Below are 57,200 nucleotides of genomic sequence, written 5' to 3'. Positions count from 1 at the left end.
GGCCGCTGGGTATGGCGGGAAACGGCCATGCCTCCCTTATGGAAAGGAGACAATAAGCAGCAGAGCCTTTGTGGCCTGTGAGTAATTATTACGTCTTCCTCGAGAAGACGTTTTTATTACTATACTTATTTTAGCCCTTTCCGTTTTATGGAAGGGTCTTTTTATATCGATTATCAGGGAGGAGGTGTGTAATGCCTACTAAAACCATCAAGCAAACCTTGGAGTACCGTTTTCCTGAATGGTTCATCACCACTGAAAAACTGTTTAATGAAGTCACAGCGTTTTATTTTGGTATAATCAAGGAGCGTGCTCAAATACTTGAACTAACCAATAAAAAAGCGTTAACCGAACTTGAAAGATTAACTCACAGTACAAAGGACAACCCTGCACCGCCGTTTCCCTTAAAGTGGGATATCCCGGCTATGTTCCGGCGGGCTTGTATAAACACGGCCATTGGAGCAGCCCGTTCATTCTTCTCCAAGCTGAAAAAATGGAAAGATGCAAAAGCCAAGGCCGAAGCCAAAGAGAAAAAGCTTAAATATAGACCGCCGGTGCCGCCCAGAGAGTGGCAGCGCAACACTTTGTTTTATGCCGGCCAGTATAAAGGTTACACTGGCAAGTCTATTATGCTGAAGTTGTTCGACGGCAACACCTGGCGCTGGGTGAAGTATCATTTGACCGGCCGGCGGGTTCAGGACGGCTGGAAGATAGGCTGTCCTCACGCGGTAATTAAGAAAAACCGGCTTGAGCTGCATTTCCCGGTTGAAAAGGAAAAACCGGTAGTGAAGGCGGTTGCCGAGCAGGTTAAAGAGCCAAGCCTGAAGATTTGCGCTGTAGGCTTAAATATTAGCAACAGGCTGGCGGTATGCGGCATATTCAAAAGCGACGGCACGCAGGTGGCCACCCGGTTTATCCGTGGCGGTGACAGCCTCAGCGGCCGCAGGAAACGACTTTTGGGTATTATCGCAACCAAGCTCAGCCTTACGGGTTCCTTGAATAAGGATGAGCAGGACAATAAGGCGCTAAGGAACAGGATCCATAACATCGACGATAATGAAGCCCACCGGGTGTCTCGTAGAATACTGGACTTTGCCCTGGAACATGGCGCGACTATCATCGTGTTTGAATACCTGAATAATTTTAAACCTGAGCAAGGCAAGTTCAGCAGGCGGGCCAGTTCCAAGCGTTCCTACTGGCTCCTGGGCAGGATATTCCACTATACGAAATACAAAGCCTGGGAGTATGGAATAATCATCAGCCGGGTAAACCCCAGAAACACAAGCCGGTTATGTGCCGATTGCGGGGCGGAGATAGCCCGGCACAGTGATAACAAGGAATATTACCGGTCCGGGGCGCCGTTATTTACTTGCAAATGCGGCAAGAAAGGCAGTGTTGCGCTAAACGCCGTCAGAAATATCGGCAAGAGGCTCTTTTTAAGATACGCGGTTTAAGCGGAGACATACACGAACAAAGCCCTAAAGTCCGAAAGGCAAGGGTGTTCCTGCCCCCCATGAGCTGTAAATCCAAAATAGGAGCAGGAACGGGCTTGGCACCGCCTGGCGTTATCCGTCGCCCACTACGCTCTCAACGCGGTAGAGGCCACGCTTCAATTACTGCGAGCAGCGACTACGCACGGGTGCCCGAAGAAACCGCCGGGATTTAATCCCCGGCGCATAGAGTGTCACAAAGTACCTGAAATTAGGGTAAAGAAGAATTATATTTTAGAAAAAAGCAATTGCCGGGCAGCGACTGACTGCCCTTATATTTTTCTTGTGCCGACGACCGGCATGGCAGGAGTTTCCGACCAATGACCGAAAGTTGAGCTGAACGGAAATTTGCTAAATCCCACTTAGTTTAGTAAAATGCATTTATTGGAACAAAACTGAGGAGGATGCGATAAGTGAAAAAAGGCAGCATTGAATTGGAAAATGGCAGGAAAATAGTCATTGATTTCTTTGAAAAAAACGCGCCCGGAACGGTGGAGAACTTCGAAAAGCTGGCCAATACAGGATTTTATAATGGTTTAAATTTCCATCGAGTCATTCCAGGTTTTGTAGCGCAGGGAGGATGCCCCCATGGTAATGGCACGGGTGGACCTGGTTACACGATCAAATGTGAAACTGCGGGAAACCCCAATAAACACCTTAGAGGGGCGCTGTCGATGGCTCACGCCGGAAAAGATACAGGTGGAAGCCAGTTTTTCATCTGTTATGACGCTTTCCCGCACCTTGACGGAGTGCATACGGTATTCGGCAAGGTTATAGAAGGAATGGAATATGTGGATGAGATAAAGCAAGGAGATAAAATGAAGGAAGTAAAGGCTTGGGAAGAATAAGCCGCTTGAGCAAAAGGTAAGGCCGGTTTAAGCTTGAGGCGTTTGACATAAACCGTATTAACCTCCGGCTTACCGTTTACATATTCTCGCGCTTAACATTAATAATCAAAGCAAAGGCAATTGTTCCATAGGCCACGAAGCTTCGAAAATATTCCCCCAAAGCGGCATTGTGGAATAAATTCTGACCGGCCTGAGGTGAAACAATAAACAGGGTATGAAAAAGAAAAATCCCTATTAGCGCATGTCGAATTTTGGCGCTTTTGATACTTGCGCCGCCGGCCAAAAGAGCGGCGCAAGAAAAAACATCCGCGTTCATATGCGCCGTGTAAACATCAAACATGCCGATATTCTGCAAATATACCAACTGTCCAAGCGCGGCCAGCACCATGGACAGGATGATTACCTTGATTCTAAGTAAATTAACATTTATGCCGGCAACTTCCGCTTTTTCACTGCCGGAACCCGCCGCTTTCACCTCCCGGCCAAAACGGGTATGCAGCAGGTAATAGATCATCCCCCCAAACAGGAGGACCACCAGGATCATAAATAAGGGGATCTCTAATCCTTCTATCTTTAAAAGCCAGAATTTATCAATGGTGTTGCGATACATGCTCAGATCCACGGCATTTCTCACCCCTATGCCTCTGGAAAGAATAATCTCTTTATTTGCCACCGGAATAATAGTGCCGAAGCCTGCTAAAAAAACCAGCTGATAAACGCTGTTCGCCAAAAAGCCGATTATTATGGTGACAATCATCTCTTTCCCTTTCACCCGGTTTAAGACGTGGCCGATGGCAAAACCTAAGACCACGGAGAGCGCTATGCTAAGGAAGATTACTGATAATATCCCTCCCAAACCGGCAACCTGACAGCTGATCACAAACAATAAAGCCGCTTGCGCGGACATGGCGCCCACAATAATGGCAAAATTCAGCCCCATGCCGGCAACTACCGGAATAATTAACGATAAGACCAGGATCCCGTCTCTGATGAACCTGGTTAATACCTGATTAAATACAAAAGTGCCGGTAAGGCCGGAAACCTGCCAGGCAAAAAAAGACAAGAACAAAAACACTACCGGCACAATATGCTCAATATTAAATAATTGTTCCGCCCGCTGCCTGAGCCTCAATGAACGATCCCCCGTTTGTCTCTGTATAGCAAGGCATATAAAATAATGCTGTAGGTAATCAAAGTCCTTAAAATTTCCGTTACTTCAGGAATTAATATTTGATTGGCGATGGGTACGGTAAGGAGATAGATGGTCTGCAGCAAATAGGCGCCCAGCACCGCTTCAAATATGTAGGTCCTTCTGCCTGTGCTTCCGCCGATTAAGACTGCCGAAATGGCTGGAAAGTACATGGATAAGGGCTCATCGTAAAGCTGAATAAAGCCGTAGCTTTGAGAATACACACAAATACCAATGCCGGCAAGAATGGTGGAGAGAATTACGGCGATAAGACGAATTCCGGCTATGTCAATGCCGGACAATTTGGAAAACGCCTCATTTTCTCCCGTGGCAATGATTGCCCGGCCAACCTTTGACCGGAAAAACAAATATAAGAAAAGACAGATCAGGCCGTAAAAGGCCAGCAAGCCCAGGGGAATTTCTATGCCGCCTATTTTGATCAAGCAAAATTGATCAAGAACATTATAAAAATAAGGCTCCAGGCTGATTTTGGGCCTCAAACCCTGACCCCCGATAGGATAAAGCATTTGTCTGTTTTGAAAAGGAGCCAGTGTCCAAAAATAGTTCATCAAAGGAATAACAGAAAAACCGATAAAAGTACCGGCAATTTCCTCCCGCCCTTTGACCCTGTTCAGGATTAGCCCGTAGAGCCAGCCGAGCATGCCGCAAATCGGCACGCTCAATAATAATGACATGAAAAAACCGGAAAACCCTGTCAGCCTGAAATTTACGGCAATGCACAGACCGACCAGGCCGCCGGTTATGCCCACGGGAAGGCCGAAATTCATGCCCGCGCCCGCGTTAAGCATGGGTATCAGCGACAGCACCAGTACCCCGTTCATCACCAGCTTGATCAAAGATTCGTTGAATAATACTATTAAATCCATCTGTAAAACATAGGCCAGGCCAATTAAGACAATTAAAAAAATAAGTATAATAACCTGCGGAGGCTTTATGCTAAAATTCTTCATTTTTTGTTCCTTCTTCACCGGCCAACGCCAGTCCAAACTCTGTTTCGGATGCATCAGGCAATAATATTTTAAAAATTTTCCCGTCCACCATCACGGCGATCCGGTCGCATACTCTTTTTAATTCGTCCAATTCACTGGATGCAATCACGATGGTGGTATGATTTTTCCGGTTGATGTCCAGCAGCATCTGCAGTATTTTTTCTTTGGCCGATATGTCAATCCCTCTGGTGGGCTCCGCCACAATCAACAATTTGGGATTCAGGGTCAGGGCTCTGGCGATACAAACCTTTTGCTGATTCCCCCCGCTTAATTCTTTACTCTTTTGTTTGAGCGAAGCGCATTTGATTTCAAAGTTCCGCACCAGTTGATGGACGTGAGCGTCGGCCTTTTTCCGGTCAATAAAGCCTGAAAACGGCCGGCCAAAATTAATTGAAAACAAATTTTTTATCTGGTTTCCCGTAAAAATAATATTATCCGCCAGCGAATGTTCCGGAAGCATGCCCAGGGCCTGCCGGTCATCCGGCAATACGTATATGCCGTTGAGGATATTTGCCTTAGCGTCCATCCGGTCTATTTTCTTATTTTCATAAATAACCTCGCCGCCTGTGGGGTACATGCCCATGACGCCATATCCCAAAGCCAGTTTGCCGTGTCCGGAAAGACTGGTCAGCCCCAATATTTCACCTTCAAAAACAGTCAGATCCAGGCCGTTAATTTCTTCACCCGGCATTTTCACGGAGAACTGCTGAAAACTAATAGCCGGCCGGGCCTTTATCTCTCTTTTGGGTGCTGTCGCTTTATGCACCGTGTGGCCGATCATATCCCTGGCCAGATTTTTTATGGATATTTCCCCTTGCTCATAGCTGGAGACGATTGCCCCATCCCGGAAAACGGTTACCCGGTCACATATCTGCTGCATTTCCTCCAGCCGGTGCGAAATGAATAAGATCCCCAACCCGTTTTGGGCCATTTCCCTAAAGACCGCAATTAAATTTAAGCCGTCGTCTCTGCTGAGAACGGCAGTGGGCTCATCTAACAGCAGCAGTTTCAAGTCTGTGCGGTCTATTACTCTGGCGATCTCCACGAATTGCCTAGTGTTTGTTGAAAGATTGATGATTTTAACGTCTACATCAAGATGCAGACGGAGTTTTTGCAAGATCCGGGCCGCGCTTTCATCATTTCTCTTTCTGTCTATAAATGAATATTTCGGACCAAACAGCCGGTCGGTGAATTTATGGGTGTGTTCCCGGCTCAGCTTAATATTTTCAGCGATAGTCAAATCGGGGAGCAAGGCGAATTCTTGATGAACCATGCCGATGCCCATCCGGATTGCCTCGGCGCAGTTTTTAAGGTTGACCCTGTTTCCTGCGAAAGATATTTCCCCGTGGTAGCCCCCGGTCTCCCGGATGAGCGGGCTGCCGGACAAAATATTCAGCAAGGTGCTTTTACCTGAACCGTTGGCTCCAACAATACCGTGTATTTCACCTGCTTTTACCGACAGGCTGATATTTGTTAAAGCGGGGATCCCGTTATATCTTTTGCTCAAATTTTTAATTTCCAAAATATTATCCATAAATATATACCGTATGTTTTTTCCCAGATATCCATGCTAAGATTTCAGCTGAGATATAGCGATAAATAAAAGACAGGCTGTCCAATAAATATAGACAGCCGCTTTTGTTTTATTGAATTTGCCGTTTCGCTTCAGTACAGGATCGAATCCATAATCATGACATTATAATTAGCCAGTTCAGTGCCGGTTGCCGAAGGCTTAAACTTGCTGAAGGTTACTCCGTGTCCCGAAATATCCCGGCCGAACTGGTTCAGCTGCTGCAAGTCATTATAGTCGAAACTGGGATCTTCAATCTTCTTTTTGGCCAGTTCGACGGCGTATTCCGGTATGAACACAGTCGCGGGTATCGGCCACCCGCCTAATCTGTTGGTCATCCCCGCCGCCGCGGCTTTTTCCCGGATCATATCATTTATTTTCTCGAAGTTCCAGGCATCCTCACCGGAAATCTCCAGCCCCATCACCGTGGGATACGCCTGGGTGGGGGTGGGGCAGCATTGCTCCGCGACCAGGAATTTCTCTTTCAGCGCTTCATCAATAATCACATCATACATCGGGCAGTTTGTGCCGAATATATTTGTATCCGTGCCGTATTTGCTTATCTGACGGGGAATATCCTCCCTTAAGAATTGCAGCATGGGACCGGTGCCGTTGCCTGTTTGCGGATCGGGAGTGATCACTTCAACCCACTGCACGTCCAATTCAGCGCAGGTTTTCTGCATCATGTCTTTTCTCTGCGCGATAGCCTCTTTGGCCAGGTGGGTGGGGAAAGAATAGTGAATCAGCGTTTTCGCCCCCATGCTGTGCGCCTTGCGGGCGATAGTCTCTCCTCTTTTTACCCAGTCCGTGTCCAGATTAACATCTACATACTTTGACATCAACACCGGATCATCCCAAATCGGGGCGGTCATCGTAATAATATCCGGTCTTTTTTCTTCCACCTTTTGGAGGGCCGGCAGTAAACCCGCTTGCCCGGAAATCACGATAATCGCTTTCATTTTGGGATCATCCGCCAAGGAAGTGATCTGACTGATGCCGGTTTCAATCTCCGTGGAAAAGTTTTCCGGCAGGGTGATGTGCTTAACGATGCCGGGGTACTTCTGGGCCATCATGTCGGCGGCCCTGAACTCGTCTTCACTGGTGGACAATGTTGGAGTGACGACACCAATTTTGTAATCAGCGGAGTCTGCAGCTGGATTCGTTGTTTGATTCCCGCACCCTGCTAAGACACTTGCCGCCAGCAAAAGCAAGACCAAAGCTAAAATATTTTTTCTCATATCTTCCTCCTCTTCTTGTTCGCGCAGCTGATTCGCTGTCTCTGACGCTATGAATTTACCGCCCCCTGTTCCAGCATAATTTGTTGTTTTATCGGCTATTCGGATTCCCTAACTGATTATAAATTCTAATAATATATTAGTCTAATAAATAAAATTTATAAAAATATTATCCAGGATAAATTATGTCAATAATTGTCGCATTGAAGATAATAGAGAACAGGATTAAAATACTAGGGACATCATTTTTCAAGAAGTTGGGAGGTAGTGAAAATTGATTGAGTTGACCCTTCCGGGGAGAAACCTGGTTCTGGAGCTTCATCACCTGATGCTCGATTTAAACGGCACCCTGACCGTGGATGGCCAGTTAATCCCCGGAGTAAAAGAGCGGATTAAAAATCTAAAAGATAAACTTGATGTCCACCTGTTGACTGCCGATACCTTGGGCCGGGGAGCGGAGGCGGCAGCTGAGCTGGGAACCAAACTCAACCGGGTGGATGCCGACCGGGGAAACCAAGATAAGAAAGAGTATTTGCTCAAACTGGGGAAGGAAAATACGGTAGCCGTCGGCAATGGCTATAACGATGTCCACATGCTGGAGGAGGCCGTTCTGGGGATTGCCGTTATTGGAAAGGAAGGTTGCAGCGTGGAGGCTGTGAGAAGAGCGGATATAGTGGTAAATGATATAAATGACGCGCTGGATCTGCTGCTGCGCCCTAAACGTCTGATAGCCACCTTGCGGGCCTAAGCTTGTGGCATAGGTCAACTGTATCATATGATTCCGGTCAATAATGTGTCGGTATGAAAAACATCCATGGCGCGGTAATGATTCCCATTGCTATACCAACCTTCCTGGCTATTTTACCGTCCATAAATTTACGGCATTGGCGATAATTAAAAAACGCAATTAGCATCCCGGCAAGTATGACAGACGCGATGAATGAAAATGCTGCTTCAAGGCTTTCAAATGCATTGTAACCATTAAATTTAAATGTTGTTGATAAAAGGAATAAGAGGAACACGCCGATTAGATCAGCCCCAAAGCCGAAAGCCCATGCTCTTATTATTATAGTTTTCAACTCTTTTCTGCTTAACTTAATCCGATTAAAGTATGTTGTTAAAAAGATAACCAGCGCATCGATTATTAAATTACCTATCAATACCAAGAAGATATATGGTGGGAAAAAAATAAGTGTCCATAAGGGAAATATTATATTATAAAGTTTAGAATTATTCATTTCCATAATAACTCTTTCTATATGATAATTCTATTCAATAATTCTATAAATTGAATAATATTCCTTTAAGAATTATATTATTTTGGGGCAAAGAGGCTGTTAATCGAATTCGAGGTGTAAGCCTTGTTTTATTTGTCCAGGGAATTCGGGAATTACAGGGACAGGTATCTCGATTTACTTTATTGCTGAATCAAGGAACCTGTCCCCTTGTTCCCGTGCTGTTTTACCTGTTTTTCCTGAGGGATAAGATTTTTTTAACTGATTCCCACAGCTTTTTAACCGTATTCATTAATTTCACCTCCTTACATGTTGCAGGACTTTTTTTAACATTGCATCACTTTACCGGCAACCTTTCTTCGCTACGTACCTGTCCTGACGCTCTTCCTGAATGTCGTCGGCAATGACACCCAGCGTTCCGCCTTTTGAGCCAGGGAGCCGGCGGCAAGGCCGTTCAGGATAGCTTCGGCGAGAATGTGCCAATAATCTTTGAATATTACCCAAATAATAAAAAAAGCCCAAAAGACCAAATAACTGCTTAAAAAAAATTATGTTGTTCTTTCTAAAGCATCAATCAAAAATTTTACCAGCAACTTATTCTCTTGGGCGCTGAATTCCGAAATATATTTTTGGAACTGACCGACTTCTTCAGCCAGCCTGCCATTTATAACGTTATGCATATTTTTGAACGTTGCTCCCAGCGCCGTGCCCGCGAATAAACTCAGGAGCAAATCAGGTTTCGGAGCCAATTGGAGTAGATTTCTCATTATCTTTACTGACTTGGCGCCCAGATTCTGAATGTGGATAATTAACACGGCTATTGTATACGCGCTGATTATTATCGGCGCCTTAATGGCCGGCATCTCTTTCAAAAGGTCGTCAATAATTTTTTTCGAACTGCGCCCTTTGGCATTTTCAAATATTCCGAGCAGTTTTTCTCTAGCAGCTTGCCATTCTTCCATGTGGTCGATTTCTTCCTTTTCTTTTAGAAATAATTCCTCCGCTTTTAGTGTCGGAAGAAAAAGGATGGCTGAGCGTCCCGGGTTTCTTTCTTCACGGCTTACGGCATACTCGCTATGCAAATAACCTTCTTTCTCCAGTTCCTTTAAAATGTCGTATGCCGTCCACTTGCTGACTCCCAGCGCTTCGGACACGGTGATATAATGTACGGGGGTGCCGGTATCTTTGTATATATTTTTAATCTTGTATAAAAACTCTCTTCTTCTTCGAGTCAAGGTCATTTATCTCACTCCAGTTAAGCAATTTCCCAAAAGACCAAAAAACTATAATTATAATAGCCCGTTTTTTAAAGCCTGTCAAGAGAGATTGAGTGGGATTAATTTGATAAGGGATGACTTTTTTCACTTGCTCATTAAAACAGGGGTACTATGCCGCCCTGGTTTTCTCATCCAGCGCTTTTTTTACGGTTTCAGTCCTGAAAGAGTCATAGAGCAGTTTTGTCAATTGGTCGCCGGTTTTGTCCCTGCTGACCACAAGGAGCATCGCGTATTCTCCCGTTTCTTGGGTGCCGTCCGTGGCGATGGCCGTCTTGGGATCTACCTTGGCCTGCACGGCTACACTCGAAGATGTAGCGCCGCAGTCAACATCCGCCAGGGTATTGATGATGCTCCACCCGTTCATTTCAATGATTTCCAGCTTTTTCGGATTTTCGGCGATATCCAGTTTTGTGGGTAGGGCTACGTCCGGGTTAAGTTTTATGAGTCCAATTTTTTCCAGTATTTTCAGCGCTCTCACCCGGTTGGAAGCATCATTGGGAACACTAATTTTCGCGCCGTCCTTCAATTCGCTTAAGTTCTTTATTTTAGTGAAATAAAGGCCTTAGAAAGTAGTGACCAGGCCATTTTCGTACTTGACAAGGTCCGTTCCCCGTTCTTTGTTGTGAGTTGATTTGCCAACTCCACTTCTACCAACTAGCCCGTGAATTTCGTGATCACTAACGGTTAGGTTGATGTTTTTTAAAACATCATTATTACCGAAGGATTTATATAAATTATTAATTTCTATCAAAAGTTACCCCTGCCTTCATCCAAATGCTGTCTCAGGTCTTTATTGTGATAATGAAGTTATCAAATTGTGTCTGGTAAATACATTGGATTATAACATTGGTCGAAAAACATGTTAAATTAAAAAGATGCCCGTCAGCTTAATCTGAGCCAGCCGGCAGTGAGTTTTCAAATCAAGGCGCTTGAGGATGCTCTTGAGGTAACCTTATTCAAGCGCGGGGATAAGAAAATGGTTTTAACCGATGCCGGACAACTGCTTTATTCTGAAGCTAAACAAATTTTCATGCATTACCAAAAAATCAAGGCCGGATTAGACGACTTGAAGGGGCTGAAAAAGGGACACGTGGTTGTAGGCGTCGGTACAATTCCGGGGGAATACCTTCTTCCGCTTTTAATCGGGGCGTTTAGAAAGAGTTACCCGGGGATTAGAATTACCCTTAAGGTGTCGGGAAGTGGACAGGTGGAGCGCTGGGTCCGGGGGCGGGAGGTCGATCTGGGTATTACCGGCGTGCCGGTGGACGGTGAAGGAATTGACTGCTTCCCCTGGTTGCCGGATCAACTGGTGTTAATAGTTTCGCCTGCACATCCGTGGTCGAATTCAGGCACTATAAAGATCTCCGATTTGAAGGGTGAGGCGATGATTTTTTGCGAACAGGGTTCGGGGACCCGTCGGACAGTTGAACAGATATTGACTGCACATAATGCTGCAGACGGAGAGACGCCGGCGGGGTTGGAGCTGGGAAGTGCCAGCGCTGTGATTACGGCAGTTAAAGCGGGACTGGGAGTAAGCATTGTATCCAGGTATGCCGCGCGGGAATCATTAAAATTGGGGCTGGTGAAGGAAGTGCAGGTGGCCGGCTTTGATTTACGGCGCAGTCTTTATCAAATCCGGAACACTCAAAGCAAGGGGGGGTTTGCTGCTGATGCCTTCTCAAGCTTTATCAACAACGGGGATAGCTTAACACAGCTCGCGCGGTTGCAAACCCATATTGATATTGTTAAATAAATATCATTTATTTAATCTTGGATAATAATAAAATAATTATATTAAGCCAATAAAGGATTCTTGTTTTTTATATTGAATTATCATCATAGTTAATAAACACGCCGGGGTTACTGAGGCCGGGAGGTGAGATAAGCATGAGTGCAAAACTTATGTGCGATTCAGGGATCTTAGGTTTCACGCGTAATTGTTGAGCATCCGGCGCTGATGATTTGGCTGGATTATCCAGAAAACAATATGCGGCACAAACAAAGCTTTACGTGTCATGTGCGCCGGTAGAGTCAGTTTGGCATATGTACTCAGAGCTTTCTCAAATGGAATAGACGGAGTGGGAGTGTGATAAGAATGGGTAAATATACACCCAAAATGTTAGGAATAATATGCAATTGGTGCTGTTACGGAGGCGCTGACCTGGCGGGGGTTTCTCGTTTTCAATACCCTCCATATATAAAGCTTATCAGAGTGATGTGCTCCGGCAGAGTGGGCATGGAACACATATTTCAGGCTTTCTCAAAGGGAGCGGACGGAGTGTTTATCGGCGGTTGTCATCTTAACGACTGCCATTATATTACTAATGGAAATTACGATGCCTATGGCATGATTCAGCTATGTAAAAAATTAATAGAGCACATAGGAATAAATCCTAATAGGTTAAGGATTGAATGGGTATCTGCCGGCGAAGGAATACGTTTTGCCAATATTATGAATGAGTTTAGCGTGGAGATAGAGAAGTTGGGGCCTCTCGGTAAAAGCGAAGGGATAGACGAAAATGCGTTAAAGTTCAAAATTAAAGCAGTTAATAACCTAGTCCCTTACATTAGGCTGGTGGAGAGGGAAAGACTGAGAGTACCTTTCAGAGCAGAGGAAGAGTATCAAAAATTTTTCACCAGTAACGAGTTCAACAGGTTGTTTGAAGAAGCAATTGTGGAGAAACTGTCAATAAGCCAGATTGTCTCGCTTTTGCGGGAAGGCCCCCATACAACCGGAGAGATCGCTAAGGTCCTGGGTCTGACCCCGTCTGAAGTGTCAAGACACCTCAATAGTTCGTCAAGGCAAAGATTCGTAAGGTACGATGAAGGCCTGAAGAGTTATGCTCTCGCGTAAGGTAAAAAAAAAGCAGACAGTGGATTAAGGGTAAATCAATCACCCGCCCGGACGAAGACGTGGAGAGCTGGTATTAATAATTAACCCAAATTTCGCAGAACGAAAGTTGTAATTGATAGCTCCTCCAATTTCTGCCCGGACAAGACAGATACTTGATAAACACTAAATCCCAAAATGATTCAGAAAGAGATCCCATATTACTATCAAAGTGGTATGGGATTTCTTTTAAAATCAACCCATTCCCTCATTTCCGGCAGTTCGTTGGCCACCACCCAAAGTCCCGATGCTAGAGCTTCCAACGTGATTTTTATCGGCAGTCATCAGGCACCTGTACGAGAAACTTCCCAACATCAATTCCAAGGAACAGTCTGAATAAATACTTTTTATCTCATCTTAAGTGATAATAAAAATAATCTATATAATCAATAAAGGTATTTTGTTTTTATCATTGAATTACTATCATAGTCATGGGATTGAGCAGCAATGCAAAATATTGAAGACGTCTAATCGCGGTCGCGGTTTCCATATCGGAACCCTATGTGTTTAAATCACATGATACAGCAGGAGTTCGATAATGAATAAAACCGGGATTACCGAGTAAGGAGGTGAGATAAGCAATGAGTGCAGAACTTAAGTTCGAACCAAGAGTCTTAGGTTTTACGCGTAATTGGTGAGCATACGGCACTGCTGATTTGGCTGGAGTTTCCAGACTACAATATCTGACCTACCCAAAGTTTATACGCATCATGTGCGCCGGCAGAGTCGACCTGGTATATGCACTCAAAGCTTTCTCAAAAGGAATAGAAGGGCGAATGCCATTGTGTTCCTGCCGTGGCCTCCGACTCTGTTTGCGGGGTAAATGATAAATGGGCGTAAGTGAGAGCACGCTATACGATAATGAGCTCTTAAGCCAAATTGAGGCGGTTCCAAATTTATGGAGTTGTTACCAAAATAGTTATTACTGCCTCAGGAGTGTGATAAAGAATGAGTACAGAACGTGTGGAAAGAATAGAAGAACAAAATATTATAGAACAAGTTGCTAGAAGTCTCGGAACCAAAAATTTCGGAGATGTGATGGTGGTCGGAGGAGGGATCAGCGGTATTCAAGCCGCGCTTGATCTGGGTACCGCCGGTTTTAAAGTATACCTGGTGGACACGGCGCCGACCATTGGCGGCCACATGGCCCAGCTTGACAAGACCTTTCCCACCAATGACTGCTCCATGTGCATAGAATCACCCAAGTTTGTTGAATGCAACAGGCATCCCAATATAGAGATCGTATCCTACACGGAAGTTCACAGTGTGGAAGGAGAAGCAGGAGACTTCAAAGTAACCCTGTTTAGAAAGCCCAGGTATATTAACGAGAGCAAATGCACGGGCTGCACCGTCTGTGTAGAGTACTGCCCGGTCAAGTACCCCGATCAATTCAACCAGGATATATCCAATAATAAAGCCATCCATATATACTTCGCGCAGGCAATTCCCCTTAAGCCCTATATAGATGAAAGCTGCCTTTACCTTAAAGAAGGGAAATGCCAGATATGCAAAGGAGTCTGTAAGAACGACGCCATAGATCTCAATCAAAAGGGCGAGATGGTAGAAGTAAAAGTAGGAGCGATAATCCTGGCTCCCGGCTACGTGCCGTTTGATCCCAAGCTGAGGGAAGACTACGGCTACGGAAAGTTTGAGAACGTGGTAACCAGTATGGACTATGAGCGGTTGTTATGCGCCACCGGGCCGTACGAAGGTGAGATCCTGCGCGCCACCGACAAGAAGCATCCCCATAACATAGCCTGGATTCACTGCGTCGGCTCCAGACAAGTTATCCCGGGCGGCAATAGTTATTGTTCAGCCGTATGCTGCACCTATACCCAGAAACAAGTGATATTGACCAAGGACCATGACGCAGATGCCCGGTGCACCATATTCCACAACGATATACGGTCCTACGGCAAAGATTTCGAGCGGTTCTACCAGAGAGCGGAGAACCTGCCCGGGATTCGCTTTATCAGAAGCTACGTGTCAATAGGAAAAGAGATCCCCGAAAGCAAGAACGTAACTATAAGGTATTCCACACCCGACGACGGAGTAAAAGAAGAAGAATTCGACATGGTGGTGCTGTCCGTCGGCTTGAACCCACCCCATGATTTCAAGAACTTCGCGGACAGGTTCGGCATCAAGCTCAATGCGCACGGATTCTGTGAAACCAATCCGTTTAACCCGATGGAGACCACCCGCCCCGGAATCTTTGTCAGCGGCGCCTTCCAGGGACCCATGGATATCCCCGAGTCGGTGGTGACCGCCAGCGGGGCCGGCTCCCAATGCGGCGAGCTCCTCAACTACCGGCGGGGGAACCTGGCCAGAGAAAGAGTGTATCCGCCAGAAAGAGACGTCTCGCAAGAAGAACCCCGGATCGGTGTCTACGTATGTCACTGCGGGGCCAACATCGGAAGGATAGTAGACGTTCCCGGCACAGTTGAATATGCCAAGACCCTGCCCAATGTAGTTCACGCTGAAGAAAACCTCTTCATCTGCTCCACAGAAGCCGCCGCGATGCTGGCAAAAGATATCCAGGAAAGAGAACTCAACCGCGTGATCGTCGCCGCCTGCACCCCCAGGACACATGAGCCCCTGTTCCGGGACACCCTGCGGGAAGCCGGCATCAATCAATATTACTACGACATGGCGAATATTAGAGAACACTGCTCCTGGGTGCACTCCAAAGAAAAAGAAGCGGCCACCCAAAAGTCAAAAGATATAATCCGGATGTCCGTAGCTCGGGCCATCCATTTAGAGCCCTTGCAGGAATTCGACCTGCCTGTCGACAAAAGAGCGGTAGTGGTCGGAGGAGGCGTGGCCGGCATGACCAGCGCCCTTTCCATAGCCAACCAGGGACATGAAGTGCACCTGGTGGAAAAAGAAAAAGAATTAGGCGGAATCGCGCGCAGAATACATTACACCCTGGAAGGGATGGACGTTCAAGCATACCTGCGGGATCTTATCCGCAAAGTGTACCAGCATCCCCTGGTACACGTATATACCGGCGCCACCATCCCCGAGGCAACCGGTTACGTGGGGAATTTCACGACCAAGGTGAAGTTTGACAGAAGGGTCATTGAGATAAAACATGGAGCAACTATCATCGCCACCGGCGCTGAAGTATACAAACCCACCGAGTATCTTTATGGCGAAGATGACAGAGTAATGACCCACCTCGAGTTGGAAGAAAGAATCACCAAAGGAGACGAAAAAGTAATTAACGCCGGGAGCATAGCAATGATCCAATGCGTAGGCTGCAGACAAGAAGACAGAAATTACTGCAGCCGGATATGCTGCAGCGAGTCCATCAAGAACGCCCTGAAACTAAAAGAGATAAACCCCGAAATGGACATCTACATTTTCTTCCGGGATGTCCGAAGCTATGGATTCAAAGAAGATTATTACCGGGAAGCGGCAAGTAAAGACGTCAGGTTCATCCGCTACGAGCCCGATAATAAACCACAAGTAGAAGCTGTTCAAGAAGATGGCCGCAGTTTCTTGCGGATTACCGCGACCGATCCCGTTTTAGGCAAAAAGCTTGAAATAGACGCCGACGCGCTTGCTTTAGCCGCCGCCGTTATTCCCGCCGCGGACAGAAAAGAAATATCCGGATTATTTAAAGTATCCTTGGGTCCGGATGAATTCTTCCAAGAAGCCCACGTCAAATTAAGACCCGTTGACTTTGGCGCGGAAGGCGTTTACCTGTGCGGAATAGCCCACTATCCCAAGCTTATATCCGAAACAGTCAGCCAGGCATATGGAGCCGCCGGCCGGGCCCTGACCCTGCTTGCGAACGATACCGTGGTGGCCTCGGGCTCCGTTTGCGCGGTAAACGAGCGCATGTGCATGGGCTGCGGGGCGTGCGTCACGGCGTGCACCTACGGCGCCATAGAACTTCGTGACACAAAACAAGGCAAAAAAGCAGGAGTTATTCCCGTTCTCTGTAAAGGAGACGGCCTATGCAACACAAAGTGTCCGACAGGAGCGATTCAGCTGAAACACTATACCGATGAAGAGCTATTAAATCAGATTGACGCGCGTTTTAAAGAATCATTTGTGTAATGAACAAGGCCAAGGCCGGGATTAATAACAAAGGAGTTTAGATAAAAATGAGTGCTGAAGCTAAATTTACACCAAAGATGATCGGCATCATATGCAATTGGTGCTGCTACGGAGGCGCGGATCTTTGCGGGGTTTCCCGTTTTCAGTATCCCCCCTATATAAGGTTGATCAGAGTGATGTGCTCAGCCAGAGTCGATATGAAACACATATTCCGGGCTTTCCTAAATGGAGCGGACGCGATGTTTGTGGGCGGCTGCCATCTTGACGACTGCCATTACATTACCCATGGGAACTACGAAGCGATCAGCATGGTTCAGCTATGCAGAAAATTACTGGAGCACATCGGCATAAACCCCAAAAGGTTGAGGATAGAATGGGTGTCCGCCGGTGAAGGAATCCGTTTCGCCAACATTATGAACGAGTTCGGCGCGGAAATAGAGAAGATGGGCCCTTTGGGCAAAGCCGAAGGCATTAGTGAAGCTGAATTGAAGTCCGGACTAGAAGAAGTGACCAGGCTAATCCCCTATATTAAGCTGGCGAAGAGGGATAAGCTGGCGTTGCATATACGTGACAATCATGAAGCGTACAACGATCTTTACACCAGTGACGAGATAGACGAGCTGCTGCGCGAAGTACCCTCGTACTATATCGACCCGGAAAAATGCCAGGCCTGCATGACGTGCGCCAGGAGATGCCCCGTGGAGGCGATCATCAGCGCCAAGGGCCAGGTCCACGTGATCGAGCAGGAGAAATGCGTAAAATGCGGGACTTGCTTTGAAGCTTGCCCGCCTCGCTTCAGCGCGATCCGGAAAATCGTCGGCGAGCCCGTTCCGCCGCCTCTTCCCGAGGGAGAGAGAACTGTAGTCAGAAAGAGCAAAGAAAAAGAAGTTGGTTAATGTGGGGAGATGATGTATTATGGCAACTGATTACCGTCCGATGTGGGAATCCATCGGAATTGACTTGGAGGCTCACGACCAGATTTTGCAAGTCTTGCCGCCCACATACGGGGAGGTATATCTGCAGCAGGAAAACCGTCCGGCCGGCATGGAATATTTTGATTTTGTCGTTAACGAGATACATGGGCTGCGCATACAGGAACTGCAGGAGCACAAAGCCAATGGCGGCAAGGTAATCGGTACTTTCTGCGTTTTTGTTCCGGAGGAAATTATCCGCGCTGCCGGAGGCATTTGCATCGGCCTGTGCTCGGGGATTGAAATAGGGGTCACTCAAGCTGAAACTGTTCTGCCCAGAAATATCTGTCCCCTGATCAAGTCCTTTATGGGATTTAAATTAGCCAAAGTCTGTCCATATTTCGAATCCTGCGACATGGTGGTGGGTGAAACCACATGTGACGGTAAAAAGAAAGCTTTTGAAATCTTGAATGATTACGTTCCCGTCCATGTGCTGGAGACGCCGCAGATGAGGCGGGAAAAGGACAAGTCCCTGTGGAAGAGCGAACTTCAGGATTTCATGGCCAGGGTGGAAGAAATCACCGGCGTGAAAATTAACGCGGAATCCCTGAGCCGCTCGATTAAAGAGGTGAACGGCAAACGCAAGGTTCTTTTGCGGCTTGCCGAACTGCGCAAGAACAACCCCTCTCCGATCAGCGGCAAGGATTGCCTTTTAATTGAACAAATAGCCATGTACGACGATGTTGACCGATTTACCAAAATGGTTAATCAACTATGTGACGAGCTTGAAACAAGAGTTAAAGAAGGCAAGGGCGTCCAGGAACCGGGCGCTCCGCGAATCATCGTTACCGGTACGCCGATGGCCATACCGAACTGGAAAATGCCTCATATCATTGAAGGCAGCGGGGCGGTCATCGTGGCCGAGGAACTATGTACAGGCCTTCGCTATTTCGAAAACACTGTGATGGAGGACGGCGCGGACATGGAACAGATGGTCGGCGCCATAGGGGAGAGATATCTCGGCATAAACTGCGCCTGCTTCACTCCTAATCAAGGCAGGATGGAGAAACTGGTCAGTCTTGCGAAAGAATACAAAGCCGATGGGATTATTCACTGCTCCCTGGCCTTTTGCGACCCTTACATGATCGAGGCCAATCGTGTGGAGAAGGTGTTGAAAGAACAAGGCATCCCCTTGTTGAAAGTTGAAACTGACTACGGCCAGGAAGATTCGGGACAGCTGAAAACAAGGGTTGAAGCATTTTTAGAGATGATCAGGTAGGAAATTGCCACTCAGCGATGCCGGGTTATATAAAATTTAACCCGGCATTATTTTATCAATTACCATTTAAGAAGGAACCTTGATAAAATTGTAGAAATATAACAAAATGATAATGGCATGCTAATTGACCGGCGTATAACGTCGGTCAATATTTGTATTTATATAAATCGACATAATATGACAATTTATTTAATGCAATAAACTTTCCTGGAGGGGCCAATGTTTACACAAGCACCGAAATCGGCCAATAATCATGATCTTTCTGAAAAACACGACAGCAAGAAAAAGGCTGAGCACAATTCGCAAGGGCATTTATCCGCTGGCTTTTTACTTACTCAAGAAAAAATAATGCAACTTCAAAAGACGATCGGTAATAGCGCTGTAATGCAGCTGTTAAAATCTCATTTGCGGCAACAGCCTGTCGGTTTGCCGGTTCAGAGAATGGAATCAGAAGAAAATGAAGACGACATGAAACCGGATGATGGATTGCCGATACAAGGAATGTTTACTCTGCAAGGAAAAGAGTATTACGAAGAAAAAGATATTAAAAAAAACTCAAGTCTTATGAAATTTTTGAGTAATAATCACCTTTTGGAAGCTGCTGTTAAGTTAGCGATAGATGAAACTGAATCTCCGGAATTTAAAACGTTACCCCAGCTAAAAATATATTTGAGGATGTGAGGCATTGGAATATAAGACAATCAGTCAGTTAAGGTTAGGCGATGTGGCTTATGGATTTTATTTTATAAAAGCGATAGAGTGTAAAACAGCAAGCAACAATAAAAAATATTTTGATTTGATACTATCCGATAAAACCGGTACGATCAATGCAAAAATATGGGATGTATCCGAAGGTGATGAACATAGATATTATGCTGGAGTAGTGGTAAAGGTTAAAGGAATAATAACTGAATGGCAAAATCAACTTCAATGCAGAATCGAAAAAATAAGGTTAACCGCAGGCACGGATGGAATCAATATTGAAGATTTTATTCCAATGGCTCCCTGTCAACCGGATCTTATGTATGAAGAAATATTAAAATATGTATCTAGAATTAAGAACCGTGATGTGCTTGAAATTGTTAGCAGGATTTTAAACGACAGTAAAGATAAGTTAATGTTTTACCCCGCGGCTAAGAAGAATCATCATTCTATCAGGTCTGGTCTGCTCTATCATATTATGACTATGCTCAAGAGCGGTGAGAAACTGAGTGAAATTTACACATTTATTAATACCGACTTGCTGTATGCCGGCATTATTTTACATGACATAGCTAAGCTTGATGAAATGGATGCCAATGAACTTGGCATTGTAACAGATTACACTATTGAGGGAAACCTGTTGGGTCATATTGTTCAAGGAATCAAAAAGATAGCTTTTGCGGCAGAGGAAATCGGAGCGGATGAGGAAATTTCATTATTGTTACAACACATGATCCTGTCACATCATTACGAACCTGAATATGGTAGCCCAACCAGACCCCAAATACCTGAGGCAGAATTATTGCATTATATTGATATAATTGATACCAGGATGTTTGATATCGAAAAGGCCCTTGAAAATATTGGCAAGGGTGATTTTTCTCAAAGAATTTGGGTGTTGGATAATAGAAGATTATATAAAGCAAAATAATGGAAATAGCAGGCAGCCCCAGAGCGGATCTAATAATTCCTTTGAATATAATCATTCAGCATCGGTTCAACAAACTTGTACTTGCCCCGGCCTTCTTTTTCAATTACCGCGCTCATGATGAGTTGATCAATAGCACGCTTAATATCATTTGGGTTGTTCTTATCCTTATAAATTACTTCTCCCACGGCAAGGCGGCGAAGGACTTCCCGGACAAAAGGCTTTTTACCCACCTCGCCTAATATTTCATCAAAGACAGGTGTAAGAGAAACTATGGCTCGCTCATAAGCGATTCTTACTATCTTGCCGGATAATCTCTTTTCCCCGGTTTCCAGCAACGTATAATATGCCTCCGTACTAATAAGCATCGTATCCTGTGGATGTCCCCCGGCCAGCCGAACGATCTCTTTTGGGACATAATCGCTGCTTGCCTCAATACCTTTTTCATTAAACTTGCGGGTAATATAACCAATCCACGCCTCTTCCGGTATCTGCGGGATGGGGAGAACCGTGGCAAAACGATAGAAAGCGTGTTTCTTCCCTGCAAAAAGGGATTGCATCATGCCTTCTTTCGAGCCAAGAAAAAGATATGCCACATTTTTTTGATGCTGAAAATGAGAACGCATAACCTTGTATATGTCGATTCCACCGATTTGACCGGCATCCTGGAACTCGTCAAAGACTATTACCATACGCTTATGGTCCTTTTCAGCGAGAACATCGGGCAGATTTAAAGCGTATTCCAAAAGTGCCTCATCATCTATTTCCTTCTTTGGAAAACCGATATTTAGCTCCAGATCCTCCACCTTGACCGCAATCTTAGCGGCGCCGGCCAGCAGCTTCGCCCGGTCCCATACGGCGTTTAACGTTTTTCTTATGCCGGTTCTGTTTTCGAGACAACTATTGACGATGGATTCAGCGATGTTTCTCTTGCTTGATGTGCGGAAGAAGTCGACCGAAGCCGCGTAAAACCCCTTTTTCTGCAACCGGCGCGACACTTCGTTGGCAATAGAGGTTTTTCCAATCCTGCGCGGTCCCGCGAGCATCACACTCTGGCCTTCGGTCAATCTGGTTTCAAGGGATATAATAAAATCTTCCCTGCCGACAATGTCACTTTCCGGTACCGGACCACCGAGTGGGAATAACACTAAGATCACCTCTATCAATATTACAATTTCAGTAATATTATATCACATAATCAGTAATATTAAACAATTGCTTATCATATATAAAAATGGAGGCTGACACTGATGATGAGGGGGTGATTGCCACCCCCTCATCATCAGTTAAATTATTAAGTTTTAAAATGGAAGCAAAAAGAACGTCCTCGGCTTGTTACGGCTGTTACTTATCCACATCAGCATCTACATCATCAATATTATAAACACCAACATTCTTATGGCTCCTTAATTTATTAATTAGCTTGTTTACCTTCGGGCTTCCAAGACCTGTAACAAAATCGTAACCAGGTCCGGCGCTGTAACTATCATTTCCGCCGCTTGTAATATCTCGATAATTCTTTGAATAGTTGACTCCGGAGCCCAACTGGTAAAGCGCGTCATGCCCATCGGTTAAAGGCCTTGAAAGCTTTTGGTCGGCAAGGGCGATGATGGCTGCCCACGCAGGTGCTCCAAAACTGGTGCCGCCCACTTCAAACCAACCTACACTTCCCTGGATGGGGGTACTAAGATATACGGCAACACCCGTTTCGGGATCAGCGTTAAAGGATACGTCAGGAACACCCCGTCCATCAGCTGAAATGCCATACTTGTCTTGATAGTCCGGTAACGGCTCATATACACTAATCCCGCCGCCCGACCATGTCCATGCTGTCTCAGGTCCTGTCAAGTTACCCCTGGAATCCAACGGGAGGGTTGTCCCACCCACGCTGATAACGTTAGGTGATAACGCGGGCCATAAAATAGTGGAGCCTGAATCCCCTGACGCAGCGATAAATACCGTGCCGCGATGCTTAAAGTGATCTTCCAGAGAAGTCTCCTCGGGAAATTCTTCACCGCCCCAACTCATGGAAACCACCTGAGCGCCTTTATATACAGCGTAATCGACAGCTTCGATAAGATCTTCCGCTGAATCGGATTTAGCTACTACAAGCATAATTTTTGCTTTAGGAGCCAGGGCGTGGGCCCATTGAACATCAAGGGAGGTCTCACCGGCCCACAATGGGTTGATTTCAGAAGGGGGACCCTGAGGATATACAATTTCCAGGTGGGCAGGCGGTAATTTAAATTCTTTTTCAAAGACTTTGAGATCATTCTTGATGGTTGGACTTCCGAATGCCTCAATAATAGCGATTGTTTGTTTTGCTCCCGTATACGGCAAGTTGTTTATTCCATATGCTTTTTTAATTTGGTAAGGATTATATCCCGGTATATTATTGTCGGTTATATTTTTAGCCTTATCTTTTTGAATACGGATCGTGGGGTGTATTTTGGTTTCCTGCGACGCCCACCCGGCTGTGGTGATGCTTAAGCACAAACTTGCGACAATCACCAGTAAACACATTTTTAAAATTTTCATTTGCCATTCCTCCAAATAAATATTGTAATGCGAAAATAAACCAAATCGAGTAATATGGCTATATTGGTTTAAATTTCTACATATTACTATATCATGCTATACGTGAATAATTTGTCGTATTGTGGGGGCAGCAAATATTTCTTATCAAACGCAGGCCATTTTCTGTGACGAAGGTGGAAATCAACTTGAAGATGAATAAACGCCGAAAACAACAGATTCTCTGTCATTTCCGGCGTATAAGCATTCTATAGCGGATTCCGCGGTCTCTACAGCTTGATCGTTCTGGACGCGCCTTTCATATTGCAAAATGTCGCTTCCGCGTTTTCGATATAGAATATTTCAAAAATAGAATCGTCAACGCTGTACATTTTGCCGAGCATAGGCATAGCTTCCAGCGCGGCTTGCTTGGATTGCTTGGTGGTGTTGAATACAGCCTTGCCGTTTAAGCGCAGCCACTCGCCATCTTTCGCCGTTTTAGAGATTTCAAAATTAGGGTTGGCTTTGAGTTGCTTGTATACTTTTTTCTGGTTGCTGGTGCAAAAACACAGCTTTCCTTCATGGATCATGGCGAATCCGAAGGGGCGCACCTTGGGCATATCGCCGTCAATTGTGGCAATATAAAACACGGAGGGGTCATCAGTCAGGAATTTAAGAACTTCATCCATAAATATTTACTCCTTTACTTTAGTTTTTTGTTTATGATAGTATCTTATGAGAAAGAAATAAAAAATCAAGTATGCAGTTATTTCTGTCTTGGTCAGGATATTATGATTATTGGAAAAACAAACCATGAACAATGAACAGGTAATTTTTGAAAATGTCAGCGTCTGCCCCGTCGCATATGCCCTGAACATTATCGGAGGAAAGTGGCAGCTTCCAATCATATGGGCCCTCAACCAAAACGCGGTGTTGCGTTATAATGAGCTAAAGAGAAAAGTTCCCGGCATAACCAATACGATGCTCTCCCAATCCTTAAAAGAACTGGAAGAAAATGGTTTAATTCATCGTGTCCAATACATAGAAATACCTCCCCGCGTGGAATACTCCCTAACCGAAGCCGGGATGAGCCTGCTGCCGGCGCTTGATGAACTTGCCAGATGGGGTGCTGAACAGATGGAGCGTCGTGCCAAACTAAAATAGGGGCTTGCGGAGCGCTATATAAAAAATATATAATATATTTAGATATTTATCTAAATATCGAACTAAAGGAGGAGGGGGATTTGGTTAGCGCTACATTCAAGGCTCTGGCCGATCCGACGCGCAGGAAGATTCTCAGGCTGTTGCGGGAACGGGATATGACGGCCGGGGAAATCGCGGAGCAATTCAATATTACCAAGCCGAGCATCTCCCATCATTTGAATATTTTAAAACAGTCCCGGCTGGTGCTGGACGAACGCCAGGGGCAATATATTTACTATTCGTTGAATATGACCGTGTTTCAAGAGATAATGGGCTGGTTTTCCGAGATCTTGGAACGGAAGGAAAGGTGAGCTTGCGTGAAAACTGAGAATAAAAAAGGCAATTGGCATGTTTTCATAAGAGGAGAATGGCCGCTGCTGTTAATTGTCACCGGGGCATTAATAGCGGGCTTTATCATTTATCCGCATCTGCCGGAGCAGGTGGCCAGCCACTGGAACCTGGCGGGTGAGGTGGATAGATATTCTTCCCGGTTTTGGGGAGCTTTTGGAATACCAGCAATGACCGCCGCCATATATATTTTGATGTTGTTTCTGCCCCTAATCGACCCCAAAAAACAGAACTGCCAGAAATTTGCCGGCGCATACAGGCTGTTAAGGGCTGTTATGGTTATTTTCATGACTGGCTTATATGCTGTCATTGTGGCAAATGCGCAGGGATACCAGGTACCTGTGGATCGAGTGGTTATAACAAGTATTGCCGTGCTGTTTATCGTAATGGGCAATTTTATGGGACAGATCAGGCAAAATTACTTTGTGGGTATTAAAACCCCGTGGACGCTGGCCAATGAAGCGGTCTGGCAGAAGACGCACCGGCTGGCCGCCCGGCTTTGGGTGGCCGCCGGTCTGGCTGGACTGGCGGCGGCGCTGGCCGGCGGCGCGGCGGGAGCCGTGATTATGGGTGTCTCTCTTGGCCTGGCGGTGATTATTCCCGTGGCCTTTTCCTACCTGGAATTCCGCCGGCGGCAACAGTGAATGCCGGCGATACTCATACCGCGGCCAATGCACAATGGAAGCAGGCAACCCGTGTATTTTTTATGATAAAAATATATCCTGCCTGCTTATGAAGGATTATAACGTAAGATATCGAAATATAAAAATAACATGAGCACCCGCAAGCATTTAACAAATAATGTTATTTATGGAAGGAGTATTTCTAGCAATGGCACTGAATGAAGAATTCCCGGCAACTGATAAGTCAAACGGGGACGCTAAGAGCAAGGCCGACATGTTGAATAATGAGGCCGGGTTGCTGGCGCAGCGCGGAGAAACCGAGCGTGCTTTGGCATTGTTAGAAGAGTCCCTGGCGATCGAAGGTTCAATCGGGGATGCTCAAGGCAAGGCGGACACGTTGAATAACATGGCCGGGTTGCTGGCGCAGCGCGGAGAAGTCGAGCGCGCCATGGAACTGCTGGAAGAATCCCTGACGATTAAGGATTCAATCGGAGACGCTCAAGGCAAGGCGGACACGTTGAGTAACATGGCCTGGTTGCTGGCACAGCGTGGAGAATCTGAGCGCGCAGCATCACTGTTAAAAGAATCCCTGGCGATTAAGGATTCAATCGGGGACGCTCAAGGCAAGGCGGACACGTTGAACAACATGGCCGGGTTGCTGGCGCAGCGCGGAGAAGTCGAGCGCGCCATAGAACTGCTGGAAGAATCCCTGAAGATCGATGAGTCAATCGGGGACATCAAAGGCAAGGCGGCCACGTTGGATAATTTGGCCGGGCTGCTGGAGCGGCGGGGAGACGACGAGCGCGCCATAGAACTGTTGAAAGAATCCCTGGCGATTAAGGATTCAATCGGGGACAATAGAGGCAAGGCGGCTACGTTGCACACAATTGCGTTAATCTTGATGATTGGGGGAGATGAAGAACAAGCTCTTGGGTTATGGTCCGAATCGCTGAAAATATGTTATCAGATTGGAGATAGCCTATTGGCTGAGGACATATTGAATGTTATTAAGCAGGTGGTAGAAGTATCAAAAATATCAGAAGATCTGTTTCTAGACCGTGATTTTTATGGGTGCAGCTATTAGTCGAGTCAGGAGCGGGCATTCATCAGATTGCGCCAGGATATTTTATATTACATAATACACAGGTGTATAATTATGGTGTACTGTTTCAGCGCAGCACACCATTTTTTGAACCAGGCAGCTGTCAAAATCCAATCCCAATTTGCCGGGATGAGTTCGTAAGTATAGCGTATTTAAGCCGGAAATATAAACAAGTAGTCTCATGAGCAGACTATTACTTTGGAAGGTTCCCGCCGGTATTAAGGCTTGTCTTGCCGGGGACTCTTTGAAAGGGGATCTCTATTGAAAAGTTTATGGTATTGGATTAAAAGGCTGAAGTCTGATATATTTACACTTTATTACGCAAGCAAGGATCCGCGGGTCCCCTGGCTGGCAAAAGCATTGCTCATGCTGCTGGCGGCCTATGTTATAAGTCCCGTTGACTTCCTTCCCGACTTCGTTATTCCCGGACTCGGTTACATCGATGATATGCTCCTCATTCCGCTCGGGGCGGAATTTATTTTAAAGATGATACCTGCACCTGTTGTCTCAGAGGCGCATTTTAAGGCCATGCATTTAGTTCGAAAAGCAAAAATTTGGACGGATGCTGTATTAGTGTTCGCAGTTATATTACTGGTACTGTTTTTTGCTTACAAGTGCGGATGAGCGAATAAGGCGCATTAATTTACCCATCACCGAGTTGGGTGAAGGATATTGTTTGGCCATAACTTGACAATTTGACAAATCTAAAATATCATTAGTTTGTTCATTGACATTAAGAGTAGACGAGGTTTTATTTGTGAGCGATTTAATAAATAGGATTGGTAAGTTTAACATCCAAAGGGATTTAATTCGCGGCGATAACAATGAAGATTTGCTTAAGTTGTTTGCAAAAACCATTATCATGAGGGCTGAATATAAATATACTAAAGATGTGATTGAATATACAGCGCTGTCTCCTTTATTCAGGGTAAGGGAAGCGGCGGAAACAATTCCCGAGTATAGGTTAGAATGTAAAAGTGTATACTCCGACGATGGAAACGTTGATATTGAGATAATTGCTGAAGAAATAAGGCAACGCTTAAACGCTTAAATATTAAGTTAGGATTAATAAATAGGCTGTCCGGCAGGGAATCGCAATTGAAGTATGACCAGAAGAGCCTCCGGTACTCACCCGGACAAGCAGATTCAACTGCTGGCGAAAATAATAAAAAACCAGGGCTGGCGCGCACCGATAACCGTTTCTAACCGAAGCGGTTTTATTATTCGTGAATATCTTTAAGAGCCTTCATCGGGCTCTTTTCTTATACAAAAAAACCCGAAATCAATAAAATACGTTTTAGCATACCATGTTCACGCATCAAATCTTCGGTAGGGGGAATCAGAGCGCGTTCATTTTGTTTGACGGTACAAGAGAGGAGTTTGAAAAGGGAATCAATGTCCTGGATTTTATTGTTCCGGAAGACAGAGACAGGGCTAGACAGAATATATTGAGAATCTTAAACGGAGAAAAAATTGGAGAAGATGAATATACAGCACAAAGGCGGGACGGTTCCACCGTTCAAATTGCGATACACGCGTCTCTTATTATAAAAGGCAACAAACCCGCCGGTTTACGCGGGATTTTGATAGACATTACCGAGCGTAAGAAGATAGAGGAGCAACTCAAGGCCCTTAGCTTGTATGACTCGCTGACCGGACTATACAACAGAACTTATTTTAAACATGAAATGCAGCGCTGCGAGAGAATCTGCCCGGGCCCTCTAAGTATAATCGTCTGCGACGTGGACGGACTTAAACTTGTCAACGATACCCTGGGGCACGACAGGGGGGACGCGCTGCTTCTTGCGGTTGCCGGAGTTCTTAAACAATCGTTGCGGGAAGGTGACACAGTGGCCCGCATCGGCGGCGATGAATTTGCCGCGCTACTGCCGAACTGCAACAGCAGCTCTGTTGAGAAAACCTGTGAGAGAATTCGAAAATCCGTCGAAGGTTACAACGCCACCCACCCTGAACTACCTCTAAGTATATCGACAGGGGCCGCAACCAGCGATGCATCGCGTATCCGCGATCTTTATAGAGAAGCTGACAATAATATGTACCGTGAGAAACTCCATCAAAGCAAGAGTGCCCGCAGCGCTATAGTGCAAACCCTTATGAACGCATTGAAGGAGAGAGACTTTATAACGGAAGGTCATGCAGACCGCCTGCAGGATTTGGTGGTAGGTTTAGGAAAATTGATTGGCTTCTCGGAGCACAAGATAACTGACCTCAGACTATTAGCTCAGTTTCACGACATTGGCAAGGTAGGGATACCCGACCGAATTCTTTTTAAGCCTGGCCCCTTAACTTCTGAGGAATTCAAAGAAATGCAAAGGCACACTGAAATCGGTCATCGTATCGCACAGTCAGCGCCCGACCTGGCCCCAATTGCAGACTGGATTCTTAAACACCACGAGTGGTGGGATGGAAGAGGCTACCCCCTTGGCTCAAAGGGAAAGGAAATACCTCTGGAGTGCCGCATTCTGGCCATTGCAGATGCTTACGACGCGATGACAAGCAACCGGCCATACCGTAGGGCAATGCCCCATGAAAGGGCCATTATGGAAATAAAGAGGTGCGCCGGAAGCCAGTTCGATCCTCAACTGGTATTGAGCTTTTTACAAATTTTTAATATCTTTTCTATCCCCGTATCAATTTGAAAATGGGACAGCACAAGGCCCTCGGCACAAACCTTGTGGCGCTGGTCTTCACCGGAATATCAGGAATTTTCACTTATGGATGAGTGTAAAATATTTAAGGACACCCAAACCCCAGTCTGAAGTTCAGTAATAACAGTTGGAAAAGGAAATGAGCAACTCAGAAGGCTACTTTTTAATCCTCCAGTATTATATTATCTGTTCATTTACAGCACAGAGGCCATATTTCCTTCCTTTTTAGATGACGACCCAAAAACAGCCGAGATAATATCAAAGATTATTTTCCTTACCGAGGATGTCAAAATAAAAGATCCGACTATTCTGGGACAGATAAGGGAAGTCTAGGAGATTTGCGTGGGCTGTGGTCGGCATAGTGCATAATAAAGATAAGTAAAGCTTCCAGGCGAGTTCGAAGGAATGGAACAGCCTTTTTTTTGTATTTGACCCACGAATAGTAATTGGCTATAATCCTTATATTAATATTATTAATCAGTACATTAATAATATTAAACAATATATTGATATTATAAATAAGCTGCGCTATATTATTCTTGAGAATATAAAAATCGGTTAAAAAAGCACTGTTTAAAAAAGCACTGTTTGGAGGTGAATTAAATCAGATACAGGTATCCGGGCCGCTGCCCCGTCTGCAGCTACGAAATGCTGGTGAGCAAACTAACCTGTACGCACTGTCAGACAAATCTGGAAGGTGAATTTGACACATGCAAATTCTGCCGCCTTCCAAATGAGCAGGTGGAGTTTATCGAAGTCTTTATTAAATGCCGGGGTAATATAAAAGACGTAGAGAAAGAACTGGGCATTTCCTATCCCACGGTCAGAAACCGCCTGGAGGGGGTTATTCAGGCTTTAGGCTACCGGGCGGAAAAGGTTGACCTCCAGGGAGACAGGGAAAGCCGTGAAAAAATACTACTCTCCCTGGACAAAGGGGAAATCACTCCCCAGGACGCGATCCGGCAGCTTAAAAAAGCCGGAAAGTAGTCTTCTGTAATGATTGGAAAGGAGTTAAGTCAAATGAACAGCGAAAAAATTAAAATTTTGGAAATGATCCAGGAGGGGAAAATCACTCCTGCCGAAGGTATGGATTTGCTGAAAGCGCTGGAAGAGACGGAGGAAAAGCCATCCTCCCCCGGCCCTGATAGGTTTCTCCGGGTGCGCGTGAGCGGGGACAAAACAAAGAAAGTAAATATCAACATTCCCTTGAAACTGATGAAGGCTTTTTCCAAGGTCGCCGTCTTTGGCATGAAGTTTATCCCGGAGGACGCGCGCTTGGAGATGCAAAAGAAAGGGATAGATCTTACCAGTATGAACCTGGAAGAATTGATTCAGATTATCGACCAGGGCCTGGTAGATGAAAAATTGGTCGACATCGACGTTGAGGACCAGGAAGAAGGAAGAGTAAGGGTGGAGGTCTATGTGGACTAGCATGCCACGCCGCAGTTACTTTGTTTTTGTGCGGATAAGAAAAAATGGAAGAGGGTTTACCATACCAATCTTTTTACCCGTACTGGACGTGACCCTGGAAGCCGTCGCAGACCTGGCCTGGCTGTGGGAGAAAACTGCCGGGATTTTTCGCGGGAAAGTCCTGAGCAAGGCTGATATTATGTCTTCCTGTATTCGAATAATGAATGCTTGCCCGGACGCTCCGCCCTTAGATGTTTATGCCAACGAAAAAATTATCGTCAGAGGTCTTGCTTACCGTGACTTTACCGAATACTTTCCTGCTCAGTCCGGCACTTATTATATTAAAGTGTATCCATCAGGCTCCAAGGACGTGCCGGTTGTTGACACTTCCTTAAACATACCGTCTAAATCAATCCTCACTGTTGCAGTTCAGCTATTTATAATCAGCTCAATAGTAGCTTTTATAGATATTGCAATCCGGTGCCGGTTTCGCCGGACTTATACTGGCATACAAGTAAGCGAGATATATTCTAGGCAAATCCGCTGGTGGAACGCAGTGGATTTTTTGTTGTAATCTTAAGCTTATTTAAAATTTGTGAGAATAGATAAACTATAAATAGTACTTACAAGTAGGCTATTTTTACCGGTTGACAGTGGTTAGCTTTGTGTTCATTGTTTTATACGGGAATTAAATGAATAATTAAGGGAGTTGCTTATATGCCCAAAGCTATGCTTGTAGCGTTAATTATTTTGGCATTCATAATCTTGATTCTAGCAGTTTCATTTATAGCGGATTTTCGGTTCAACCAAAATGTAAAAAGAGAAGTTGGAGAACTTTTTAATAATGTGAATAATCAAGGTGAGATTATTCAAAAAGCTGATTTGGAAGGGTTGCCGCCCATCGTTCAAAAATGGCTGGTGCAGTCCCAGGTGGTTGGCAAGGAAAGAATCAGAACGGTTCGTTTAAGGCAAAGTGTATTTATGAGATTGAAAGAAGACGGGGCATGGATGCCTGCTGAAGCGGAACAATACTTTACGATAGATGAACCGGGATTTATATGGAAAGCCAAGGTCAGAATGGCGCCACTTTTATACTTTACAGGAAGAGACATGTATAATAAAGGCAAAGGACACATGCTCATTAAGGTTCTTTCGTTGATTAAAGTTGCGGATGCCAAGGGAAAAGAAATTGATCAGGGCGCGATGTTGCGATATCTGGCTGAGACGGCGTGGTTTCCAACCGCGGCTTTGAGCAGTTACATAAAATGGGAAGAAATCGATGCCAATTCAGCAAGGGCTACCATGAGCTACGCGGGGATAACCGCGTCAGGGGTATTTACGTTTAACGAGAAGGGTGAGGTTCTTAGCCTGGTTGCTGAAAGATACGGGGAATTTAATGGCCAGTATCTTATGAAAACCTGGTCAGTTCTCATGGGAGAAAATAAGGAGTTTAATGGTATCAGGATTCCTGCCAGAGGGGAAGTTATCTGGAAATTGGATACAGGAGATTACAATTGGTTTGATTTAGAAATTATAGATATTGAATATAACAAACCGGGCGTTTATTAGACATTACTGACGCGTTATTCTGGAACTTCATCGGATTTGATGCTTATGCAGTATGAAGGGTGGAATTTTACCTAATCAATGATGCATCATTGATGCGAAAAAGGTGAAAAACGGTCGTTTTATCACAACCCATGTCCCAGGGGGAATGGTAGCGGTCTACCGTATGGGCATTCACTACTGGATATCCCTTCGAGTCGGTCCCTACTACAATAGCAAAATGTTCAATATATCCATTCTCTTCATAACCGATTACATCCCCTTTTTGCAGTTCCCGCACAGCTCCACAGGAAAATTTAGCGTCAGGCTGATTCATTTCCGGGAAGGTGCCCCAGGCTATCCGTTGCCCCCGCCCGCTGTATGAGAGCCACTCGGCAAAGGCTTCGGCTTGCACCCAGGCCAGACTGCCTGAGCCGCCTTCTCGATCATGGCGGTAGTACCAGGCGCCGTCCATGGGGAGTTTACCTCCTGATTTATCCCCCAGGCACTGGGATACAAAATTTGTGCAGTCCCCGCCTATGTCGTTCAGGTTGCCGTAACGCGGGTTATAATTATGATCGTTGCCGGCGCCCCAGGCCAGGCCGGCGTACTCATCCGCGTACCGGGCTGCTCCCTCCCGGTCGAGAACAGCGTGGGAATCGTTTTTTATGGACGCGGATTGTTCAACCGGTTCTATGGAGGCATTACCGTCTGCCGGTGTGGGGTCGGGCGCTTTGGCATCATCAAACAGGCCATCGGTATAAAAATCTTGCCGGATGAGCCATTTCCCATCCTTGCGCGCCAGCTTTATCCAATGCCGGGTGCCAATACCAAAGCGGTTTACGGTAGGGTCTTTGGGATAAACATAGCCCAACTGGAGGGTTTGGGAAACAATAAATTCGGCGGTGTCTTCCTGTACCCGCGACCAGGGAATGTGTAGTGAAGGCGTGGCCTCAGTGAAACGCACACCCCGCTTTTCAGCCCACGACTGTATAAAATTCAGCCTGGTCTGCTCGTGCGAAAGAGCCCAGCGACCCAGTTGGGCCGTGGTGTCAAAATAGGCCAGGGCCGGTCCGGGATCGGCGCCCGTAATAATGGCAAGGGCACGGACATCGTAAATTTCCTTGACCTTGGCTTGCAATTCATTTTCCAGGGAAGTTGTATCAGCAGCTTTACAGGTTGACGTTCCCATAATTACTGCTGCAGTGGCAATTATTAATGGCATGGCGATTTTTTGCAAGTTCATGAGATTTCATCCTTGAATATCTTTATTTATCTTAATAACCTTCTTTTGTATATCTGTCAGCGGTTTCTCCTGTGGCCCATTTACTTGATTTTCTATTTGCTGCAGTTGCATAAAAAGTTTCTTATCTGATGTAACATGTACATTATAGTCTTTGTTCAATTCTTTTATTTTATTATGCACTTCTTCTTTAATTGGTTTTAAGCGCAGCCTGTCAAAGCCGCTCACTTTAATAGCAGTGGATATGTCTTTGTTAACCACAACGGCTGTACACCCCTTGACACCCTTAACCGTTCCAGCTGTTTTCTTTGCTTTTTCCGCAAGCTCAGGATTTACTTGGATCTGTTTTTCATCCCGGCTCATCTGCTGTTCCGGCTGCGGCTTTTTTAAAGAAGAGTTCAGCGTACCGCAACCTGCCGTCATTAATAATATAAGAGACAAAACAATAACTTTCGGAATGATTTTCACGGTATCACCTTTCTTATCCTTTAGGCTTGAAAAGCAATGAAGCAAGAAAGCCAAAAATAATGGCGGCGGATATACCCGCGCTGGTCACTTCAAAAATCCCGGTAAGAATTCCAATAATCCCTACTTGTTCAGCTTCAGCCATGGCCCCGTGCACCAAAGCGTTCCCAAAGCTGGTTATGGGGACGGTGGCGCCGGCGCCGGCAAAATCAATCAGTGGTTCGTAAAGACCCAGGCCATCCAGAATGGCGCCTGACACCACAAGAATACTCATGGTATGGGCCGGGGTAAACTTCCCGACATCCAGTAGCAATTGCCCTATGACACAAATAAGCCCGCCAACCACAAAAGCCCAAAAATAAGCTTCCACAAAAATCACCTCTAATGGTCGTACTCAATAGAAACAGCGTGAGCGATGCCGGGAATGCTCTCCTTCTGCTGGTAGGACAAGGGAGACAGGAGCGCCCCGGTGGCAACAATTAAAACCTTTTTCAGTTCTCCCTTTTTCATCCTGTTTAATATGTGCCCGTAGGCAACGGTGGCCGAGCAGCCGCAACCGCTGCCCCCGGCCATTACGACAGGTTGATCTTCGCAATAGATAAGTAAGCCGCAGTCTGTAAATATATTGTCTGGAATCTCAAGGCCATGTTTTTTCAACAGATCGCCGGCAATTTTATGTCCCACCCGTCCCAGGTCTCCTGTGGCGATCAGGTCGTAATCCCCGGGAGAAACGCGCAGGTCCCTGAAATGGGCCGTGATGGTGTCTACCGCTGCCGGCGCCATGGCGCTCCCCATATTAAAAGGGTCGGTTACTCCCATATCCACTACTTTGCCGATGGTGGCCGAAGTAACCTGTGGCCCTTCTCCCTCAGAGCCAAGGACGGCAACACCGGCGCCTGTCACAGTCCACTGGGCGGTAGGAGGTTTTTGGGAACCATATTCAGTGGGATACCGGTATTGCTTTTCAGCTGCCGCATTGTGGCTGGAAGTACCACAGAGAACATAATTGGCGGATTGGCTGTCTATTATCAGAGAGCCCAAAGCCAGGCTCTCCATTGAACTGGAACAGGCTCCGTAAAGTCCCAGGTAAGGTATCGCCAAAGTTCTGGCGGCAAAGCTGCTGGAGATAATCTGATTCATCAGGTCTCCGCTGAGAAAGAACTGAAGATCCTGTTTTTGCAAACCGGCCTTTTTAATTGCTGTTTCACATGCCTCTTCCAGCATCTTTTTTTCTGCTTTCTCATAACTATCCTGCCCGAGCCATAAATCGCCGTGCAGGATATCGAAATCCTCAGCCAGGGGCCCTTTGGCCTCAAAGGGTCCTCCAACGGCTGCCGCAGACAAAATGGTGGGCTTGTTGGAAAAGACCCAGGTTTGGTGTCCATGCAGCATGCTAGGAGCCCCCCAACAGTGTCAATGCAGTTTTAATGAGGGCAACCACAAAGGCGGCAAAAACGCCAAAGACGATTACCGAACCTGCCAGCTGAAACATACTTGCCCCAACACCAAGCACAAATCCCTCACTTCGGTGTTCGATAGCCGCCGAAGCAATGGAATTGGCAAACCCGGTTACCGGCACCGCTGTTCCGGCGCCTGCCCATTGGGCGATATGATCATAGACGCCTGAAGCGGTTAGAATAACTGAGAGTAAAATCAACACGGCCGCTGTCGGATCTCCTGCCGTCTTCTCGGTAAAATTAAAATTCCAGAGAAAAAAATCCTGAATAAATTGCCCTAGAAGACAAATTGTACCCCCTGCTAAAAATGCCCTGATTACATTTAGCAGAACCGGTCGTTGAGGCTCCCTGGCTTTAGAAAAGGAATGATACTGCTGTTGTACCGGAGTTAATTTCTTCTTTTTCTTATTGGACAATTTAGAAAGCCTCCTTTACCAGATTAGGGGACATTCCACCGGGGACATTCCTCCAAAGGAGGTGTGGTCCCCATTCCTTAGCTTGAGGCGTGTTTCCTTACCGCTTAAGCAAAGGCTCTAATTCCTGAATTACTTCCGACAATATCTCAGAAGATTTTTCGTACATCTTCTTGGCCTCCGGTTGTTTTGTCCCTAAGGCGTACAATTCACAGTCCGCCTGACATTTTTTCATGGTGGCATAGGCAAGTTCTTTTGTTTTGGGCTTAGGTACCTGAATAGTATCGTCAAACAGGTCAAGATATAATTGTCCTACGGAATCCACTTGGCCGATAAAGACGTTTTCAGGCGCCACTCCCACTTTTTCCAATTCTGTATGCAGCCAGCGCCTGTTTAGTCCCATTGCCGTAAGCGGTTCATCCATGATAATCCCGTCAAGCATAACCGTCTGGGGTACGCTTTCCTGCCCAACGTTTATACCCAGAGTCTTGGCGGTAAGAGGTTGTTTATCTTTCTTAAGAAGGGTACTTACCTCCCCGGTAGGTTCAAGCACGGCGAATTCCACGTCGGCGAAATTAAAAACATTTTTCTTGCGCAGCCGGCTTAACAAATCTTCAGGTGTAAGACGGGCTTCCAATAATTTATCTTCCAGGACTTTACCATGGTTAATAAGGACTGTTTCTTTTCCCTGGACGATATCTCTTACCGTTTTGTATTTTATTGATAAAACGTAAATTAACGCCGGGAATACGGTCCAAACCGCCAGGGCAATAAGACCGTTGGCCAAGTCTTTGATTAGGTTTAAGGAAACGGCGGCAGCCATAACCCCGGTTACAATACCGGTAATAAGATCAAAAAAGGTCAACCGGGAGGTTTGCCTTTTTCCTATGAGACGAACAAGAAGTAAGGTGAGAAAAAATAAACCAATAGAACGGAGCAAAATATTTAACCATTCAGGCATTAGAATTACTCCTTAATAATGTGATTGCTAGAAGCCTTTATATTGCGGCTCTTCAAATTCCAAAACACTGAGTCTTTTTTCCATATCCCTTACAACATGGTTAATTCGTTGCGTATTTCGACGTAGTATAGCCTTCGCTTCCTGGTTTTCCTCGGATGAAGCGAAGGTTTCCAATGTGGCCTGAACGCCCTTAAGGCTGGCCAGGGTTTGCCTGACCTGCGCACTTATTGTCATACTTAATTTACCTCTCTCGCTTTACAATATTCTGTATGTAAAAATGAAATTAAACCCAAAAACCCAGACCGGATCCTCTGATCCGGTCTGGTGTGGGATACCCGCAGCGTTAAAATCCTTTATACTGGGGTTCTTGGTTTTCGATGTCATTAATCCTTGGCTCCAGAGTGTCAATAATGGATTTTGTTTGCTGAGCGGCATTGGTGTAAAGCTGTTTTGCCTGTTGGTTTTGTGTCTGGAGAGCAAAGGATTCCAGACTGGCCTGGGCGCTTTTTAGGCCGGATAATGTCTGCTTTACCTGGGAGCCGACTGTCATTGCGTTTCCTCCTCGTATTTGAGATTTCATTACAAACTTAATGGTTCCCCGCGATAAAAAATATATTCAATTAAGATTTAATTGGCAAACTCAACTTTCTCAAATGAAAGAGTTGGTCTCTTAAATCCTTGGTATATCACGGTAAACATAGTTCAAGGCCTGAACAAGCGGGAGCGAGAAAGAACGTCCCTCCGCTTCTTCGGCGAATAGGGTGTATTAATTCTTTTTTTGGGGAAAAATTATTCAACAAGAACAAAAGATTTGAGGGATCATAGTGGATATGCAAAGAGCACGGCAGATATTGTCTGCTGACGAGACCGTTACCGTACTGCATAATGGTTCACCAATTTGGATCAAAAGTTTAAGTTCGAAAAACAACACAGTAATGGTTTGGCCGATAGAAGACACGGGAGAGGTAAGAGAGGTGCCCGTCGCTGAGTTGGTTGAAGTACAATAGATTTAGGGAAGCTGCGTAAACATGCCGATCCGGATTGCTTTACGTTTATGAGAATATTATTCAAATAAGCATATTTGGGGTGCGCGCGCAATGCTTGCGGAAAGGCATCCTTCATCTCGTATTCCGCGAATATCTGAACCAGGGGCCTGCCGAAAAGCAAGGAACCAAGGAATACAACGGCCAGCACCACATCCAGAATAATCGGAGACGCCAGGCATTTGTGTGGCGCCGTGGAATGATAGCAAAAACTGAAGGCGGCATCATTCCGCCCGGCTGCCGGGCTCATATTTACCTGGCGCGAAATATATGTCATTGCCTCGTGTATAGGCTAACGCACCTAGATCAGTTGCCTTTTGGGAATTGGGATGAACCCTTACTTCTGAAAAGCCCGTATTTAATGCACTTTCCATTTTTGCTTGTATATCTTCAGGCATTCCTGTGTTATTAGTATTTTTTGGAAGCAATGAATTCTCTGCTTGTGGAGTTTTATTTAATGGATCGCTTTTCAACTGTATGTCTTTCTCGTCGTCAACAGCCTTCATCTGGATAGGACCAGATTGAATTCCCCGGGTTGCCGCCATCAAGAGCCCGGCTACCGCCTGATTGCCAATTGAGCGCTGAAGTTGCTGGAGACAGCGAACCGGGGGCAGACATGGCTCGCTGGATAATCACGGCGGGGTGCGCCTGTTGAAACGTATTGCTTGAATTATCGAAGCCTGACACGGGCAGGCGATGTTCCGACGTTGTTTTATTGTTATTATGTAATTGATCTTTTTGACTCATATTCTGTCCCCCCGTCTTTTTAGGTTTAAGTCTATTATACTTCAATAGATATCGATAATTTGTCATAACATGTCGCAATATTAAATTTTAGGATAAAAGGAAATGAGATATTTCTGTTGGACATGGCATACCGCGACATCTGGAAATTCAACCCGGGGAGCATGGAAAGGCTTAAAAGGATCTCTTGAGTTTCCATTTTGTTAGGGCATTGGCGAAGCGCGCGCCCGCCCTGGCGGTGAATATGGCGGTTGACGCCAAAAGGATTGAGGCCGTAATATCCACCGAACTATTTAAGGCATAGGTGAAAGCTCCCGATATTCCGGTGAATACCAGCGATACAAGGCTTGTGCCGTGGGCCTTTAGCTGGCCCATTTTCAGGATGACTGCCATCAGAGGGATCATTATCACCCCACCGCCGAGGCCGACAAGCCCTCCGAAGAATCCCGCCGCCAATCCGGTTAACAAGTTTATCATCTTGCTACCTCAGCAATCAAAGAGTTTAAAACGTGTGGTATATTCCGGCCGTATAGGACAAAAATATAATTTCAGACACGTTTTGCTCAATCTTGCGGTTCAGGGAGTCAGTAAAGATGAAAAAGTATTGTTCCACTTCAGCAGGCATCCAGGCTCCTTCTTCTTTCAATCTGAAATTATAGATATTGAATATAGACTCTGGTTTTTGCTTGCAGGTTTGTATAAGCGAACAAGGTGTATTAATTCCTTTTTGGGGAGGGAATTATTCAATAAAAACCAAAGATTAGGGATGATAATGGATATTCAAAGGGCACGGCAAATATTGCATGCGGACGAGACCATTACTGTGCTACATAATGGTTCACCAATTTGGATCGAAAGTCTAAGTTCGAAAGACAACACGGCAATGGTTAGGCCGATGGATGATAGGGGAGGGGTAAGAGAGATACACTCCTTTACATCGCGCCTTCTAAAATTTGACGACTTACCGCTAATGTTACCTTTCGTGTTTCAGACAATGCTGTCTTGCCATGTCTCTCCAAAGCTTTTACAATATCATCAATTTTGTCAGCGGTAACATTGTAATCGGCCAAATGTGTTTTAATACCCAAGTCTTCAAAAAAATCACGAGTCTTGCTAATTGCTAAATCTACACGGGACGTTTCATCACCATTAGTTATATTCCAGACACGTTCCGCATATTGTAATAATTTCGCATGTTTTTGTTCTTTCTGCACATTCCATACAGATGGCAGCAATATAGCCAGTGTTTTACCATGATCAATCCCAAACATGGCTGTTAATTCATGTCCGATTATGTGAGCGCTCCAGTCTTGTGGAACACCCGCGCCAATCAATCCATTCAGAGCCATGGTCGCGCACCAGGCAAGATTGGCCCTCGCATCGTAATCGGTTGGATTGCCAATGGTCTTTTTCCCAATCTCGATTAGAGTCTGTAGAATCCCTTCCGCCGTACGGTCCTGGAATCTGCCTTCAGCGGGAAATGTAACATACTGTTCAACTGTATGAATAAACGCGTCAACAATTCCATTCGCAACTTGATCTTGAGGCAGTGTGTATGTGAGGGTAGGGTCTAATATTGAAAACCTGGGAAATAGCAACTCATTCATAAGTACGAATTTCCCGTCCTCATAACTTATGACACAACCACTGTTCATCTCCGATCCGGTGGCCGGTAAGGTCACCACTGTACCAAGCGGTATTGCTTTTTTAATCTTTTTATTCGGATTCATACCAAATTTAAGGAGATTTGAAGGTTCTTCCTCGTATGGAGCCGCAACTGCGATGAATTTTGTTCCATCTATAACAGAGCCGCCACCTACCGCAAGTAGAAAATCGATATTGTTATTACGAACAGCCTCCAATGCTTTTATTAATGTTTTATATTTGGGATTTGGCTCTATTCCTTCGAACTCATATACCTCCCGGCCTCCCAAAGAAGCCTTGACCCTGTCAAGTATCCCAAACTTTTTAACGCTGCCGCCGCCATAAGTCACCAATACCTTTGCGTTAGCAGGCACAAGTCTATCAAGCTCTCCAAGCCTGTCTTTACCGAATACAATATGTGTCGGGTTGTAAAAATCAAAATTAAACATAATTAATTCCCCCCCGTTTTTGTTGTTCGTAATACATTACATTAGAATACTACACCTTTAAGCATACTAGAAGTCAATAAATATATTTAAATTTATAAAAAATTTGACCGTCAGCTGTTAAAAGTGTTCCGGCAGGCAATTGGATATGTGGTATGTAAATGACGGCAAGACCTTTTAAGGGTTATTGCATGTCTTTTAAAAGTCTTTTATAATTAACTTAAAAGATTTAGGGGGAAAGAATATGGAGCCCCTTGATTTAACCACTGATATTCAGCCGGTTACCGAATTTCGCGCCAATACCTCTGAAATTCTTGAAAGCTTAAAGAAAAACCGCCGGACGATTATTTTAACGCAGCATGGCAGGCCGGCGGCCGTGCTTGAATCCGTGGAAGAGTATCAGCGAAAACTGGAGGAATTGCGTTTTATGAAAGGGCTTGTGGCAGGGTTGCGGGATATTGAGTCTGGGCAGGTGGTAGACGGAGAAGCTTTTTTAAAAAGCTTAAAAAGCAAAATAATAGATGCTAATGCTAATCATGGAACTGGCACCGCTTATAGTTGCGAGAATCTTTAGGGATATTCAGGAAGTAACCCTAGTCTCATAAATGCTTTTTCCACAATATTATCTGTGATATATTTATGATTAATTTTTTGTATTTTTAGTATAATATCCTCTGCATGTTTAACGGGCAGTCCGCCAGATTCCACTAATATACAAATTAGTTCAATCCCCCAAATCAGCGGTATGCCTTCAGCATCACACTTTTGCCTTAGTAGTTTGTCATTCGTTACACACGTCCGACCATATTCTTTAGCAAGAATTAAACATAAATTGTCTTGAAAAGATAAGAGACCTTTTTTTCTCTGCCGCCAGCATAACCTGCTCAAGTTCAGGCTCTATAAGTATAACTCCAAGTTCAACACAGTCACCCTCGTTAATTTCTTTGATTTCATCTAACACAGGAGTAGCTAAAGATGCTGGCGGGCCATGTCCGTTTTCTGGCGCAGAAAAGCCCCGCCGCCCGCAGAATGAAAAACGATCTTATGGAAACCATCCTTTCCCTGCATCAAATGCCGGAGCGTTTCCCGTTTCTGAACGCTGAATTTATACCGCTCAATAAATATCACAAGATGTTCGCAGAGAAGTGGTATCTCATTCTGTATCAGATTAAGGATCGGACGGTATATGTTGACTATATCGTGGATTGTAGGCAGGATTACGGGTGGTTGGCGCGGTAGATTTCGATAGTATTCAAAATTTAAGCTATCCGTCATGGTCCGGATGCAGGGCAATAACGTAATTAATTCAAATGTGTAACCATGAGAAGGAAAATGTAATTTATTATCGAAATATAAACAAAACATAATAATGTGCCGGTTGACCGCTGTGATTATTACGGCGGTCGTTGTTATTTTTATGCGCTTCGACATAATTAGACAAATTATTCGATCTAATTATTCTCATGGAGGGGCTAATGTTTACTAAAACGCCCAAAACGAACGGCAATAATCATGATATTTCCGGGAAACAACATGATAAAACAAAAACCTCTAAGCATAATACTGAGCAGAGGGGCTTACTCCCTGGCTTTTTAAGCAATCAAGAAAATATACTGCAACTTCAAAGAACAATCGGCAACAGTGCGGTTATTCAACTGCTAAAATTTCATTTGCAGCAACAGCCTGCCGGCCCGCCAATTCAGAGAATGGAATCTGAAGAAGATGAGACAGATATGCTGCCGGATAATGCCATTAGCCAAACTGTGCAGGCGACGGCACAGGCGGCGGAACTGCCGGTAAATGATGAACCTGCGCTGGAAAATGAGTCCGGTGTGATGGGTAGCAGAGCGGAAACAGCGCAAATGAAACGGGGTAAATTAGTTAAGATACCAGATATGCTACCTTGGTTCTGGGGAGAAAATCTTAAAGCATCGTGGGGGGAATATGAAGTTCCCATTCATGAATGCCACACTAGACGTGTGGGGGTAAACCAACTGGTGGGGGGATATTCGGTAATAGATAAAGAAGGAAACTATAAAGAATCAAAAGTTTATGGTCCGTACGATCCCAAAGAAGGAAAAAAGGATGTCGGACATGTAGAACGACAATTCATGTCTGATGCGGAAGGTCCATTGAAAACAGATATGGCTGATGATAAAAAATTCGGGGATGATGTTCTGGCCTTAGTAGAGATTCATCAATGGTTCACACCATGCAGTGGGGGAAAGGGCTGCACAACATTTTTGGATCAAAAGGTGCAAGAGTTAAATGGCGAGTATAATGAAGTCCGCGTTAGTGGACGATTAAGCGCCGAATATCTGTATAGCCAATTATCAGAAACACACCCTAAAAAAGCGAAAAAAGAATTTATAACGGATATTGATGACGATACCGATTATATGGAGCTGGATGATGAGCTTAGCAAGAAAAAGTCGATGATCATGCATAACAATCCGGGGGAATTTGGATAAGAGCGCCTAAAAGCTACATTCATCCGCCCGGTTTCCTGACGGTAAGACCTTTTAAAGATTGTTGCAGATCTTTTAAAGGTCTTTCCAATGATATTCAGCCGGCAACTGAATTCCGCGCCAATACCCCGGAAATTCTTGAAAGCTTAAAGAAAAACCGCCGGACGATTATTTTAACGCAGCAAGAATTTTTATCTTATTGAGTTAGACATACATGCCGCTGAAGCGGCACCATCAGAAAGATGAAAATTATTATTTTCAGGATAGGTAGCACTCTTTCCGGAGATCATCAGCAAATGTTCGCAATGGGCTGGGTACTGGTGGCTAAGCCGAGATGGCATGCTTATTGTTATGGGAGTTTTTTAGGGATATTCTAATGTTGATGATGTCTATAATGGGAAGTTGGAAATCCTCCTTGATATAACAATAGTAAAGCCTTTATACCCAAAGGAGAGGGCGAAAATGGATGATGTACATATATTATCTGACTTGGAACAAAACAGGGATTTGATAAGTGAATCTCAATATTATAAAAATTTTAAGTTTAAAATTGAAAAATTAATGGATTTTCTTGATTCTCTTTCAACTTTGATTTTCGAAAATGGAAAGATAATAACTTGCATATCCGGAACAAAGATGCACATTCTTCAGACAGAGTTAATTGATTCAGCTATTAGAACACTAGTTAGTATAAAATCATGTTGTATTTATGGCAACTTTAGTGATGCAAATGCATTAACAAGAAAATACAGAGATGACTTAATACTGTTTTTATTTATTTTGGGGGTTTTAAATAACCGTCAGTATTTATCCGAAGAACAAATTAGAGAAGCCGTTGGAGATGGCATAGATATAGACAAGTGGATAACGATTATAGAATTAACAATTAATATAGCGGTAAGTGGCAATGCAAAAAATTGTAATGATAGATGTGTTGATGCTTGGTTTGATGACAATGTAAATAACCTTACATGGTCACAAAAACGAAACTTATCCTTCGAAAACTATATGACATATCTTAAGACCAATGCTTCAATAAATGAGATTATTGTGAATTATAACCTGGAAAAGAATTGGGAAAAGATTCGGCAGAAATTAAATGATTATACTCATAATAATGGAAGAACATACACTCGACATAATCTGATCACTATTAATTCTCCGGATGTCAAAAATTGCTTTAAAGAAATAACTTCAAGGCTTGAGTTCATTACTTCTGTTTTCGTTGTATTTCTAATATTAATAGATTCGACTTTTATTGGATCTACTGACTATGTAGATCATCTTGATATGGATGTAGAGCCTCCCGAAGATAGTCAATATTGGATAGCTCCGTTTATCCATGAGTTTATAGATAAATATATTAATACAATTAATCCTGAATTAAAGATGTTCCTTAAACTTAATAACAAATATGGTATGCTAATAGATTAGTATTGTCTGTATCTAATTTTATCAAGATAGATAAGGATGAAGATTTATGAAGAATATTACGGATGTAACAAGAATGGAAATTTTTGATTGCATTAAGAATGGATTTGATATCATTGAAGAAGTAGTTAGATACGATTCTACTTATGAACGTGAATATATTGATGAACAATCAGTACATATTCGAATGACTTTTTGCGGGAAATTGGACGAGCTTAAATTTTTAGATAGAGTTTTTGATTTAAAAAAAACACCATCAACAGATAGAAGATTTAAGAACGCTGAAGGAGATATTTGGCAGCATACTGTAAATAACGATGATTGGCAAGACCCTTTTTGGTTTTTAGATTATAAACCTTTTAATTTGGAAAATGGTGAAGATAAAACGTTATTGAATTTTTTGTGTGAAATGTTTCATCCGGCTGTTAGGGATGAAAAGCAGCCTTGGAAACACTATCTTGAGAAATTTAACGAGCTTTTAAAATTCGATGGATACGAACTATATGTGAAATCCTATATCTCTGGACGAAGTGTCTATGACTGGAAAATTATAAAGTCTTCTCTAAAAGTTGTAGAAAGGCAAATGTCTGAAATTAAAATCAACTTTAATTCAGAATATGTGGATACACAAGTAGATTTAATGTATAGATTAATTGAAACGGCACCCCATTCAGCAATCGGTAAAGCAAAAGAGCTACTTGAAATATGCTGTAAAACAATCTTAGATGAGAAAGGCATTATGTATTCAACCGAACTTGACTTAATTCAACTAATGAAAGTTGCCTGTGAAAGTATTGATTTAAGTCCTAAAAAAGTTCCAGACGGCGTCAAAGGTAAAGATATAGCCGGCAGAATATTAGGTAACTTGGCTAATATCTCTCAGGGAATGTCGGAACTCAGAAATCTCTATGGTGATGGTCACGGTAAGAATAAAAACTTCCAGCCACTGCCACCAAGGTATGCTAATTTAGCAGTTGGAGCATCGGTGACAGCAGTACATTTCATGTGGGATACGTATCAAGAGCGCAAGACAAGAAAAAAGTTATGAGTTAGGCTAACTAGTGGGGTAAGTTTAAAATATTTCGTTGTTATTGAGAAACCATTTTATAGACAATGAATATGAAGGAAAGTTCAAAGCAACCAAATGGCTAAAAGTCATAAGAATACTATTTATTATTTAAACAAAAATGGTGATAAGAGTGAATTTGAAAGAAGAATTTAATGAATAAAACATACTGATTGTTTACTATTCTTATATTTTGAATTATTTATTTTAGTGAAGGAGCGTATGGTTTATGTATTATAGCCTTATTGTTTACGGTGATAGTGAAGCACTAAATGGAGAGCCACTCATTTTGGACATTAGTCGATGTGTTAGAGAATACACAGATCAAGAAGTAAAAGAAAAATATAGTGAATTAACTGAAATAAATATTCGCGAAATAAAACGATTTCCATGCATCTTTGCTTATGAAGACTATTGTGCACAAGACCCTAAGTTTGGTTTGATTAGAGATATTGTTAAGAAAAAAGATAAAGTTAAGATTGAATATGAATTAATCAAACTGGAAAAGTTTATATCGTTCAAAGAATTAAAAGAAATGGCTTTTGAACTCGATATTGGGTCATGGGAGATGAATAGGACACATTGGGCCATAAAGAATGTTAATCTTGCCAAGGAGCTTTTATCGAGGGAAATAAAACTACCATATTGGGTGCAAATGGATACCAAAGCTGTGGATATAACAAAACACTATTTTGATGTTGCCCTATCTTTTCCAGGTGAAGTTAGAATTTTTGTAGAATCAATAGTAGCTGAAATTGAAGCTATAATCGGACCTAATTCATATTTTTATGATAATAACTATTTGGCTCAATTGGCACGGCCAAATTTAGATTTATTATTACAAGATATTTATGGGAAAAGGTCAAAACTTCTCGTTTTATTTATAGGGGAAAAATATCAACTGAAGGACTGGTGTGGAATTGAGTTTCGGGCAATAAAAGAAATTCTTAATAAGCGAGAAGATAAACGTATTATGTTAATTAAGATGGATGACGGACAGGTTGATGGAATAAAAAGCTATGATGGATATATAGATGGTAGAATATATGATGCGAAAACAATAGCAAGAGGTATTAAAGAGCGTATAGATATATTAAGTGAAAAATAGGTTAGATATTATTGGACAATTAAATACCATATGGAGTACTATTTATAACAGTAATATTTTCTACCAACCCAACAGCAAGGGAAAGGTCGTTTGCTATACCTAATAATATGTTTTGGTAAGATATCAAAAGCATATTATACAATTTAGCCAGGGAAGTACAACTACATTGGATTAGGCTAATAATTGAAAGTTCACGATTACGGAAGAGCTAATAGTGGGAAGTTTTTGCTGTACCATTATTTTTCTATAATGCAAATCCCAACCCAGGTTAGATTACGTACTTTTTGCGTTAATAATGATTAGGTAAAAGTCCAGCGGTTAAATAAAATGATACCATTGTTAATTTTGGGGAATCTATTACTGCCCTATCTTCATCAACAAAAAATAGTAATATAATTACAGCGGAAATAAATAATTTACAATGAGGCGGCTTTGGATTATATTGGTCCGTAAGAATATTACAGCAAACTTTTGTGGGTGGGAATTTGAAAACGAAATTAAAGTCGTTAGTATCAATCCAAATGGGCTATTCATTCAGGCCTCGGATGGAGGCGGTGGGTACAGAGCCTTTGCTGTGATCCAGATGAAAGATCTGACAGTTGAAAACCGTGTGGATTGCACTGGCTTGCTGCGCGTTGAAATGGAAAAGCTCAAGGACCATCATCTGGTTAAACCCGGTGATCTTTTTTTTCGTTTTCTCGGGCAAGTAACATCGTCCGCCATACTAACCGATGATCCTGGGAAGGCGGTTGTTGCAGCGCCTCTTCTCCGAATTCGGGTAAAGAGTGATTTTGTTATATTTCATCGACATTAATGAGACTGGCAAAAGGAGACTGAAGCAGATGGAAGCCGTTAAAATCGATCAGAAGGACATTAACAACGCCGCGTGGGCGGCCTGCGACACTTTCCGTGGCGTTGTCGATCCCGCGCAGTACAAGGATTACATACTGGTAACGCTGTTTTTGAAATATATCTCGGATATATGGAAAGATCATTACGAAGAGTATCGCAAGCAGTATGGCGATGATGACATTCGTATCCGTAGAAAGCTGGAGCGTGAGCGCTTTGTTTTGCCGAAAGGCGCAAGCTTCTATGACCTCTATGAACAGCGCAACGAGGCCAATATCGGCGAGTTGATTAACGAGGCTCTTGATGCGGTTGAAGAGGCCAATAAGGCTAAGCTTGAAGGCGTGTTTCGCAATATCGACTTCAACAGCGAGGCAAACCTCGGCAAAACGAAGGACCGCAACCGCCGCCTCAAGATGCTGCTGGAGGATTTCCACAAGCCGCAGCTTGATATGAGGCCCAGCCGGGTTTCCGAGGATGTCATCGGCAATACGTATATCTACTTAATTGAACGCTTTGCGTCTGATTCCGGCAAAAAGGCCGGCGAGTTTTATACTCCTCATAAAGTGTCGGATTTGGTGGCCAAGCTGGCCGGTCCCAAACCCGGAGACCGCATTTGCGACCCCGCCTGCGGTTCCGGCGGCCTTTTAATTGAAGCGGCCCGTGAAGTGAATGATCGAAACTTCGCTCTCTTCGGCATGGAGGTGAACGGAAGCACCTGGGCGCTGGCCCGAATGAACATGTTCCTGCATGGGGCGGACGGCGCCCGCATCGAGTGGTGCAATACGCTCACCGGCCCGGCGCTGGTGGAAAATGACCGGCTGATGAAATTCAACATTGTAATCGCCAACCCGCCGTTCTCGCTGGACAAATGGGGCGCCGACGAAGCGGAAAACGACCGTTTCAATCGTTTCTGGCGCGGGGTGCCGCCCAAGAGCAAAGGAGACTGGGCCTTTATCAGCCACATGGTGGAGGCGGCGCTGAAGAATGAAGGCCGCGTGGCTGTGGTAGTGCCGCACGGCGTTCTCTTCCGCGGGGCTGCCGAAGGCCGTATCCGGCGGAGCATGATTGAAGAAAATCTGCTGGACGCCGTTGTCGGACTGCCGGGGAATCTTTTCCCGACCACCAGTATACCAGTGGCTATTCTGATTTTTGACCGCAGCCGGGAAAAAGGCGGGATAAATGAAAACCGTAAAGATGTGCTTTTTATTGACGCCAGCCAAGATTACCTGCCGGGTAAAAACCAGAACACCCTCTCGGATGAACATATCCAAAAGATCGTGGATGTCTATAAAACACGGGAGAATGTGGATAAATATGCTTACGTGGCTACCTTTGAGGAAATAAAAGAGAACGATTTCAACCTCAATATTCCCCGCTATGTTGACACTTTTGAGGAAGAAGAGGAAATTGACATTGATGCCGTGCAACGAGAGATTGAACAGTTGGAACATGAATTAGCTGGTGTGCGGGCCAAGATGACTAAAATAATTAAGGGGATAAGAGTATGACAGTCCATTTACAAAAACTCGGTAATTTGATTTTAGATGGCTTTCAGAATGGTCTTTATGCCCCATTAGAAAAGTATGGTACGGGAATATTTATAATAAGAATCAACGATTATGATAATGAAGGCCGGATAAATACGAAGAATTTATTGAGAGTTGATATAGATGATAGTGAAGTGGAAAGATTTTCTTTGAAAGAGAATGATATATTAATTAATAGAGTTAATAGTCTTACCCATTTGGGTAAAAGTTGCTTGATTAGAAATGTATGTAAGCCAATCGTTTATGAATCAAACATGATGCGACTTAGGATACCGCCAGAATCTTCTGTAATACCTGAATATGTGGCACACTTTCTACAAACTCCAAGAGCACGAAACTATTTCAGAATAGTAGCAAAGCCAGCCGTCGCGCAGGCAAGTATTAATCAGGAAGACGTTAAATCTCTAAGTATTCCTCTATTTGAAAAAGAAGTACAAATTGAAATTGCCGAGATATTATCTTGCTTTGATATTGCAATTGTAAAGACTGAGCGGCTTATTGAGGTAAAGGAAAAGCGGTACAGTTGGTTGTTAAATAATCTTATTTTCAGTTATATTAATAAACGTGGCCAAATACGAGATTTCACATCAGAGATATCGAAGCGTAATCGTGACGGATCATGTAACCTCGTACTTAGCGTCACCAACCACAGCGGATTTGTACTCCCTGAAGAACAGTTTGAGCGTCGAGTTGCCAGTAGCGATTTGAGTAATTACAAAATGGTTTTAAATGGACAGTTTGCCTACAACCCATCCCGAATCAATGTCGGATCAATTGCCCGTCTGGACAGTTGGGAGCGAGGAGTGCTCAGTCCGATGTATGTTGTGTTCAAACTCAATGAAAAAATAGTCAACTCTGACTTTTTCCTGCACTGGTTATCTTCCCATGAAGCCAAAGAACGCATACGTAAAAGCGCCCAGGGCAGCGTACGAGAAACTGTCAGCTTTACTGACTTTGGAGCTATCCCTTTTTCTATCCCTCCCCTTGAACAGCAGCAGAAAATAGCGGATGTCTTAAACACTGCACAGCAGGAAATCAATATTCTAAAAAAACTGGCGGACTCCTACCGCAAGCAGAAACGCGGCTTGATGCAGAAACTGTTGACCGGTCAGTGGCGGGTAAAAACCGGTGAAGGTATCGAATCATGAGCGGTGATACTTTAGTTTAGTAATATTGAGTATCGATAGCGGTAGTATTCGCGGCGTATTCCGCATTTAGAGGACAGGCTGTCGGGATATAAGATCCTGATTTGCGGAGGTGAGCAAGTGAACGGATTTCAAAATAATGAAAAATACCTTTCCCAGATCCCGGCGCTTCAGTTTTTGATGAATCTGGGGTTTGAATATCTAACCCCCGCACAGGCTTTGAAAGAGCGCCAGGGCAGATACGGCAATGTGCTGCTGGAGGGCGTTCTGCGTGACCAACTCAAGCGGATCAACCGTATCAGCTACAAAGGGCGCAAATATCTATTCAGCGAGGAGAACATTCAATCGGCCATCCAGAAATTAAAGAACGTCAAATATGACGGCCTGCTGAAGACTAATGAGGCAATATACGATCTGATCACCTTGGGCACGGCTCTGGAACAGACTATTGAAGGTGATTCAAAAAGCTTTAATTTGAAGTACGTCGACTGGCGCAACTGGGAGAACAACAAGTTTCACGCAACTGCGGAGTTCAGAGCGGAGCGTTCCCGCAGCACGGAAACTGTGCGGCCGGATATCGTTCTCTTTGTCAATGGTATTCCACTTGCCGTAATTGAGTGTAAATCGCCCAATATCGAAATTGAACAGGCCGTCTCCCAGTCCGTCCGTAATCAGAGCGACGAATACATCCCCAAGTTATTTATCTACACGCAGCTGGTAATGGGGATCAATAAAAATGCCGCGCAATACGCCACTGCCGGAACACCTGCTAAATTCTGGAGCGTGTGGAAAGAGCAGCGCGATAAAGAGGCGGACGTTGTTGGAGTGGTCAATTCCGCCCTTTCAGACAAGCGAAAAAGGCAGCTTTTTAGCGGCGAATTCGCTGTTGCGCGCCCATTCTTCGATTCCCTGGAGGCTGAAGGCGAACGTCTGGTTACGGAGCAGGACAAGGCGCTCTACAGCTTATGCCGACCGGAGCGCCTGTTGGAGCTGGCCTTCAAATTTACTGTTTTTGACGGCGGAATCAAAAAGATTGCCCGTTATCAGCAATTTTTCGTCATTAAGTCCACCCTGGAACGTGTCAAGCAGCCGGACGGCCAGGGCAGGCGCAAAGGCGGAATAATATGGCATACTCAGGGCTCCGGCAAATCGTTGACCATGGTAATGCTGACGAGAAATCTTGCCCTGGATCCGGATATCGCCAACCCGCGAATCGTGTTGGTGACTGACCGTGACGACTTGGATAAACAGTTGGGGAACACCTTTGCCGCCTGCGGCCTTGAGCCGCATCGGGCAACATCGGGAAGGAATCTGCTGGATTTGGTTTCGGAACGCAAAGCGGGTATTATCACGACCTTGATTCACAAGTTCGACAAAGCTATGAATATCAAAAAGTATCAGGACGAGTCTGCCGACATTTTTATGCTGATTGACGAAAGTCACCGTACCAACTTCGGCTCATTCTCGGCACGCATGCGTCAGATGTTTCCGAATGCCTGTTACCTAGGCTTTACGGGCACGCCTTTGATGAAGAAGGAAAAGAACAACTTCGCGAAATTCGGCGGTTTAGTCGAACCGCACTATTCCATAAACCAGGCGGTGCAGGACGGGGCGGTTGTTCCTTTATTATATGAAGGCCGTCATGTGGAGATGGAACAGAACAAAGCCGCTATTGACCTATGGTTTGACCGGCATACGCAAGGGCTGACCAAAGAGCAGAAGGCGGATCTGAAAAAGAAATATGCCCGGGCCGAGATGCTGAACAAGGCGGATCAGGTCGTTTACATGCGTGCTTTTGACATTAGTGAACACTTCCGTTCTAACTGGCAGGGAACGGGATTTAAGGCCCAACTGGTCGGGCCGAATAAGGCTGCCGCGTTGAGGTATCACCAGTATCTTAATGAAATTGGTTTTGTGTCGTCCGATGTGGTCATTTCCCCGCCGGATACCCGTGAAGGCTATGAGGAGACAGACGACGAGCCGGCGGACGAGGTGGTCAAGTTCTGGCAGAAGATGATGAAACGCTACGGCAGCGAAGAGGAATACACCAAGCAAATTATCAATCAATTCAAGCATGGGACGGAGCCGGAAATCCTGATAGTGGTCGACAAGTTGTTAACCGGATTTGACGCTCCGCGCAACGCGGTTATTTACTTATGCCGCATTTTACGCGAACACGCACTGCTGCAGGCCATAGCCAGAGTGAACCGCCTTTATGAAGGCAAAGAGTTTGGTTACATCGTGGACTATGCGAGTATCCTGGGCGAACTGGATAAAGCCCTCACCATGTATGGCGCGCTTGAAGAATTCGACGAGAATGATTTGGCCGGCACCCTGACCTCGGTTAACGCGGAGGTGGAGAAGCTTCCTCAACGATACTCCGATCTCTGGGATCTTTTCAAGGAAGTCAAAAACAGTTATGATGAGGAAGATTACGAGGTTCTCCTTGCCGATGCTGCCGTCAGAGAGGATTTCTACCAGCGGCTGGCGGAGTACGGCAAAACATTGGGGATCGCCTTGTCTGCCGAGTCTTTCATTATGAATACCGATGAGGCGAAACTGCGCCGGTACAAGGCTGACTTGAAGCGGTTTCAAAATCTTAAAGCAGCCGTAAAGCTCCGTTACGCTGAGACTATCGACTACCGGGATTATGAGCCCAAGATTAAAAAATTGCTTGACACGCACATTCAGGCTAATGAAGTCATTCAATTGAATGAGCCGGTGAACATTTTTGACGACAAAATGTTCAATCAGGTGAAGGAAGAGCAGGGCATATATATAGCATGCAAAACAACGGCGGCCAAAGCGGATGCCATCGCACACGCGACCAAGCGGGTTATTACCGAAAAGATGGGTGAAGACCCGGCATTTTATGAAAAGTTTTCAAAGCTGATTCAGCAGGCCATTGAGGATTTCCGGGCAAAACGTATTTCCGATCTGGAATACCTGAGAAAGGTTTCCGATATGCGGAATAAAATTGTTAATAGACGTCATGATGATATTCCCGCCAAACTGGCCGGGAACGAAGACGCCATGGCCTACTACGGCGTGCTCAAGCCGTTTTTTGAGCAACATTGTCTTGAAGACAGTAAATGCGGGGACATAACTGCTGATGTGGCTTTGGCTGTTCAGGAAATATTGAGCCGTCATTGGAAGGTTCAGTTCTGGGACGATGATGATGCCCGGAAGCAGGCTATTAACGATATCGACGACTATTTATATGATGAGGTCAAAGGGAATATGGGTATCGCGATCAGCCTTGACCAGATGGACGGGATTATTGAGCGAACAATGCTGGTGGCCAGGCACAGGAGCCTGAAATGAGTTTAAATAGCGGCATATTAACTTATGGCAAAGAGAATATTAGTTACCGCGTTTTCTATGTCGGCAGAAAAACCCTGGAAATTGCGGTCCATCCGGATGGCAGCGTAGTGATAAAAGCGCCGCTCGGATCGGAATACGAAGAAGTGCGGAAGATAGTTGCTAAACGCGCCCGCTGGATTAAGAGGCAACTGGATTATTTTGCGCAGTTTAATCCGAGAACGCCTCAAAGACAATATATCGGCGGGGAGACGCACCTGTATCTGGGCAGGCAATACCGGCTGAAGATAGTCACCGGTGATAAGGATGAGATAAAGCTAACTAGGGGCTATTTCCGTGTTACCGTCAAAGAGAATCCCGCCTATGAAAAGGTTGAAAAGCTGCTTGAAGACTGGTACTTGGAAAAGGCCGCGGAAAAATTCGGTGAGAGCTTCGAGCGTTGCTGGCCTCATTTTGGAAAGCACTTATTAGCTAAGCCAAGAATGCGGATCCGGCGGATGAAAAAGCGCTGGGGGAGCTTGTCCAAGAGCGGGACGCTCACGTTGAACGCTGATTTGATACGTGCGCCCAAGGAATGCATTGATTATGTCGTTACTCATGAATTGTGTCACTTGCGATACCACGACCATAGCCCGGCTTTTTTTCAGTTACTGGAAAAGATAATGCCCGACTGGGAAAAGCGAAAGCATAAAATGGAACTGGCTTTGGTATAAGTCACTTATTATTTGGCCCAAGCAAACGAAGTGATAAAAGATCGCTACGAGGCGTTAAAAGCTTTCTTATTAGCTCTTGGCGATGATGTCCAAATAAAGGAACTCAAGAATTATATTGCTTTCAAACGCATTAGGAACTTTGCCTGCATTGAATTTAGCCCTCAAGCTGGTAAGATATATGCTTATATCAAGGTTAATCCAGGTTCTGTTAATATAATAGAAGGATTTACCCGTGATGTTAGAAATATCGGGCACTGGGGAACAGGGGATTTAGAAATTACCATTATATCTGATGATGACATCGAACGTGCCAAACCTTTATTGGCAAGGAGTTATGAAATTAACTAATATTTGTCCGTGAAAATTACAAATTTTTTATTCACTTTTATAAAAATTTTATGAATTATTTAAAGCCTTTTTAAAGAGTTTTTCTACAATGACCTCATTAAAACAAGGAGGTCATTGTTATGAGCAAAATCAAGCTTTTGTATGATGTAATCATGACCATGAAAGACAAGGAGTCTTGCAGCGGGAATCTCAAAGTAGTGTGCAGCAAGGACCAGGTCAAAATATTCGGCTTGGATAAAGAATTTGAGAAAAACATGGCGGATGGCAGGACGAAGGCAAAGATTAATCTGGAAGTGGATTGTGAAGGAAAGAAAGTGAAGCATGAAAGCAGCACCGAATTTGACGGGTGTTGTTCTCCTGGTAGCGGTCACCATGGTTTAATGAGACACATGATTGCTCATTTTCACGGCCGCCATTCTGACCAGGGTGGCTTGGAAGCCTGGGGCGACACTAAGACGTGCTGCGGGTTCAAGGGGAAGCTGTCCAAGCTGGCGTGTATGCTGAGTGTTTTAAACAGCTTGTATTTATTGTTTAAAATGGCGGATATAAAGGGAATTGTGCTTTTTATCGCGGCGCTGCTGATCGTTAGGGAGGTAATGCAGGTATTGTTTCTCCTGCGCCTGCAAAAGAGAGTCTTTAAGCCGATTGAGGATCTAAAAAACGGGGTGGAGGAGATTGCGCGGGGCAATTATGACGTCAGGGTAGAATGCAACATGCGGAATGAAATCGGCCTGCTGGTTGCTTCTTTCAACGAAATGGCGCGCAAACTGGGAGAAAGCGAGAGAATCAAGTCTGAATACGAGGAGAACAGAAAGACGCTGGTCGTCAACATATCTCATGACCTGAAGACGCCCATTACCTCCCTGCAGGGTTATGTCGAGGCCATCCTACGGAGACGTGCCGCCGGAAAACAAGGATAAATACTTGCAGATAATCCACCGGAATATTATTTATGTAAACAGACTGATAGATGACCTTTTCCTGTTTTCCAAGTTGGATATGCAGAAGTTGAATTTTCAGTTTGCCAGTGTGCCAATCGGGGCTTTTATGGCTGACCTGACGGAAGAATTCAGGCTTGAGCTTGAGGAAAGACAGGTGCGGCTTGAATACACTGACATGACGGAGAAGGATTTGCCGGTTCGCCTGGACGGCAAGAGAATGCATCAGGCCATCAGGAACATCATCAGCAATGCTTTGAAATACGGGCCGGAAGAGAGTCTGGTTATTAGAGCCGTATTATCGATACAGGGTGACTCCGCCTGTATTGAACTAAGCGACAACGGGCCGGGAATCCCCGCTGATAAACTCCCTCATATTTTCGAGAGGTTTTACCGGATCGATAATGAGCGCACCAAGGATCTAGCGAGCACCGGGCTCGGGCTGGCTATTGCCAGGGAACTGGTGGAAGTCCACAGGGGAAAAATTACGGCTGCAAGCGAGGAAGGCAAGGGCACATGTTTTACAATCACGCTTCCGCTCGCCGGTTGAGCTGGGAAGGTGGCCGCGATGAAACACATTTTGATCATTGAGGATGATCTTAATATTGCCGAGTTGGAAAGGGACTATCTCCAGTTGAACGGGTTCAAGGCCGACATCGTCCAGGATGGAGCCCGGGGGCTGAAAAGGGCGCTTACCGGCAACTATGATCTTGTCATTGTGGATCTGATGCTGCCCGGCAAGGACGGATATGAGATAATTAAAGAGGTCCGGGAAAGACTGGATGTTCCGGTGGTGGTTGTTTCAGCCAAGGGCGAAGATATCAGCAAAATCAGGGGGTTGGAGTACGGAGCCGACGATTATATGACAGAACCGTTCAGCCCCGGTGAACTGGTGGCCAGGATCAAGTCCCATATCAAAAGGTATGAGCGGCTCAAGGGCAACGTTATATCCACCGAAGTGATCACCCACGGGGGGCTGGAAATCAATACGGCATCCCACCAGGTATCTGTCAACGGCAGGGAAGTGCAAATGACTGCGAAGGAATACGAGCTTCTGCTGTTTCTCGCTTCTCATCCGAACATGGTGTTTTCAAAAGAGCATCTTCTGACAGCCATCTGGGGGGACGACAACTATGGGGATACGGCAACAGTAGCAGTGCATATTCAAAAAATAAGAAAAAAGATTGAAAAAGACCCGTCGAACCCGGAATTCATCGAAACGCTGCGGGGAACCGGATACAGGCTGACGAGCGCTTGCCGGGACCTCTAATGCGGGAAGGACGGTAATTAGGCTGCATTTTTTGAGGAGTAATACATGAAAGTACAATTTGCAATTTTTATCGGTGTTTTCATTGCGATTTTTGGGGCGGTTAATTATTATATCGGACTGCGCGGATGGCAGGCTTTCGGCAGGTTGATTCCTTACGGCTACGGGAAAATATACTGGCTCTTATTCTTCTTGCTGGCTTTTTCATATCTCGCGGGCAGATTAGGCGAAAAGTATTTGCCCGCCGCAGTCTGCGACGGCTTTACTATAGTCGGCTCATACTGGCTGGCCGCTATGAATTACTTGTTTTTCACTTTGATTGTTATCGATCTGATCCGTCTGGCTGATCGTTGGCTCGGTTTTTTGCCGGAAGGCCTGAAACATCATCCGGCGGCTGCCGGGCTGGCTGTTTCTTTACTGGTAGCAGGTATTATTATTTACGGAGCATGGAATTCCAGAAACCCGCAGCTTCGTCATTATGAAATTGACATTGCGAAGCCGGCGGGGAGTTTGAGCCAGTTGCATGTGGTTATGGTATCCGAT

General features: G+C 44.8%; 62 protein-coding genes, 6 pseudogenes and 1 riboswitch (2 of these 69 cut by a window edge). Of the genes and pseudogenes, 44 read left to right on the top strand and 24 right to left on the bottom strand.

All coding sequences use genetic code 11. The annotated features are described in order from the left end of the window. Positions 1-65, top strand: a riboswitch (molybdenum cofactor riboswitch) (it extends 54 nt beyond the left edge of the window). Positions 66-191: 126 nt separating this feature from the next. Together L9W92_RS04930 and L9W92_RS04925 are read left to right on the top strand one after the other, a co-directional pair. Next, a complete protein-coding gene (locus L9W92_RS04930; protein WP_240082637.1) occupies positions 192-1,451 on the top strand; it encodes an RNA-guided endonuclease TnpB family protein in 1,260 nt (419 codons plus the stop codon). 449 nt (positions 1,452-1,900) lie between these two features. Then, complete coding sequence (locus L9W92_RS04925) at positions 1,901-2,335, top strand: peptidylprolyl isomerase (protein ID WP_240082636.1); 435 nt, start codon at positions 1,901-1,903, stop codon at positions 2,333-2,335. 76 nt (positions 2,336-2,411) lie between these two features. On the opposite strand, the gene L9W92_RS04920 is transcribed toward L9W92_RS04925, so the two are convergent. The 4 genes from L9W92_RS04920 to L9W92_RS04905 all read right to left on the bottom strand — a co-directional run bounded on the left by L9W92_RS04920 (position 2,412) and on the right by L9W92_RS04905 (position 7,342). Continuing rightward, complete coding sequence (locus L9W92_RS04920) at positions 2,412-3,467, bottom strand: ABC transporter permease subunit (protein ID WP_240082635.1); 1,056 nt, start codon at positions 3,465-3,467, stop codon at positions 2,412-2,414. Beyond that, positions 3,464-4,495, bottom strand: coding sequence for an ABC transporter permease subunit (locus tag L9W92_RS04915; protein WP_240082634.1), 1,032 nt, complete (start codon positions 4,493-4,495; stop codon positions 3,464-3,466). The genes L9W92_RS04920 and L9W92_RS04915 overlap by 4 nt, the downstream gene beginning before the upstream one ends. Further along, positions 4,482-6,068, bottom strand: coding sequence for a sugar ABC transporter ATP-binding protein (locus L9W92_RS04910; protein ID WP_240082633.1), 1,587 nt, complete (start codon positions 6,066-6,068; stop codon positions 4,482-4,484). Before L9W92_RS04910 ends, L9W92_RS04915 begins: the two co-directional genes overlap by 14 nt. 131 nt (positions 6,069-6,199) lie before the next feature. Continuing rightward, positions 6,200-7,342, bottom strand: coding sequence for a DUF3798 domain-containing protein (locus tag L9W92_RS04905; RefSeq protein WP_240082632.1), 1,143 nt, complete (start codon positions 7,340-7,342; stop codon positions 6,200-6,202). Positions 7,343-7,613: 271 nt separating this feature from the next. Between L9W92_RS04905 and L9W92_RS04900 the strand changes: the two genes are divergently transcribed. Then, on the top strand, positions 7,614-8,087 hold the full coding sequence (locus tag L9W92_RS04900) for an HAD family hydrolase (protein WP_240082631.1): 474 nt from the start codon (positions 7,614-7,616) through the stop codon (positions 8,085-8,087). Positions 8,088-8,124: 37 nt separating this feature from the next. Here the strand turns inward: L9W92_RS04900 and L9W92_RS04895 are convergent, their stop codons facing one another. The 4 genes and pseudogenes from L9W92_RS04895 to L9W92_RS04880 form a co-directional block, all read right to left on the bottom strand. Next, positions 8,125-8,583 carry a hypothetical protein gene (locus L9W92_RS04895; protein WP_240082630.1) on the bottom strand — a complete coding sequence of 153 codons (459 nt, stop codon included), beginning with the start codon at positions 8,581-8,583 and terminating at the stop codon, positions 8,125-8,127. A 539-nt stretch (positions 8,584-9,122) separates the two neighbouring features. Further along, positions 9,123-9,815 (bottom strand): LexA family transcriptional regulator, encoded by a 693-nt coding sequence (locus L9W92_RS04890; protein ID WP_240082629.1) that lies wholly within the window; start codon positions 9,813-9,815, stop codon positions 9,123-9,125. A 145-nt stretch (positions 9,816-9,960) separates the two neighbouring features. After that, positions 9,961-10,401, bottom strand: a pseudogene (locus L9W92_RS04885) (MetQ/NlpA family ABC transporter substrate-binding protein); the annotation flags it as partial. 12 nt (positions 10,402-10,413) lie between these two features. Then, complete coding sequence (locus L9W92_RS04880; protein ID WP_312038062.1) at positions 10,414-10,602, bottom strand: ATP-binding cassette domain-containing protein; 189 nt, start codon at positions 10,600-10,602, stop codon at positions 10,414-10,416. A 138-nt stretch (positions 10,603-10,740) separates the two neighbouring features. Here L9W92_RS04880 and L9W92_RS18815 point away from each other — a divergent pair. The 10 genes and pseudogenes from L9W92_RS18815 to L9W92_RS04840 all read left to right on the top strand — a co-directional run. Beyond that, positions 10,741-10,839 (top strand): annotated as a pseudogene (locus tag L9W92_RS18815) (helix-turn-helix domain-containing protein); the annotation flags it as partial. Next, positions 10,828-11,604 carry a LysR substrate-binding domain-containing protein gene (locus L9W92_RS04875; protein ID WP_312038063.1) on the top strand — a complete coding sequence of 259 codons (777 nt, stop codon included), beginning with the start codon at positions 10,828-10,830 and terminating at the stop codon, positions 11,602-11,604. The pseudogene L9W92_RS18815 and the gene L9W92_RS04875, both read left to right, overlap by 12 nt. Positions 11,605-11,801: 197 nt before the next feature. After that, positions 11,802-11,932 (top strand): annotated as a pseudogene (locus tag L9W92_RS18810) (hydrogenase iron-sulfur subunit); the annotation flags it as partial. Between the two features lie 155 nt (positions 11,933-12,087). Then, on the top strand, positions 12,088-12,705 hold the full coding sequence (locus tag L9W92_RS04870) for a hydrogenase iron-sulfur subunit (protein WP_512699408.1): 618 nt from the start codon (positions 12,088-12,090) through the stop codon (positions 12,703-12,705). Positions 12,706-13,322: 617 nt separating this feature from the next. Then, positions 13,323-13,514: pseudogene (locus L9W92_RS04865) on the top strand (hydrogenase iron-sulfur subunit); the annotation flags it as partial. 175 nt (positions 13,515-13,689) lie between these two features. Next, on the top strand, positions 13,690-16,806 hold the full coding sequence (locus L9W92_RS04860) for an FAD-dependent oxidoreductase (RefSeq protein WP_240082625.1): 3,117 nt from the start codon (positions 13,690-13,692) through the stop codon (positions 16,804-16,806). A 47-nt stretch (positions 16,807-16,853) separates the two neighbouring features. Beyond that, positions 16,854-17,702, top strand: a complete 849-nt coding sequence (locus tag L9W92_RS04855) for a hydrogenase iron-sulfur subunit (protein ID WP_240082624.1) — start codon at positions 16,854-16,856, stop codon at positions 17,700-17,702. Positions 17,703-17,721: 19 nt separating this feature from the next. Next, entirely contained in the window at positions 17,722-18,996 is a 1,275-nt protein-coding gene (locus tag L9W92_RS04850; RefSeq protein ID WP_240082623.1) for a double-cubane-cluster-containing anaerobic reductase, read from the top strand. A 219-nt stretch (positions 18,997-19,215) separates the two neighbouring features. Continuing rightward, a complete protein-coding gene (locus L9W92_RS04845) occupies positions 19,216-19,677 on the top strand; it encodes a hypothetical protein (RefSeq protein ID WP_240082622.1) in 462 nt (153 codons plus the stop codon). A 4-nt stretch (positions 19,678-19,681) separates the two neighbouring features. Continuing rightward, the gene (locus L9W92_RS04840) at positions 19,682-20,629 is read left to right on the top strand and encodes a 3'-5' exoribonuclease YhaM family protein (RefSeq protein WP_240082621.1); all 948 of its coding nucleotides are present in this window, start codon (positions 19,682-19,684) and stop codon (positions 20,627-20,629) included. A 29-nt stretch (positions 20,630-20,658) separates the two neighbouring features. Here L9W92_RS04840 and L9W92_RS04835 read toward each other — a convergent pair whose 3' ends face one another. The 3 genes from L9W92_RS04835 to L9W92_RS04825 form a co-directional block, all read right to left on the bottom strand. Next, positions 20,659-21,774: an AAA family ATPase gene (locus L9W92_RS04835; RefSeq protein ID WP_240082620.1), complete on the bottom strand. Its 1,116-nt coding sequence runs from the start codon at positions 21,772-21,774 to the stop codon at positions 20,659-20,661. Between the two features lie 196 nt (positions 21,775-21,970). Next, the gene (locus L9W92_RS04830; RefSeq protein WP_240082619.1) at positions 21,971-23,164 is read right to left on the bottom strand and encodes a S53 family peptidase; all 1,194 of its coding nucleotides are present in this window, start codon (positions 23,162-23,164) and stop codon (positions 21,971-21,973) included. Between the two features lie 266 nt (positions 23,165-23,430). Continuing rightward, positions 23,431-23,829, bottom strand: a complete 399-nt coding sequence (locus tag L9W92_RS04825; protein WP_240082618.1) for a pyridoxamine 5'-phosphate oxidase family protein — start codon at positions 23,827-23,829, stop codon at positions 23,431-23,433. 124 nt (positions 23,830-23,953) lie between these two features. Between L9W92_RS04825 and L9W92_RS04820 the strand changes: the two genes are divergently transcribed. From L9W92_RS04820 to L9W92_RS04765, 13 genes are all read left to right on the top strand, one after another. Then, entirely contained in the window at positions 23,954-24,304 is a 351-nt protein-coding gene (locus tag L9W92_RS04820; protein ID WP_240082683.1) for a winged helix-turn-helix transcriptional regulator, read from the top strand. An 80-nt stretch (positions 24,305-24,384) separates the two neighbouring features. Further along, positions 24,385-24,654 (top strand): autorepressor SdpR family transcription factor, encoded by a 270-nt coding sequence (locus tag L9W92_RS04815; RefSeq protein ID WP_240082617.1) that lies wholly within the window; start codon positions 24,385-24,387, stop codon positions 24,652-24,654. Between the two features lie 6 nt (positions 24,655-24,660). After that, on the top strand, positions 24,661-25,335 hold the full coding sequence (locus L9W92_RS04810; RefSeq protein WP_240082616.1) for an SdpI family protein: 675 nt from the start codon (positions 24,661-24,663) through the stop codon (positions 25,333-25,335). 187 nt (positions 25,336-25,522) lie between these two features. Then, positions 25,523-26,398 carry a tetratricopeptide repeat protein gene (locus L9W92_RS04805; RefSeq protein WP_240082615.1) on the top strand — a complete coding sequence of 292 codons (876 nt, stop codon included), beginning with the start codon at positions 25,523-25,525 and terminating at the stop codon, positions 26,396-26,398. 279 nt (positions 26,399-26,677) lie between these two features. Then, positions 26,678-27,040 (top strand): YkvA family protein, encoded by a 363-nt coding sequence (locus L9W92_RS04800; RefSeq protein ID WP_240082614.1) that lies wholly within the window; start codon positions 26,678-26,680, stop codon positions 27,038-27,040. 133 nt (positions 27,041-27,173) lie between these two features. Continuing rightward, complete coding sequence (locus tag L9W92_RS04795) at positions 27,174-27,467, top strand: hypothetical protein (RefSeq protein WP_240082613.1); 294 nt, start codon at positions 27,174-27,176, stop codon at positions 27,465-27,467. Between the two features lie 54 nt (positions 27,468-27,521). Then, entirely contained in the window at positions 27,522-27,656 is a 135-nt protein-coding gene (locus L9W92_RS18805) for a ParB N-terminal domain-containing protein (protein WP_282442293.1), read from the top strand. A 67-nt stretch (positions 27,657-27,723) separates the two neighbouring features. After that, a complete protein-coding gene (locus L9W92_RS04790; RefSeq protein ID WP_240082612.1) occupies positions 27,724-29,076 on the top strand; it encodes a diguanylate cyclase domain-containing protein in 1,353 nt (450 codons plus the stop codon). A gap of 129 nt (positions 29,077-29,205) precedes the next feature. Continuing rightward, positions 29,206-29,418, top strand: a complete 213-nt coding sequence (locus tag L9W92_RS19495) for a DUF7737 domain-containing protein (protein WP_446676301.1) — start codon at positions 29,206-29,208, stop codon at positions 29,416-29,418. Positions 29,419-29,688: 270 nt separating this feature from the next. Continuing rightward, positions 29,689-30,072, top strand: a complete 384-nt coding sequence (locus L9W92_RS04780) for a DUF2089 domain-containing protein (RefSeq protein ID WP_286726183.1) — start codon at positions 29,689-29,691, stop codon at positions 30,070-30,072. Between the two features lie 33 nt (positions 30,073-30,105). Then, entirely contained in the window at positions 30,106-30,516 is a 411-nt protein-coding gene (locus L9W92_RS04775) for an SHOCT-like domain-containing protein (protein WP_240082610.1), read from the top strand. Next, the gene (locus L9W92_RS04770) at positions 30,506-31,069 is read left to right on the top strand and encodes a DUF4397 domain-containing protein (protein WP_240082609.1); all 564 of its coding nucleotides are present in this window, start codon (positions 30,506-30,508) and stop codon (positions 31,067-31,069) included. The genes L9W92_RS04775 and L9W92_RS04770 overlap by 11 nt, the downstream gene beginning before the upstream one ends. A gap of 143 nt (positions 31,070-31,212) precedes the next feature. Next, entirely contained in the window at positions 31,213-32,064 is an 852-nt protein-coding gene (locus tag L9W92_RS04765; protein ID WP_240082608.1) for a DUF6544 family protein, read from the top strand. Positions 32,065-32,131: 67 nt separating this feature from the next. Here the strand turns inward: L9W92_RS04765 and L9W92_RS04760 are convergent, their stop codons facing one another. From L9W92_RS04760 to L9W92_RS04725, 8 genes are all read right to left on the bottom strand, one after another. Then, the gene (locus L9W92_RS04760; protein ID WP_240082607.1) at positions 32,132-33,286 is read right to left on the bottom strand and encodes an amidase domain-containing protein; all 1,155 of its coding nucleotides are present in this window, start codon (positions 33,284-33,286) and stop codon (positions 32,132-32,134) included. Positions 33,287-33,292: 6 nt separating this feature from the next. Then, on the bottom strand, positions 33,293-33,805 hold the full coding sequence (locus L9W92_RS04755) for a YhcN/YlaJ family sporulation lipoprotein (protein WP_240082606.1): 513 nt from the start codon (positions 33,803-33,805) through the stop codon (positions 33,293-33,295). After that, the gene (gene spoVAE, locus L9W92_RS04750; protein WP_240082605.1) at positions 33,765-34,118 is read right to left on the bottom strand and encodes a stage V sporulation protein AE; all 354 of its coding nucleotides are present in this window, start codon (positions 34,116-34,118) and stop codon (positions 33,765-33,767) included. The genes L9W92_RS04755 and spoVAE overlap by 41 nt, the downstream gene beginning before the upstream one ends. An 11-nt stretch (positions 34,119-34,129) precedes the next feature. Further along, positions 34,130-35,140, bottom strand: coding sequence for a stage V sporulation protein AD (gene spoVAD / locus L9W92_RS04745; protein WP_240082604.1), 1,011 nt, complete (start codon positions 35,138-35,140; stop codon positions 34,130-34,132). Between the two features lies 1 nt (position 35,141). Continuing rightward, positions 35,142-35,621 carry a stage V sporulation protein AC gene (gene spoVAC, locus L9W92_RS04740; RefSeq protein WP_240082603.1) on the bottom strand — a complete coding sequence of 160 codons (480 nt, stop codon included), beginning with the start codon at positions 35,619-35,621 and terminating at the stop codon, positions 35,142-35,144. A gap of 97 nt (positions 35,622-35,718) precedes the next feature. Beyond that, a complete protein-coding gene (locus L9W92_RS04735) occupies positions 35,719-36,579 on the bottom strand; it encodes a DUF421 domain-containing protein (RefSeq protein WP_240082602.1) in 861 nt (286 codons plus the stop codon). A gap of 27 nt (positions 36,580-36,606) precedes the next feature. Beyond that, entirely contained in the window at positions 36,607-36,813 is a 207-nt protein-coding gene (locus L9W92_RS04730) for a DUF1657 domain-containing protein (RefSeq protein WP_240082601.1), read from the bottom strand. Positions 36,814-36,922: 109 nt separating this feature from the next. Beyond that, positions 36,923-37,129, bottom strand: a complete 207-nt coding sequence (locus tag L9W92_RS04725) for a DUF1657 domain-containing protein (protein WP_240082600.1) — start codon at positions 37,127-37,129, stop codon at positions 36,923-36,925. Positions 37,130-37,409: 280 nt separating this feature from the next. Between L9W92_RS04725 and L9W92_RS04720 the strand changes: the two genes are divergently transcribed. Next, entirely contained in the window at positions 37,410-37,586 is a 177-nt protein-coding gene (locus tag L9W92_RS04720; protein ID WP_240082682.1) for an H-type small acid-soluble spore protein, read from the top strand. 260 nt (positions 37,587-37,846) lie between these two features. Here the strand turns inward: L9W92_RS04720 and L9W92_RS04715 are convergent, their stop codons facing one another. The 3 genes and pseudogenes from L9W92_RS04715 to L9W92_RS04705 all read right to left on the bottom strand — a co-directional run. Further along, entirely contained in the window at positions 37,847-38,128 is a 282-nt protein-coding gene (locus L9W92_RS04715; protein WP_240082599.1) for an eCIS core domain-containing protein, read from the bottom strand. Continuing rightward, positions 38,115-38,369 carry a hypothetical protein gene (locus tag L9W92_RS04710; RefSeq protein WP_240082598.1) on the bottom strand — a complete coding sequence of 85 codons (255 nt, stop codon included), beginning with the start codon at positions 38,367-38,369 and terminating at the stop codon, positions 38,115-38,117. The genes L9W92_RS04715 and L9W92_RS04710 overlap by 14 nt, the downstream gene beginning before the upstream one ends. 174 nt (positions 38,370-38,543) lie before the next feature. Next, a pseudogene (locus tag L9W92_RS04705) lies at positions 38,544-38,843 on the bottom strand (TSUP family transporter); the annotation flags it as partial. On the opposite strand from L9W92_RS04705, the pseudogene L9W92_RS19280 reads away from it, so the two are divergent. Next, positions 38,749-39,264, top strand: a pseudogene (locus L9W92_RS19280) (H-type small acid-soluble spore protein); the annotation flags it as partial. The pseudogenes L9W92_RS04705 and L9W92_RS19280 overlap by 95 nt on opposite strands. A 34-nt stretch (positions 39,265-39,298) precedes the next feature. Here the strand turns inward: L9W92_RS19280 and L9W92_RS04700 are convergent. After that, positions 39,299-40,459: an iron-containing alcohol dehydrogenase gene (locus L9W92_RS04700; RefSeq protein WP_240082597.1), complete on the bottom strand. Its 1,161-nt coding sequence runs from the start codon at positions 40,457-40,459 to the stop codon at positions 39,299-39,301. Between the two features lie 241 nt (positions 40,460-40,700). On the opposite strand from L9W92_RS04700, the gene L9W92_RS04695 reads away from it, so the two are divergent. Beyond that, positions 40,701-41,030: a type II toxin-antitoxin system Phd/YefM family antitoxin gene (locus tag L9W92_RS04695; protein WP_240082596.1), complete on the top strand. Its 330-nt coding sequence runs from the start codon at positions 40,701-40,703 to the stop codon at positions 41,028-41,030. 237 nt (positions 41,031-41,267) lie between these two features. Here the strand turns inward: L9W92_RS04695 and L9W92_RS04690 are convergent, their stop codons facing one another. Continuing rightward, on the bottom strand, positions 41,268-41,417 hold the full coding sequence (locus L9W92_RS04690; protein ID WP_240082595.1) for a hypothetical protein: 150 nt from the start codon (positions 41,415-41,417) through the stop codon (positions 41,268-41,270). 14 nt (positions 41,418-41,431) lie between these two features. On the opposite strand from L9W92_RS04690, the gene L9W92_RS04685 reads away from it, so the two are divergent. The 15 genes from L9W92_RS04685 to L9W92_RS04615 form a co-directional block, all read left to right on the top strand. Next, positions 41,432-41,695, top strand: coding sequence for a type II toxin-antitoxin system RelE/ParE family toxin (locus L9W92_RS04685; protein WP_240082594.1), 264 nt, complete (start codon positions 41,432-41,434; stop codon positions 41,693-41,695). Positions 41,696-41,931: 236 nt separating this feature from the next. Next, positions 41,932-42,927, top strand: coding sequence for a hypothetical protein (locus tag L9W92_RS04680; RefSeq protein WP_240082593.1), 996 nt, complete (start codon positions 41,932-41,934; stop codon positions 42,925-42,927). 459 nt (positions 42,928-43,386) lie between these two features. Then, entirely contained in the window at positions 43,387-44,358 is a 972-nt protein-coding gene (locus tag L9W92_RS04675; RefSeq protein WP_240082592.1) for a hypothetical protein, read from the top strand. Between the two features lie 46 nt (positions 44,359-44,404). Then, positions 44,405-45,403: an abortive infection family protein gene (locus tag L9W92_RS04670; protein WP_240082591.1), complete on the top strand. Its 999-nt coding sequence runs from the start codon at positions 44,405-44,407 to the stop codon at positions 45,401-45,403. 247 nt (positions 45,404-45,650) lie between these two features. Continuing rightward, positions 45,651-46,529, top strand: a complete 879-nt coding sequence (locus tag L9W92_RS04665; RefSeq protein ID WP_240082590.1) for a hypothetical protein — start codon at positions 45,651-45,653, stop codon at positions 46,527-46,529. Between the two features lie 583 nt (positions 46,530-47,112). Then, entirely contained in the window at positions 47,113-47,343 is a 231-nt protein-coding gene (locus L9W92_RS04660) for a hypothetical protein (protein ID WP_240082589.1), read from the top strand. A 28-nt stretch (positions 47,344-47,371) separates the two neighbouring features. After that, the gene (locus L9W92_RS04655; RefSeq protein ID WP_240082588.1) at positions 47,372-48,886 is read left to right on the top strand and encodes a type I restriction-modification system subunit M; all 1,515 of its coding nucleotides are present in this window, start codon (positions 47,372-47,374) and stop codon (positions 48,884-48,886) included. Further along, positions 48,883-50,073: a restriction endonuclease subunit S gene (locus L9W92_RS04650; protein WP_240082587.1), complete on the top strand. Its 1,191-nt coding sequence runs from the start codon at positions 48,883-48,885 to the stop codon at positions 50,071-50,073. The genes L9W92_RS04655 and L9W92_RS04650 overlap by 4 nt, the downstream gene beginning before the upstream one ends. A 117-nt stretch (positions 50,074-50,190) precedes the next feature. Further along, positions 50,191-53,394, top strand: coding sequence for a type I restriction endonuclease subunit R (locus L9W92_RS04645; protein ID WP_240082586.1), 3,204 nt, complete (start codon positions 50,191-50,193; stop codon positions 53,392-53,394). Then, complete coding sequence (locus tag L9W92_RS04640) at positions 53,391-54,104, top strand: M48 family metallopeptidase (RefSeq protein WP_240082585.1); 714 nt, start codon at positions 53,391-53,393, stop codon at positions 54,102-54,104. The genes L9W92_RS04645 and L9W92_RS04640 overlap by 4 nt, the downstream gene beginning before the upstream one ends. Positions 54,105-54,116: 12 nt before the next feature. After that, a complete protein-coding gene (locus L9W92_RS04635) occupies positions 54,117-54,452 on the top strand; it encodes a DUF5655 domain-containing protein (protein ID WP_240082584.1) in 336 nt (111 codons plus the stop codon). A 119-nt stretch (positions 54,453-54,571) separates the two neighbouring features. Then, positions 54,572-55,372, top strand: coding sequence for a HAMP domain-containing protein (locus tag L9W92_RS04630; RefSeq protein ID WP_240082583.1), 801 nt, complete (start codon positions 54,572-54,574; stop codon positions 55,370-55,372). Then, on the top strand, positions 55,326-55,940 hold the full coding sequence (locus L9W92_RS04625; protein ID WP_240082582.1) for a sensor histidine kinase: 615 nt from the start codon (positions 55,326-55,328) through the stop codon (positions 55,938-55,940). Before L9W92_RS04630 ends, L9W92_RS04625 begins: the two co-directional genes overlap by 47 nt. Before the next feature lie 18 nt (positions 55,941-55,958). Further along, positions 55,959-56,660, top strand: coding sequence for a response regulator transcription factor (locus L9W92_RS04620; protein WP_240082581.1), 702 nt, complete (start codon positions 55,959-55,961; stop codon positions 56,658-56,660). Positions 56,661-56,705: 45 nt separating this feature from the next. Beyond that, positions 56,706-57,200 carry the start of a metallophosphoesterase gene (locus tag L9W92_RS04615; RefSeq protein WP_240082580.1) on the top strand. The gene runs 660 nt beyond the window's last position, so only the first 495 of its 1,155 coding nucleotides appear in the window; it begins with the start codon at positions 56,706-56,708; its stop codon lies off the right edge, out of view.

Source organism: Pelotomaculum terephthalicicum JT (assembly GCF_022410535.1).
In the GTDB taxonomy this organism is placed as follows: domain Bacteria; phylum Bacillota; class Desulfotomaculia; order Desulfotomaculales; family Pelotomaculaceae; genus Pelotomaculum_D; species Pelotomaculum_D terephthalicicum.
The sequence above is the reverse complement of the archived record's forward strand: the minus strand, read 5'-3'. Positions and strand labels throughout refer to the sequence as shown.

Excerpts from the sequence above, each read along its gene's own strand:
- L9W92_RS04930 (WP_240082637.1), top strand. The coding sequence starts at position 192 with ATGCCTACTAAAACCATCAAGCAAACCTTGGAGTACCGTTTTCCTGAA.
- L9W92_RS04915 (WP_240082634.1), bottom strand. The coding sequence starts at position 4,495 with ATGAAGAATTTTAGCATAAAGCCTCCGCAGGTTATTATACTTATTTTT.
- L9W92_RS04910 (WP_240082633.1), bottom strand. The coding sequence starts at position 6,068 with ATGGATAATATTTTGGAAATTAAAAATTTGAGCAAAAGATATAACGGG.
- L9W92_RS04905 (WP_240082632.1), bottom strand. The coding sequence starts at position 7,342 with ATGAGAAAAAATATTTTAGCTTTGGTCTTGCTTTTGCTGGCGGCAAGT.
- L9W92_RS04895 (WP_240082630.1), bottom strand. The coding sequence starts at position 8,583 with ATGGAAATGAATAATTCTAAACTTTATAATATAATATTTCCCTTATGG.
- L9W92_RS04890 (WP_240082629.1), bottom strand. The coding sequence starts at position 9,815 with ATGACCTTGACTCGAAGAAGAAGAGAGTTTTTATACAAGATTAAAAAT.
- L9W92_RS04875 (WP_312038063.1), top strand. The coding sequence starts at position 10,828 with ATGGTTTTAACCGATGCCGGACAACTGCTTTATTCTGAAGCTAAACAA.
- L9W92_RS04870 (WP_512699408.1), top strand. The coding sequence starts at position 12,088 with ATGGAACACATATTTCAGGCTTTCTCAAAGGGAGCGGACGGAGTGTTT.
- L9W92_RS04860 (WP_240082625.1), top strand. The coding sequence starts at position 13,690 with ATGAGTACAGAACGTGTGGAAAGAATAGAAGAACAAAATATTATAGAA.
- L9W92_RS04855 (WP_240082624.1), top strand. The coding sequence starts at position 16,854 with ATGAGTGCTGAAGCTAAATTTACACCAAAGATGATCGGCATCATATGC.
- L9W92_RS04850 (WP_240082623.1), top strand. The coding sequence starts at position 17,722 with ATGGCAACTGATTACCGTCCGATGTGGGAATCCATCGGAATTGACTTG.
- L9W92_RS04845 (WP_240082622.1), top strand. The coding sequence starts at position 19,216 with ATGTTTACACAAGCACCGAAATCGGCCAATAATCATGATCTTTCTGAA.
- L9W92_RS04830 (WP_240082619.1), bottom strand. The coding sequence starts at position 23,164 with ATGAAAATTTTAAAAATGTGTTTACTGGTGATTGTCGCAAGTTTGTGC.
- L9W92_RS04825 (WP_240082618.1), bottom strand. The coding sequence starts at position 23,829 with ATGGATGAAGTTCTTAAATTCCTGACTGATGACCCCTCCGTGTTTTAT.
- L9W92_RS04820 (WP_240082683.1), top strand. The coding sequence starts at position 23,954 with ATGAACAATGAACAGGTAATTTTTGAAAATGTCAGCGTCTGCCCCGTC.
- L9W92_RS04805 (WP_240082615.1), top strand. The coding sequence starts at position 25,523 with ATGGCACTGAATGAAGAATTCCCGGCAACTGATAAGTCAAACGGGGAC.
- L9W92_RS18805 (WP_282442293.1), top strand. The coding sequence starts at position 27,522 with ATGACCAGAAGAGCCTCCGGTACTCACCCGGACAAGCAGATTCAACTG.
- L9W92_RS04790 (WP_240082612.1), top strand. The coding sequence starts at position 27,724 with ATGTTCACGCATCAAATCTTCGGTAGGGGGAATCAGAGCGCGTTCATT.
- L9W92_RS04775 (WP_240082610.1), top strand. The coding sequence starts at position 30,106 with ATGAACAGCGAAAAAATTAAAATTTTGGAAATGATCCAGGAGGGGAAA.
- L9W92_RS04770 (WP_240082609.1), top strand. The coding sequence starts at position 30,506 with ATGTGGACTAGCATGCCACGCCGCAGTTACTTTGTTTTTGTGCGGATA.
- L9W92_RS04765 (WP_240082608.1), top strand. The coding sequence starts at position 31,213 with ATGCCCAAAGCTATGCTTGTAGCGTTAATTATTTTGGCATTCATAATC.
- L9W92_RS04760 (WP_240082607.1), bottom strand. The coding sequence starts at position 33,286 with ATGAACTTGCAAAAAATCGCCATGCCATTAATAATTGCCACTGCAGCA.
- spoVAD (WP_240082604.1), bottom strand. The coding sequence starts at position 35,140 with ATGCTGCATGGACACCAAACCTGGGTCTTTTCCAACAAGCCCACCATT.
- L9W92_RS04735 (WP_240082602.1), bottom strand. The coding sequence starts at position 36,579 with ATGCCTGAATGGTTAAATATTTTGCTCCGTTCTATTGGTTTATTTTTT.
- L9W92_RS04730 (WP_240082601.1), bottom strand. The coding sequence starts at position 36,813 with ATGACAATAAGTGCGCAGGTCAGGCAAACCCTGGCCAGCCTTAAGGGC.
- L9W92_RS04725 (WP_240082600.1), bottom strand. The coding sequence starts at position 37,129 with ATGACAGTCGGCTCCCAGGTAAAGCAGACATTATCCGGCCTAAAAAGC.
- L9W92_RS04720 (WP_240082682.1), top strand. The coding sequence starts at position 37,410 with ATGCAAAGAGCACGGCAGATATTGTCTGCTGACGAGACCGTTACCGTA.
- L9W92_RS04715 (WP_240082599.1), bottom strand. The coding sequence starts at position 38,128 with ATGAAGGCTGTTGACGACGAGAAAGACATACAGTTGAAAAGCGATCCA.
- L9W92_RS04710 (WP_240082598.1), bottom strand. The coding sequence starts at position 38,369 with ATGAGTCAAAAAGATCAATTACATAATAACAATAAAACAACGTCGGAA.
- L9W92_RS04700 (WP_240082597.1), bottom strand. The coding sequence starts at position 40,459 with ATGTTTAATTTTGATTTTTACAACCCGACACATATTGTATTCGGTAAA.
- L9W92_RS04695 (WP_240082596.1), top strand. The coding sequence starts at position 40,701 with ATGGAGCCCCTTGATTTAACCACTGATATTCAGCCGGTTACCGAATTT.
- L9W92_RS04685 (WP_240082594.1), top strand. The coding sequence starts at position 41,432 with ATGCTGGCGGGCCATGTCCGTTTTCTGGCGCAGAAAAGCCCCGCCGCC.
- L9W92_RS04680 (WP_240082593.1), top strand. The coding sequence starts at position 41,932 with ATGTTTACTAAAACGCCCAAAACGAACGGCAATAATCATGATATTTCC.
- L9W92_RS04675 (WP_240082592.1), top strand. The coding sequence starts at position 43,387 with ATGGATGATGTACATATATTATCTGACTTGGAACAAAACAGGGATTTG.
- L9W92_RS04670 (WP_240082591.1), top strand. The coding sequence starts at position 44,405 with ATGAAGAATATTACGGATGTAACAAGAATGGAAATTTTTGATTGCATT.
- L9W92_RS04665 (WP_240082590.1), top strand. The coding sequence starts at position 45,651 with ATGTATTATAGCCTTATTGTTTACGGTGATAGTGAAGCACTAAATGGA.
- L9W92_RS04660 (WP_240082589.1), top strand. The coding sequence starts at position 47,113 with ATGAAAGATCTGACAGTTGAAAACCGTGTGGATTGCACTGGCTTGCTG.
- L9W92_RS04655 (WP_240082588.1), top strand. The coding sequence starts at position 47,372 with ATGGAAGCCGTTAAAATCGATCAGAAGGACATTAACAACGCCGCGTGG.
- L9W92_RS04650 (WP_240082587.1), top strand. The coding sequence starts at position 48,883 with ATGACAGTCCATTTACAAAAACTCGGTAATTTGATTTTAGATGGCTTT.
- L9W92_RS04640 (WP_240082585.1), top strand. The coding sequence starts at position 53,391 with ATGAGTTTAAATAGCGGCATATTAACTTATGGCAAAGAGAATATTAGT.
- L9W92_RS04630 (WP_240082583.1), top strand. The coding sequence starts at position 54,572 with ATGAGCAAAATCAAGCTTTTGTATGATGTAATCATGACCATGAAAGAC.
- L9W92_RS04625 (WP_240082582.1), top strand. The coding sequence starts at position 55,326 with ATGTCGAGGCCATCCTACGGAGACGTGCCGCCGGAAAACAAGGATAAA.
- L9W92_RS04620 (WP_240082581.1), top strand. The coding sequence starts at position 55,959 with ATGAAACACATTTTGATCATTGAGGATGATCTTAATATTGCCGAGTTG.